We start from the raw sequence: 55,320 nt of genomic DNA on the forward strand, positions 1-55,320 counted from the left end.
CTGCCCGCTACTGCCTGATCCGCTCCTACCTCGGCACCGCCCGCAACCACGGCGTCCACCCACTCGATGCTCTCCGTGACGCGCTGGCCGGGAACCCTTGGATGCCACCCCAAAACGCCTGATCAATCACAGGCCTGAATGGATACCATCCAGTGGCTGGGCGACCGCGACATCACCACCCGGCGCGTGTTCGAGGAATTGCTCGCCAAGGAGGAGGAACACGCCGAGGACATGCAGAGCCTGCTGGCGCGCATTCCCTCCTCGTAATGACCTCGCAGGTGGGGCCCGTGGGCGAATCGCCGGTAAATCACCGAATGGTGGATGGCGTGCCATGTCAGGTGATGCAATGGGCCAAGCCGTATCCATCCGAGGAGACCCGTTGACAGACAACCTCGACCTGGCCGCGAGCGCCCAGCAGCTGGCAGACACGGCGCCCGCCGGATCCCTTGACCGCGTGGCGGCGACGTCCGTGGCCATCACGCTGGCCACCACCCGCGATGCCGAGCAGGCCCGAAAGACGCTCGACGGGCTCTCGCCGGACGACGTGCGCCAGGCGGCGCTGGTCCTCTTCGACCGCCTCTCAGCCGACTGACGCCTCCGGCGACCTCACGCCTCCAGCGGGCCGACGCCTCCAGCGGGCCGACGCCTTCGCCAGGCCAAACGCCTCCGGCGGGCCGACGCCTCCGGCGGGCTGACGCCTTCGCCAGGCCGACGTCATCGGTGGGCTAACGCCTCCGCCAGGCCGACGTCATCGGTGGGCTAACGCCTCCGGTGGGCTAACGCCTCCGCCAGGCTGACGTCATCGGTGGGCTGACGTGCTGGGTGGGCTGGCGCTCAACTTCTGCCGGCGGCCAGTACGGCACGCATGTCGGCGATGGTGCGCAGGGTGCCGCGGACGGTTCCGGCCACGGACCGGCCCGTCCGCGGCAGGTAGTCGACCTCCGCCTCCGCGATCCGCCAGCCCCCGGCGGAGGCGCGCAGCAGCATCTCCAGCGAATAGCCAAAGCCGCGGTCGACCAGTCCCAGCATGAGAAGTGCCCGGCGGCGGCAGGCGCGCATCGGGCCGAGATCGCGCACCTGAATCCCGGAGTTCCTGCGCAACCACCAGGCCAGCATGGCGCTGCCCAGCCGATCATGCGCCGGCCAGGCACGCCTCGCGGGAGGCGCGGAACTCGCGAAGTCCTCAGCGTTCGCGGAACTCGCGAAGTTCGCGGAGCTCGCACAGGTCACGGAGCGCGCGGATTTCGCGCAGGTCGCGGACCTCGCGGAGGACACGCAAGTCGCGAAGGTCGCGGAGGGCGCCAAAGTCGCGGAGCTCGCGAAGTTCCCGCAGGACGCGGAGCTCGCGCAGGACGCGGAACTCGCGCAGGACGCGCAGGACGCGCAGGACGCGGAACTCGCGCAAGTCGCGAAGTTCGCGCAGGACGCGGACGCGGAGGGCGCGGAGGACGGGCGGCGGCGGCCGAGCACCAGGTCGCGCTCCCTCGCCAGCACGGGGCCCGCCACGCGCGGCAGTTGGCGGGGATCCAGCGAGGCGTTCGCGTCCATGAAGCAGACGACCTCGGCGGTGGCCGCCAGCAGCCCCGCGTGACAGGCGGAGCCGAACCCCGGCCGCCGCTCCCGCACCACCGTCGCCCCGTACTCCTCGGCGATCCGGCGGGAGCCGTCGGTCGAGCCGTTGTCCACGACGATCGGGCGATATCCGAACGGCATCCGTTCCAGCACCCACGGCAGCGCGGCGGCCTCGTTACGGCAGGGCAGCACAACATCGATCATGATCCGAAGGTAGATCCGGCAGCCGCGATCAACCCTTACAAAAGCATGACATGTCCACAGAAAATGCCCAGCTCAGTCCTGGCCTGGCGTGGCCGCGGCCGATGTCGAGGGCCGCGTGCTCACGGGAGGTCGCGCGCTCCCCTGGGCCCGCGGCGCGGGTCTTACCGGGCGCGCAGGTGGCCCACCAGCCGCTCCATCTGCTCGGCGTAGTAGGCGCCGAACTCGGGCGAGGCCGGGTCGTGGCCGAGCGCCCGCACGAGTCGCGGGAAGGAGATGCCCGCGGCGGCCACGGCGGAGAGCGCCACCAGCACCGCCTCCGGGTCGAGGTCGGCGGGCAGCTCACCGGCCCGCTGCCTGCGGCGCAGGTGCTCGACGTCGCTCCGGGTGTCGTCGGTGAAGCCGGGATCGGGCGGGCCGTCGTCGGTCAGCCCCTGCCAGGCCATGAGCTTGCCGAAGTCGCGGTGGGCGGAGTGGGCCCGGACGTGGCCGGCGACGACCTTCCCCAGCGGGGCCTCCTGGTCGACGAACGCGCTCTCCTCGCTCTGCCACCGGCTGGTCAGCGCACGGAAGAGACCCTCCTTGCCGCCGAAGTAGTAGGAGATCAGCTGTTTGTTGACCCCGGCGCGAGCGGCGATCTCGCTCACTCTGGCCCCCGCGAAGCCCTTGGCCGCGAACTCCTCCAGCGCCGCCCGCAGGATGCGCGCCTTGCTGCGCTCGGGATCGCGCCGCCTCTCCTCCGGTGCTCGGCTCATGGTCAGGAGCGTATCATCCATCCGTTTGGGTGACAGAATCATCTCAACGGATGACAGTTGGACGTGACCGATGGCATCGTTCCGGTCCCGGTCAACGCGCAGCGCGGTTCGGATGGTGAGTGTGGCCGGAAAGTGGGCGTACATATCGGTACGGGTTACCCGTGACAGCCTCGCCGTCGAGGTTCACCGTGACGGCATGCTCACCATTCGCGCACGACGGCTGTTCGACGGCCGGGACATGCACCAAGACCGGGTGGTGATCGTCGAGGACGGGCGGATCACCGCCGTCACCGGCGACACGCCCGTCACCGCCTCCGCCGGCGCGGCCGTCGACGGGGGACGGCCCGGCACGGTCGACTTCGGGGGCGGGCCCGGCGGCCCGTCCGAGACCGTCGATCTCGGGGACGCCACGTTGCTGCCCGGCCTCATCGACTGCCACGTCCACCTGGCCTTCGACGCGGGCCCCGATGTGGTGGCCGGGCTGGAGGCGCCGGGCCTGATCGACCGGATGCGGGACGCCGCGCGCCGGCAGCTCGCCGCCGGTGTCACCACGGTCCGCGACCTGGGCGATCGGGACTTCATGTCGCTGCGGCTCAGGCTGGGCGTGGCGGGTCCGGAGATCCTCGCCTCGGGGCCGCCGATCACCACCACGAAGGGGCACTGCTGGTTCCTCGGCGGCGAGGCCGACGGGGAGGCGGCCGTTCGCGAGGCCGTACGGGAACGTGCCAGGCGCGGGGCGCACGTGGTCAAGATGATGGTCACCGGGGGCGAGATGACGCCCGGCACGCGCTCGCACCGGCGCCAGTACGGCGCGGCCGAGCTGAAGGCGGCGGCCGACGAGGCCCACGCGCACGGCCTGCCCATCACCGGCCACTCCCACTGCGCCGAGGGCACCGCGTACGCGCTGGAGGCCGGTTTCGACTCGGTCGAGCACTGCTCGTTCTTCACCGAGGACTTCGTCGAGGTGGACTACGGGCTGCTCGCCCGGCTGGCCGCGTCCAGACTCGTGGTGTCGATCACCGCCGGGCTGGCGCCGGTCTCCGCGCCTCTGCCGCCGCGAATGGCGCTCCTGATGCCCGCCCTCCGGGAGTCGCTCCGGGCGATGAGCGCCGCCAGGGTGTCGTTCGTGATCGGCACCGACGCCGGCATCGGGCCGGTCAAGCCGCACGGCGTGCTGCCGTACGGGGCGCAGATGCTGGTCGAGCACGACTTCGAGCCGCTCGACGTGCTGCGGTCGATCACCTCGGGGGCGGCGCGCCACTGCCGGGTGGCGGACCGGAAGGGCCGGATCGCGCCGGGCTTCGACGCCGATCTGGTCGCCGTGGACGGGGATCCCCTCGCCGACATCACCGCCCTCCAGCACCCCCTGGCCGTCTTCCGCCAGGGCCACCGCGTCTCCGCCTGACCCCGGCGGCGCACCGCCGATGTCCGGCCGGCCGGCCCGTTCTCCCGGCCGTTCCAGCGAGCCTCCCGGTCGTTCCAGCGAGGCCGCCAGGTGGGCGGCGGTCCCGGACACCGGGCGATGTCGCATGGCCGGGTCAGGGTACGGGTACGGAATGGAGGTGGACGGCTCTCTGAGCTGGGCCGTCCTGCCTGCCAGACGTCTTGGTCGTCCTGTTGGCTCCGGATGGCCGGGTAGTCTCCAGCTGTGTCCCGTCGGCGCGGAGCCGGCGAACAGTACGTATGCCATCGGTACGTATGCCATGCCTCGCACCTCGTGAGGCGCCACTGCCAGATCTCTGCCAGGCACTGCCGGCCGCCTCCCCGGAACGGGAGCGGCGAAGCGGCAACATTCTGGCGAGAGGCGAAAGCCATCACTCGGAGCGCCTGCGCCGTAGGCGATCTTCCGTCGGCGCCGAGAATGCGCCAGTGTGGTGTCAGTTTCCACCGCGACAAAAGGAGTGCAGTGGCCGATCCAGTGACGATCGAAGCCAGGGGCAGCGATTTCGCCCAACTGGTCAGCAAGATCACCGATGCGGGTCTGCTCGACCGGCGTCCGGTCTACTACGCGATCCGGGGCAGTCTGGTCGTGGCCGCCTACCTCGGCGGCTGGGCGCTGTTCGTGTGGCTCGGCGACTCCTGGTGGCAACTTCTCGTCGCCGTGCTCATGGCCGTGATCTTCACACAGTTCGGTTTCCTCGCACACGACCTGGGGCACCGCCAGGTCTTCAGGACCCGCCGGCCGAGCGACAACCTGGGCCTGGTGATCGGCAATCTGTGCGTCGGGCTCGGCTGGGGCTGGTGGAACACCAAGCACAACCGCCACCACGCCAATCCCAACCACGAGGACCACGACCCCGACGTCTCGCCCGCGGTGATCGTCTGGTCGACCGACCAGGCGGCGAGAAGCGCCGGTCTGCCCCGGTTCATCGCCAGGTGGCAGGCGTTCTGGTTCTTCCCGCTGCTCACGCTCGAGGCGTGGCATCTGCACGTGGCCAGTTTCAAGTCGCTCTCCAACCCGGCGATGAAGCGCCGCCGCATCGAGGGAGCCTTGCTGGTCGCGCACTTCGCGGCCTACCTCGGCCTGGTCTTCGCCGTGCTGCCGGTGGGCATGGCGGTGCTGTTCCTGCTGGTGCACCAGGGGGTCTTCGGCCTCTACCTGGGCTCAACGTTCGCGCCCAACCACAAGGGGATGCCGATCCTCACCAAGGACGACAAGCTCGACTTCCTTCGCAAGCAGGTGCTGACCTCGCGCAACGTCAGGGGCGGCCACCTCGTCGACGTGGCTCTGGGCCAGCTCAACTACCAGATCGAGCACCACCTGTTCCCCAACATGCCGGCTCCCAACCTGCGCAGGGCGCAGCCGATCGTCCAGCGCTACTGCGAGGAGATCGGCGTCAGCTACCTGGAGACGGGGCTGTTCGACTCCTACGGTCAGGCGCTGCGCCACCTCCACGAGGTCGGGGCGCCCCTTCGCTGAACCGCTTCGAGGGTGTGCCGCGGCCACCCTCGACGCGCTTCAACTCCGCTGCAGCCGCTGCCGGAGGTCGTCGCGGCGGCGTTCCAGACCGGCGATCAGCTCTTCCCGCTCGTCGGCCATGGCGATCATCGTGCCGATCTCGACCTGGTCGGTGACTCCCATGTCGCCGATCTGCTCGCGGAGATCCTTGTTCTCGGCGCGCAGCCTGGCCAGGTCGGCTTCCACCTGCAGGAGTTCGTCCTCAGTGCTCATTTCTCCGCTTTACCCAGCTACGGGCCGCCCGCACGCGCATGGAGAATGGGGATATGCCGAGGTTGTCGTCCAGCACGGTCGTGTCGCTCGTGGTGGTCGCCATCGCGCTCGGCGGCACCCTCGCCACCGCCCTGATCTGGTCCGGCGACGTGCGGCCCGGTCCGCTCGACGTCGTGCTGCCGCTCGCGGCGGCCGGCGGCACGTTGCTGCGCAGGCGGCACCCCGTCGCGGCGCTGGTCATCGTGACGGCGGCGGTGGCGGCCTACTATCCCTTCGCCGCCGTTGACGGGCCGCTCGTCATCCTGCCGTTCGTCGTCCTGTTCTCCGCCGCCGACCGGGGCCACCTGGTCGCCGCCATCACCACGGGATCGGTCGCGCTGCTGGCCTTCGGGCTCGGTGAGACCGGCGGCGTCAGGCACGTCGACGACAGCATGTTCCTGCTGATCACGGGCTGGGTCGTGGCGGCCATCGCGTTCGGCGGCGTCACCCGCAACCGGCGCGCCTACCTCCAGGAGGCCGAGCGGCGGGCGGCCGACGCCGAGCACGGCAGGGAGGAGGAGGCCCGGCGGCGGGCCGGCGAGGAGCGGCTGCGCATCGCCAGGGAGCTGCACGACGTGCTCGGCCACAACATCTCCCTGATCAACGTGCAGGCGTCCGCGGCGCTGCACGGGCTGAAGAAGCGGCCGGAGGACGCCGAGGCGGCCCTGCGCACGATCAAGGAGACGAGCAAGGAGACGCTGCGCGAGCTGCGCACCACGCTGGGGGTGCTGCGGCAGGTGGACGAGGACGCGCCGGTCGCGCCCGCCGACAGCCTGGCCAGGCTGGGCGAGCTGGTCGCGGCGACGGGGCTGACCGTGCGCACCGAGCTGGCCGGGCCGCTGGACGGGGTGCCCACCGAGGTGGACCTGGCGGCGACCCGGATCATCCGTGAGGCGCTGACGAACGTCTCCCGGCATTCCGGGGTCTCCACCGCCACGCTGACCATAACCAACAAGTCCGGACATATTGTGATCAGGGTGGAAGATGATGGCCCGGGCGCCTCGTACACCGAGGGCAGCGGATTCGGATTACGCGGGATGCGCGAGCGCGCCGCCGCGCTGGGCGGCACCCTGGAGGCCGGCCCCCGGCCCGAGGGCGGTTACCGCGTGCTCGCCGACCTCCCCCTGAACGGAGCCTCGCGCGGAAAGGGGACCCGATGATCCGCGCGCTCCTCGCCGACGACCAGAACCTCGTGCGGGCCGGGTTCCGATCCATCCTGAGCGACGAGGACGACATCGAGGTGGTGGCCGAGGCCGCCAACGGCGCGGAGGCGGTGGCCAGGGCCAGGGAGCTGCGGCCCGACGTGGTGCTGATGGACATCCGGATGCCCGAGCTCGACGGCCTGGAGGCGACCCGCCGGATCGTCACCGACCCCCGGCTCGACGGCGTCCGGGTGATCATCCTGACCACGTTCGACCTCGACGACTACGTCTACGGCGCGCTCCGGTCCGGCGCCAGCGGGTTCCTGGTCAAGGACACCGAGCCGGCCGAGCTGATCCACGCGGTCAGGGTGGTGGCCAGGGGTGACGCGCTGATCGCGCCCTCGGTCACCCGGCGGCTGATCGCGGAGTTCGCCGGCCGGGTCCAGCGCCCCGCACCCGGCCCCGAGCTCGACTCGCTGACCGAGCGCGAGCGGGAGGTCATGACGCTGGTCGCGGCCGGGCTGTCCAACGACGAGATCGCGGCCCGCCTGGTGCTCAGCCCGGCCACGGCGAAGACGCACGTCAGCCGCATCATGACCAAGCTCGGCGCGCGTGACAGGGCCCAGGTCGTGGTGCTCGCCTACGAGGCCGGCATGATCACCCCCGGATGGCTTACACCCTGAGTCGTACGACCGGTGGCGCGATGAACCTGAGGATGTACGGCAGGTGCATCCCAGGGCCTGACGCGGCGCGGGAGCCGTACCGACATGCTCGAAGCCATGGAAACCGTTGAGCTCGCCCGCCTGCAGTTCGCCCTCACCGCGGGGGCGCACTTCCTGTTCGTCGCCCTGACGCTCGGGCTGGCGACGCTGGTGGCCGTGATCCAGACCTGGGCGACCGTCACGCGCAGCCCGGTGCATCTGCGGATGACCAGGTTCTGGGGCCAGCTCTACGTCATCAACTACGCGATGGGCATCGTCACCGGCCTCGTGATGGAGTTCCAGCTGGGGATGTCATGGAGCGGGCTGACGGACTTCGCGGGCAGTGTGTTCGGTTCGGCGATGGCGCTGGAGACGCTGGTGGCGTTCTTCATCGAGTCCACCTTCCTGGGCCTGTGGATCTTCGGGTGGGGCCGGCTCAACCGGTGGGCGCACCTGGCGCTGATCTGGGTGGTCACGCTGACGGCCTACGCCTCGGCCTTCTGGGTGCTGGTGGCCAACGGGTTCCTGCAGAACCCGGTCGGCCACGAGCTCGTGGACGGCGCCCTGCGGCTCACCGACCTGGGCGCGATGGTGGCCAACCCGGCCGCGCGGGTCGCCTTCTACCACGTGCTCGGCGGCGCGATGGTGACGGCCGGCTTCGTCATGGCCGGGGTGAGCGCCTACCACCTGCGCAGACGCACCGCTGAGCAGGACCTCTTCCGCAAGTCGCTGCGCGTCGGCCTCGGCGTGGCGCTGCCGGCGACGCTGTTCACCGCGGCGTTCGGCGGCATCGGCTTCGAGACGCTCCAGCCGGCCAAGGTCGCCGCCTGGGTGGGCGACGCCGAGAGCCTGGCCAGGGCGCAGGCCGAGATGGTGGCCACGCACGGCCCCGGCGACTACCTGCCCTCCGTGGCGTGGGTGCAGGGCGGCGCGATCACCATGCTGGCGACGTTCGCGATCATGTTCTTGGTCTCGGGGCTGAGCTTCCTGCTCATGCTGATCCGTCCCGCCGTGCGGAGCCTCCGGCCGTGGCACTGGCTGCTGACCGCGATGATCCCGCTGCCGTTCGTCGCGATGCTCGGCGGCTGGGTCTTCCGCGAGATGGGCCGCCAGCCGTGGACCGTCTACGGCCTGCTGACGACGGCCGAGGCGATGTCGCCGGTGACGGGCGCGCAGATGAGGTTCTCGCTGGCGGCGTTCGTCACGGTGTTCGCCGTGCTGGTCACGGTCAACTACTGGCTGCTGGCCAGGGCGGCCCGGCGCGGGCCCGAGGCCGTGGCGCTGGGCGAGCGGCCGGCCGAGACCCCCTCTCCCGTCCTGACCTTCTGAGGAGCCGTCATGGAGATCTTCATCCTGGCCTTCTTCGCGCTCGGCTACCTCGTGCTGGCCGGGGCCGACATCGGCGTCGGCATGCTGCTGCCCTACCTCGGCCGCTCGTCCGCCGAGCGGCGGGAGGTGATCGCCGCGATCGCGCCGTTCTTCCTCGGCAACGAGGTGTGGCTGGTCGCGACCGGCGGCGTGCTCGCCGGGCTCTTCCCCGAGCTCGAAGGCGAGCTGCTCAGCGGCAACTACTCGCTGTTCGTGGTGCTGCTGGTGTCCTGGGTGGTCCGCGACATGGGGCTGTGGCTGCGCGGGCGGCTGCCGGGGGCGCGATGGCAGCACTGGTGCGACGGCGCCGTCGTGGCCGGCAGCTGGGGGCTGGCGCTGAGCTGGGGTATGCTGCTCGGCCACGTGCTGACCGGCATCGACGGGCCGCTCGCGCTGCTGCCCGCGCTGGTCGTGGCCGCCCTGTTCGCGACGCACGGGCTGGCCTTCGCCACGCTGCGGCTGCGCGGGGAGCCGCACCGCCGGGCGTCCGTGCTGTCCGGGCTGTCCGGCGGCGCGGGCGAGGCCCGCACCTACGCGCTGACCGCGACGGCGCTCGCGACGGTCGGCGTGCTGGCGGGGCTCCGGCTGCCGCTGGCGGCCGGCACGTCGGGCGCCCTGCTGACGCCGGTGATCCTCGCGCTGATCCCGCTGCTGGTGGCCGCGCAGGCGTGGGTGTGGTGGACGTTCCGCCACCGCGTCACGGGTCCGTCCTACCTGTGAGGGAATGAACGGATCTTTACGGATGCTGTCGTGGCACATGAAGGTACGAGAGCTACGACTGGTCGTGACGGCCGAGGACTACGAGCAGGCGCTGGAGTTCTACCGCGACACGCTCGGGCTGCCCGAGCGGGCCGCCTTCTCCTCCCCCGGCGGCCGGGTGACGATCCTGGAGGCGGGCCGGGCCACGCTGGAGATCACCGATCCCCCGCACGCCGGCTACATCGACGAGGTCGAGGTGGGCCGGCGGGTGGCCGGCCACATCCGGGTGGCGTTCGAGGTGGACGACTCGGCCGAGGTCACGGCCCGGCTCGCCGGGGCGGGCGCCACGGTGATCGCCGAGCCGACCCGGACACCGTGGAACTCGCTCAACTCCCGCCTGGAAGGGCCGGCCGGATTGCAGCTCACGCTCTTCGAGGAGCTGGGGTGACCGGGCGCGGGTGACGGCGCCCGGTCACCCGACGCTCAGAACAGCGGCGCGCCGTCGCGGACGAGGCGCCAGTTCGCGGCGGCGAAGTCGGCGGGGTCGATCACGCCCTTCGCCGTCGCGTACTCGATGAGCGCCTGGCGGATCTCCACCTGCGCGTTGTAGAGCACCGGAGCGCCGGTGACGTGCGGGAACCCGCCGCCGCCCGACTGCCGGTAGTTGTTGATCGCGACCACGAACTCCTTGTCGGCCGGCACCGGCACACCCTCGTAGCTGAGGTTGGCGATGCGCTGGCCCACCGGCTTGGCCACGTCGATGTCGTAGGAGACGCCCGACAGCTGGTCGTAGTTGTAGTCGGGGGTGTTGCCGGCGTTGGTCAGCCTGGACACGTCGACGGGGTCGCCGGGGGCGAGCTGGTTGAAGTACTTGGCGGAATACTCCAGGTAGTCCTTGATCTGGGCGCCGGTCAGCTTGATCGCCAGCAGCGTGTTGTCGTACACATAGAGGCCGGCCACGTCGCGCACCCGGACGTCGCCGGCCGGGAAGACGGCGGAGCGGCTGAACGGAGCGGCGATCGACAGCACCGGCAGCTGGTTGTCCGGCAGCGCCTGCTTGACGGTCTCGACCTGCACCTGCTGGATGTAGTCGAGGATCGGGGTGTCCTTGTACGGGGACTCGGCGGCCGAGAGCTGCTGCGCCGACCGGGCCACGACCGTGTTGACGTACTTGACGGTCGTGTCGTGCTGCGGCTTCAGCAGGTTGGTGATCTTCGGGTCCTCGGCGACGGTGTTGGTGTTGAGCGTCGTGGAGGACTTGCCGGTGACGGTCCACTCGCCGCGCTGCTTGGCCAGGGTGAAGTCGATGACGCTGAGGCGCTGGCCCCACTTGCTCGGCTCGGTCAGCAGCACCTGCTGCCCGGTGACCTTGTTGGTGACGAAGCGCTGGGCGACCTCGTTGTGCGCGTGGCCGAACAGCACCGCGTCGATGCCGGGCACCTGCTCGGCGACCAGCGCGGAGGCGTTCTCGATCGGCAGGTCGTCGCCGTAGGAGGACATGCCGTTGTCGCCGGCGTGGGCGGTCACCACGACCACGTCGGCGCCGTGGGACCTGATGACCGGGACCCACTGCCTGGCCGACGCCACCAGATCGGTGAAGCGCAGTCTGTCCTCGACGTTCGCCTTGTCCCAGATGGCGACGCCCGGGTTCGTCAGGCCGAGCACGCCCACCTTGACGGGCTTCTCGCCCTTGATCTTCATGGTCTTGATGACGAACGGCCGGTAGGCGGGCAGCCCCGAGTCGGCGTGGACGGCGTTCGCGCCGAGGACCGGCGCCTCCATCTGGCGCACCCAGGTGGCCAGCAGGGGCAGACCGTAGTTGAACTCGTGGTTGCCGAGGGTCACCGCGTCGTACCCGATGGCGTTCATGGCCTCGGCCATCGGGTGGGTCCGGCCGGTCTGGGTGATCGGCTCGACCTTGGCGTAGTAGTACGCCAGAGGGGTGCCCTGGATCGTGTCACCCGAGTCGAACAGCAGCGTGCGGTCGGCTCCCCGCTCCGCCCGCACCTTGTTGACCAGCGACGACACCTTGGCCAGGCCGACGGAGTTGCCCGCGCTGTCGGCGTAGGCGGCGTCCTTGTAGTAGTCCCAGTTGACGGCGTTGCTGTGGATGTCCGACGTGCCCATCACGGTGACGGTGACGGTCTTGTCCCCACCACCGGCATGGGCGGCCGGGCCGACCAGCGCCAGCACGGTCAGCGCCGCGATCCCGGGCAGGACGAGCTTCTTGGTCTGCATGGGCCGCACGGTAACCGCACCATATTACCCAGCGGTTACGATTTGCCCGGTATGTCGGCGACTATCCGGCTACGGGTTGTTCGACTTGACCGAGGCGTCCTCGGGCGGGACCTCCGGCTCCGAGGCGCGCAGCCAGCGGCACCCGTGCGGGCCGAGAGGGAGCTGGGCGACGCCGCGATCCGAGATCTCCACCGTGCCGTCCACCAGGAGATCGGTGAGCAGGCAGCCGTCCAGCCCGTCCAGCCTCAGGTCCACGTCCTGGGCCGTGTCGCCCAGGTTGTGCAGCACCACCACCGTCGCGCCGTCCGCGTCGCAACGGTGGGCGAGCACCGCCGGGTTGCCCGTGTCCAGCACCGTGTAGGCGCCCCACGCCAGCTCGGGGCACTCCCGGTAACGCTCGATGAGGAGCTGGAACCAGCGCAGCAGCGAGTCGGTGTCGCGCTTCTGGTCCGCCACGTTGACGCGATCCGGGGCGTACGACCCGCCGGGCATCTCACGGTCCGGCTCGGCCATGCTGAAGCCGCCTTCGCGGGACCACTGCATGGGCACACGGACCGCCATGCGCCCCTCCGCGTCGAGGTTCTCGCCCATGCCGATCTCCTCGCCGTAGAACAGCACCGGGGTGCCGGGCATGGAGAAGAGCAGGCTGTAGGCCATCTTGATTCGCCTCAGGTCGCCGCCCATCATGGTCGGCAGCCGCCGGCGCAGACCACGGCCGAAGATCTGCATGTCCTCGTCGGGGCCGAACACCTCGAAGACCTCCTGGCGTTCCTCCTCGGTGAGCTTGTCCAGCGTGAGCTCGTCGTGGTTGCGCAGGAAGACCGCCCACTGGCAGTCCTTGGGCGGCGCGGGCCGCTCCCTGAGCGCGGAGGCGAGCGGCTCGGCCTCGCCTCGGGCCAGCGAGAGCCAGGTGCGCTGCATGGCGATGAAGTCGAAGCACATGCTCAGCTGGTCGCCGAGCCCGTTGCCGAAATACCCGACGAGCTGCTCGTAGGGGAGGTTGACCTCGCCGAGCAGCACCGAGCCGCCCTGGCGCCTGGTCATGAAGGCCCGCAGATCGGCCAGGAAGTCGTGCGGGTCGGCGAGCTTCGGCCGGACGTTCTCGATCAGGAACGGCACGGCGTCCACGCGGAAGCCCGACAGCCCGAGCTCCATCCAGAAGCCGAGGATCCGGGTGATCTCGTCGCGCACCGCCGGGTTGCCGACGTTCAGGTCGGGCTGGTGGCGGTAGAAGCTGTGCAGGTAGTACTGGCGGGACTTCTTGTCCCATTCCCAGACGCTGTCCTCCTTGTCGGGGAAGACCGTTTCCTCCGGGTCGGGCTCTGGCTTGTCCGACCAGACGTACCAGTCGCGGTACGGCGAGTCCTTGCTCGACCGGGCGTCGACGAACCACGGGTGCCGGTCGGAGGTGTGGTTGACGACCAGGTCGGCGATGACCCGCAGCCCCCGGTCGTGGGCGGTCCGCATGAACTCCACGAAGTCGCCGAGCGTGCCCAGCCTCGGGTCGATGGAGTAGAAGTCGGTGATGTCGTAACCGTCGTCGCGGTTGGGGGTGGGGAAGAACGGCATCAGCCAGAGGCACGTCACCCCGAGGTTCGCGAGATAGTCGATCTGCTGCGTCAGCCCTCGAAAATCGCCGATGCCGTCGCCGTTGCCGTCTTTGTACGTCTCCACGTCGAGGCAGTAGACGACGGCATTCTTCCACCACAGATCAGAGGTGTACGTCAATCGCATGGCGCGCCCGCTACCCCTTGACGACCCGCGCATGCGGTCGAGGCCGGCCACCTGCGGATTCGCGACACACGTTCGTAGTCCGTGATGTAAGAGATACACCCTGATATCTTCCCTAATCACCTGAGCAATCAATACGTTCAGCAGACGCGCGTATTTTTCGACCCGGGTCACCCCGACGTTTCCGAGGAGCAATCATGCGTTCCCGCCTACGTAAGGGCATGGTCGGCGCGGTCATCACCGCGGTGGCGCTGTCCTCCGTCGCCTTCACCGGCACGGCAAGCGCACACCCCAAGAACAACGCCGTCGGCAAACTCGTCGAGGCCGTATCCGGCAAGCACGTCAAGAAGCACCTGCAGACCTTCCAGGCGATCGCGAACGCCAACAACGGCACTCGCGTGTCCGGCACCCCGGGCTTCGACGCCTCCCGCGACTACGTGGCCAAGAAACTGCGCGACGCCGGCTACAACGTGACCATCCAGCCGTTCGAGTTCCAGTTCGAGGGGTACGTCACGCCACCGGCCCTGGAACGCACCAGCCCCGGTCCCAAGGCGTACACGTACGGGTTCTTCAGCGACTACGTGGCCATGGGCGACTCGCCCGCGGGCGCGGTGAGCGGCACGGTCCAGGCCGTGGACCTCGTCCTGCCGCCCGGCCCGGCGGCCAACAGCTCGACCTCCGGCTGTGAGGCGAGCGACTTCGCCGGGTTCGTCCCCGGCAACATCGCCCTCATGCAGCGCGGCACCTGCAACTTCCGCATCAAGGTCGACAACGCCACGGCGGCGGGCGCCATCGGCGCCATCGTCTTCAACGAGGGCCAGGAGGGCCGTACCGAGGTCGACCTCAACCCGGTCCTCGGCGGTCCCGGCGTGACGATCCCGGCCTTCTTCTCCAGTTTCGCCGTCGGCCAGGAGCTCGCCGCCACCGCCGGCACCACGGTCAAGATGAACTGGGACCCGATCTCCGAGGTCAGGACCACCTACAACGTGATCGCCCAGACCAAGAAGGGCGACCCCGACAACGTGGTGATGGCCGGAGCGCACCTGGACAGCGTCCAGGAGGGGCCGGGCATCAACGACAACGGCTCGGGCAGCGCCGGCATCCTGGAGGTCGCGATCCAGTTCGCCAAGACCAAGCCGAAGAACCAGGTGCGCTTCGCCTTCTGGGGCGCCGAGGAGTTCGGCCTGCTCGGCTCCCAGCACTACGTGAGCACGCTGCCGGAGGAGGAGCGGGCGAAGATCGCCCTCTACCTCAACTTCGACATGATCGCCTCGCCCAACTACACCTTCGGCATCTACGACGGTGACGGCGACGCCTTCGGCACCGCCGGTCCCGAGGGCTCGGCGCAGATCGAGGAGGACTTCGAGAAGTTCTTCACCGGCCGCGGCCTGCCCTACACCGCGACCGCGTTCACCGGCCGCTCCGACTACGGACCGTTCATCGCCGCCGGCATCCCGGCGGGCGGCCTGTTCACCGGCGCCGAGGTGCTCAAGACCGCGGAGGAGGCCGCGATCTTCGGTGGCACGGCGGGCATCCCGCTCGACCCCTGCTACCACAGCGTCTGTGACGACATCGGCAACATCAGCGACAAGGCGCTGGACGTGAACTCCGACGCGATCGCGACCTTGATGGCGACCTACGCCTTCGACACCGGCACCATCGGCGCCGCCGCGCCCGCCCGGTTCGCGGCCCGCACTCAGGCCGCCCACGGGCACGCCCCCGCCGAAGCGCAGAGCTGACCTCTCCCGGCGCCCGCACCCACCCGGTGCGGGCGCCTTCGCGCGCGCGGGGTCGATTCGGGGTCGATTCAACGCCATTCACGACGCGGATCAGGCCTGGTGGGAGCTCCGTATTCGGCCAGGGTATGGCGGTCACTTGGCGTCGGGGTGATATGAGGCGACAAGTCGGGGCATTCATCAACGCACTTCGTTAAGTGACCACTAAGGTCTGACCGACACGGATCTCCCAGGAGGACCCATGAGCGACTACACGATCACCTTCGACCTGATCGACACCGACAAAGACGGCCGCATCTCGGCCGACGAACTGGTCCGGCTGATGGAGGTGCTCGGGCAGCCGATCACGCCAGAGGCGGCGCAGGCCGGGGTGGCGAGGCTCGACAAGGACGGCGACGGGCTGATCAACGTGGAGGAGTTCGGCGCCTTCCTCCGAAATTGACAAAACAAGCACTTGTTATGCAAATCTTCTGTCGCCTGAGTCACAATGGCGGCAGGAGGGACGATGGCCATCAAGAGTGACACCAGCGAAACCCGGATACCCGCGGACATCGTGAAGACGCTCAGGGCCGGCATCGGCCGGGTCTCCGAAGAGGTGATCGAGGAGATCCAGGCCCGCATCCCCGAATACTCCCGGCCATCCGACGAGATCTACATCAAGGTGGTCAGGCTCGCCGTCGAGCAGGCCGTCGTCGGCTTCCTCGACCACATCGAGAACCCCGAGGCGCCCTGGGACCCCGAGCCGTTCCGCGTGATCGGCAGGGGCGAGGCCGCCGAAGGGCGCAACATGGAGCCCCTGCAGACGGCCATGCGGCTCGGCGCCCGGGTGGGCTGGCGGCGGCTGACCGAGCTCGCCGAGCCGCTCGGGCTGTCGCCGCAGTGCCTGTACGACCTGGGCGAGGCCATCTTCGTCTACCTCGACCAGCTCGCCGACGCGGCGGCCGAAGGGTTCGACGAGGCCAGGGCGCGCGCCGCGGGCGAGATCGAGCGGCGCCGGGCCCGGCTGCTCGACCTGCTGCTCAGCCGCCCGCCCGCGAGCCCGGAGGCCATCGCCGACCTGGCCAAGGCCGCGGGATGGCGGCTGCCGAAGACCGTCGCGTGCGTGGCGCTCGGCGACCAGCACGGCGCCTACCGCGCTCCGCCCCTGCCGCCCGACGTGCTGACCGGCCTGGACCGGGCCGTGCCGTGCCTGCTGGTGCCCGACCCGAACGGTCCCGGCCAGGCCCAGTTGCTGGACACCGCGCTGCGCGGGCACCGGGCCGCCATCGGGCCCGCCGTATCCCTGACCGCCGCCGCGACCTCGCTGCGGTGGGCGGGCGAGACGCTGGAGCTGTCACGGCGCGGCGTGCTGCCGCGCGGCCTGCTCCGCTGCGCCGACCACATGGCCACGCTCGTCGTGTTCAAGGACGAGGAGCTGGTCGGCACGCTGGCCGAGGCCCGCCTGGCGCCGCTCGCGCACCTGCGGCCGGGCCAGCAGGACCGGCTGGCCGAGACGCTGCTGGCCTGGCTGCGTCACGGCAGGGGGGCGGGTGAGGTCGCCGCCCGCCTGCACGTGCACCCGCAGACCGTCCGCTACCGGCTGCGCCAGTTGGAGGAGCTCTACGGCGACCAGCTCACCGACCCCGACATCCGGTTCGAGCTGGAGATCGTGCTGCGCGCCCGGCAGGCCATGCTCACGAGCGGAAGAGCCTGAGCCGCTCCTCTCCCACGCGCTCGCGCGGCGCGTGGTCCTCGATCCCGAGGTCCGGCTCCGGCGCGAGCGCTCCCTGAGGCCGGATGGTCGGCCAACATACCCAGACATTCCAGGCCGGGGGCAGGTCCGTACCGAACATTCCTCGGGAGCGATTTGTCATGCCGGTGATAACCCGCCGGCGGGGCGATCCGGCGCCACGGCGGGTCCGGGGACGGGCAGCGACGCGAGGGCGCGCGCCGCTGCCCCGGTCTCAGTACTCGTTCGCCCTGGCGTACTCCGAGGCCCCGCCCGCGAAGTCGTACACGATGGCCTGTTCGTCACCCACGACCCAGGCGTCGTGTCCGGGCGGGCAGACGAAGACCTCTCCCGGCCCTACCTCGGCCTCGGTGCCGTCTTCCGTCAGGAACCGGAGCCTGCCCTGGACGACGAACCCGTTGTGGTGGACCTGGCACGACTCGGTGCCCACGATCGGCTGCACGGACTCCGACCAGCGCCACCCGGGTTCGAACGTGCCCACGCCGAAGGTGAGGCCCGTCAGGTAGCACACGTCGAGGTGCCCCATCGGGAAGTCACGGCGTTCGTCGGGCTTGTCGATGCTCTTCACTTCGATCATGACGTCCCCCCTTCGTCACCGCCAGTCTCTCTCTCGGGTTGCCCCGGATTAACCCGGATTTGTACGGCAAGGCGCAAGGTCTCGCGCTATTTCATTGCCTCAGGTCATAGCTCGGCCATGACGCCGGCCCCTAACGTCACCTGCGCCCAAAGACCGCCACCCGCACCTGGCCGGTGCTCTCCCTGCTGCACGGGGGCGCCGACGACCACACGCGTGGACCCGGCTCGCCCCGGGCTAGGGGCCCCGGGCTAGGGGCCCCGCGCGTCAGGCGGAGTGCACGTACACCTGGCCGAAGACCTCCGACAGGTTCTTCAGGTCCGTGGCCGCGTCGACCTCGGGCCTGGCCGGGTCGTACACGGTGGCCAGGCGCGGCCGGACCGAGGTCAGCTTCTTGAGCTGGTCCCAGGTGGCGTTGGCGGCCCACTTCTCCCCGTACATCCTGCTGACCTGGCCCTGGTCGTTCTGCCAGCGGCTCCAGAGGGTGACCGTCTCGGCGGCGTCGTTCTGCAGCGGGCTCGCCACCCGGTCGGTGATCACCTGCGCGGCCTGCTCGGTGGTGAGCTGCGGGGAGCCGGCCGCGGCGAACCCGGCGTCCTCGGCGGCGACCTGGCCGTAGGCGTCCCAGGCGCGGGCCCGGACCTGGATCCACTGGTTGCGCTGCGCCTTGGCGGCGTCGATCTTCCAGGTGGCGTATTCGGTGGCCAGGTGGCCGCTGTCCAGCGCGAGCTGGTCGATCTGGCCCTTGGCCAGCCAGGCGCCGATCCGGTCGGGGTCGAGCAGGGGGTGCTTCGCGCCCACCTCGGCCTTGCAGGCGTCGTCGGAGCCGCAGCCGAGCACCGGCACGACCGTGTGCGCCCCCAGCTTCTTGCCCGGCGCCAGCTTGCGCAGCGCGGCCGAGGTCTCGGCGACGAACCTGTCCATCTCGTCGGCGCTCTGGAACGTCTGGTCGAACCCGATCCGCGTGGTGAACCTGATGCCCGCGACCCCCGGCTGCGCGGCCAGCGCGGCCAGCTTCCTGACGGCCGCGTCGAGCTTGCCGTCCTTCCAGGCGCCGGCCAGCTCGGCGTCGATCCAGACCCGCATGCCGGCCTGGGTGGCGGCCCCGACGGCCTGGCCCGCGGCCGTCTTCCCGGCCTGCGCTAGCTCGGCCTGCGACAGCGCGGCCGGGTTCACGTAGCAGGTCTCGCCCTCCCGGCACTCGGGCGTGCCGCCGTCCTCGGTTCCCTCGACGTCGGGCTCTCCGATGTCGTGCAACCGGCCGTCGCCGTCGCCTTCCTCACTGGGCGGGCACACGTTGCCCGCCTCCGTGCAGTTGATCAGGATGGGGTCGATCGGCGTGGCCTCCCGGAGGTGCTCGCCGTCGTTGGCGAGCCAGAACTCCGCGATGTCCAGCGCCTCCTCGGGGGTGGCCATCCAGCGGCACACGACGTACGCCGGGGTGTCGTCGGCCATCAGGTCGTTGCAGCTCCTCGGATCGTCCTGCGACCACGCCGGGGCGCCGATGCCGAGCAGGGAGAGGGCGAGTCCTATGACGAAGATCTGCCGCAGTCGCATGGCGCCTAACTCCAGGGGGGTGATCGGCGGACATCTTGCACACTATCGGGATGATCAATGACGTTCAATGAGATCCAGGGCGCGCTTCACGCCATCCTCGACTCGAAGTAGCCGTCGGAGTTGAGCCGCTTTCTCGCGATATTTCGGTACGACTCGCAGCCGCGTACGAAGTCGGCCAGCCGGGGGAACAACCGGTCGTGATCCACCTCCCCGACCGGGAACACCTCGCCCGACGCGGACATCTGCAGGTTCCGCGATTCCATGCGCAATTCCGGCCGATCATCGGCACAGTCCGAGCAAGTTCGTCTGATCACGAGCGTTGGTAGCGCTCTGTGATTTCGGACTGACCGGATGCTGGTGATCCCTGGGGCGGGACGTGTCGTGGATCCGTACCCTCCGGATAGCGATCGTGCGGTCTCCGTCCCTCGGGTATCCGATCTGCCGGGATGTCCAGGGCATCCAGGAACGCGGCGGCGGCCGGTGAGGGGCGCTGGCGGCTCCAGATCAGGTGCTCCACCCGGGTGGGTGGATCACGGAGCTCGACGACGTGCACATCGCGGAGTTCGGGTGCGAAGGCGGCGGGCATCATGCCGATGCCCAGCCCCAGCCGGACCAGCCGCGCCAGGAGGTCCGCGTTCGTTATCTCGAAGGCGACCTCACGGCTGAGGCCGGCAGCGGCGAACGCCTCGTCCGACTGAGCACGCGCGGCCGTACCGGCGGGAAAGTCCACGAACACCTCGCTCGACAGCCGGCGCAGATCCACGCCGGTTACGTCGGCCAGCGGGTGGCCGGGCGCCACCACCGCGACCAGCTCGCCCCGCGCCAGGGCGCGCCCCCGGACGCCCTTCGGCTGTACGCCCGGCGGCAGCCCGAGGAACGCGATGTCCAGCGTGCCATGCCGTACCTGTTCGGCCAGCTCGTCGCTCGACCCCACGCGCAGCGTGATCCGCACCTGCGGATGGCGCACGTGAAAGCTCTTCAGCGCGCTCGGCAGGTCGACCGCCGTGACGGTTGGGATGGTGCCGATGGCGAGTCGGCCGCGAAGCTCCCCGGAGGCCGCCGCCACCTCAGCGCGCGCCCGTTCGGCGGCGTCGAGAGCCTGCCGGGCAGCGGGCAGGAACGCTTCGCCGGCGGGGGTCAGCCTGACCCGGCGGCTGGTGCGGTCGAAGAGCCGGGCACCCAGTTCTCGTTCCAACCGGGCGATCTGGTGGCTCAGTGCGGACTGGACGACTCGGCAACGTTTGGCGGCACGGGTGAAGTTCGCCGTCTCCGCCACGGCGACCACATAGCGCATCTGCTGCAGCTCCATGAATTCATCTTGAATCACGATCGTTAGCGTGACAAACATGCATTGGACTCATTGATCCTCGATGTCCGAGGCTAAGGGGCATGACGAACGCAGCCGGATCAGGCACTCCACGCCTTACGACGCGCCACAAGGCCACCGAGTCGCCAGACGGTGGCGCGCCGCTGAGCCGCGGGCTGCTGCTCCTGATGTCCGCGGCGACGGGGCTTTCGGTGGCGAACAACTACTTTGCCCAGCCACTGCTGGACCTGCTCGGCCGGGAACTACAGCTCAGCACCACGATGGCCGGAATGATCGTGACGGCCGCGCAGGTCGGTTACGGGCTGGGTCTGATCCTGCTCGTGCCGCTCGGCGACCTGGTGGAACGCCGCAGGCTCGCTGTCATGCTGTACGCGGCCACCGCGGCGTTCCTGCTGGTCTCGGCGACCGCGCCCAACGGAGCACTGCTGCTGGCCGGAACCGTGCTCACCGCATTGACCTCGGTGGCGGCCCAGGTCGTGGTGCCGTACGCCGCCACGCTCGCGGCACCGGCGCAGCGCGGCCGAGTGATCGGCACGGTGACGAGCGGGCTGATGCTGGGCGCGTTGTTGTCCCGTACGGTCGCGGGAGGGCTCGCCGAACTCGGCGGCTGGCGGACGGTCTACTGGGTGAGCGCGATCCTCATCGCCGGGGTGACAGTGCTGCTGTGGCGCTTCCTACCGCCCCTGCACACCCCGATCGGGCTGTCGTATCCGGCGCTGTTGCGCTCAACGATCGCGCTGTTCCGCCACGAGCCCGTGTTGCGGTGGCGGGCCGGCATCGCCGCCCTGTCGCTCGCATCGTTCAACGTGCTGTGGACGGCCGTGACCTTCCTGCTCGCCGGCCCGGAGTACGGCTGGTCCGAGGGGGCCATCGGACTGCTCGGGCTGGTGGGTGCGGTGGGCACGGTGGCAACGACGGTGGCCGGCCGGCTGGCCGACCGCGGCTACGTGCAACGGGTCACCGGGATCGGCAGCGCCGCGCTTGCCGCCGCCTGGCTGCTGATCGGCATGGGCGAGAGCTCGCTTTGGTGGCTCCTCGGCGGGGTGATCGTCCTCAACGTGGCGCACCAGGCCGTGCTCAGCAGCAACCAGAACGTCATCTACGCACTACGCCCGGAGATCCACAACCGGCTCAACTCCGCGTTGATGACGGCCTTCTTCGCCGGCGGTGCCGCAGGCTCGGCGCTGGCCGCGGTGGCGTGGGTGCGTGGCGGCTGGACGGCAGTGAGCGTCCTGGGGGGTGTGCTGGCCTGCGGGATGTTCGTGCTGTGGGTGCTGGAACGGCGAGGTGCCCGAGGGAGCTGAGAACTATGCGTGTCACCGCATTCGGAGCGGTCGGAAACGTGGGCAGCCGAAAAGCATGCCCCCCACCCCCCGCCGGCTCCCGCGGAACCGGCTTCACCATGACATCGTTGAAAGGATCTCGCAGTGCCGAACAAGAAGACCGTCCTGGTCACGGGCGCGACTGGCGGCCAGGGCGGCGCCGTTGCCCGCAGGCTGCTCGACGACGGCTGGGCGGTGCGCGCCCTCGTCCGTGACCCGGACAAGCAGGGAGCCAAGGAGCTCAAGGCGCTCGGCGCGGAACTGGTCACCGGCGACCTCGACGACCCGGAGTCGCTGCGCGCGGCAGCGCAGGGGGTGCGCGGCGTCTTCAGCGTGCAGCCCGCCGACTTGGCCGCCCCAGACCCTGCGGTCGAGGTGCGGCAGGGCAGGAACGTCGCCGACGCGGCCAAAGCCGCGGGCGTCGCGCACCTGGTCTACAGCTCCGTTGGCGCCGCCGGGCGCAAGTCCGGCGTCGCGCACTTCGAGACCAAGGCGGAGATCGAGGCGCACATCGATGCCATCGGCGTGCCCGCGACCGTGCTGCGCCCGGTGTTCTTCATGGAGAACTGGCTGTACATGGTGCCGGAGGCGGAGAACGGCGAGCGGGTTGGTTCGATCGCGTTGGACGCGGGCACCTCGCTGCAGATGATCGCGCTGGTCGACATCGGCCGGATCGCCGCGGACGCGTTCGACAAGCCGGCCGAGTTCATCGGCAAGAAGATCGAGATCGCCGGTGACGAGCTGACCGTGCGGCAGATCGCCGAGGTGTTCACCAAGGTCGACGGCATTCCGACTCGCTTCGAGCGGCAGCCGATCGAGGAGCTGCGGGCCGAGGCAGAGGAGGTGGCGAGCATGTTCGACTGGTTCAACGAGAAGGGGTACCAGGCCGATATCGCCGCGCTCCGCGAGCGGTACCCGGAGTTGCTGACCCTGGAGGCGTGGCTGAGCAAGAACCGGTAGGAGATCGGAGATTGGCCCAAACAAACGGTCGACCGGGCGATGAGCTCGCTACGGCCATCGCCTGAGCCCTGTAACACTCCGTGTTCAACGACCACAGACCGACAAGAGCGATTGCTCACACAGCGCGACGAACAGGTGCGCACCAAGCCCGGATTCCCGCCTTTCCAGAGCACCCAGTGCTCATTCAGCCGCGGACCCTACGACATCGTCGCGACCGTCACGGGTCCACCTCCACCCAGCGCCACCCGGCCCCCTCGGAGTCCGGCCGCACCACCCTCGTGCGCCCCGCGGTCACCTTCACCCACCCCATGGGAGTCGGCGGGCGACCGTCCTCCGGCTCTCCGGTGCTGTACGGGTGTCTCCTGACGGGCGACCCCAGCACCACCAGCGCCATCCGGGGCAGCGTGTCGATCAGGCTGTCCATGAGGTCCATCTGCGCCGCCGTCGACCCGCCCACGACGACCCGCCGGACGTTCGGCTCCGGGGCCATGGCCACCAGCGCCACGGCGGCCGCGCCGAGCCCGATCGAGCTCAGGAACATCTGCGTCAGCGCCAGGACCGTCCACCTGCCGCGATAGACCAGGCGGCCGGCCGTCTCAAACAAGGGCGCCCGCCAGGTATGCCCGCAGGCACGCGCGCCGGGCGATCAGTGCGTCAGGCATGCCGGGACCCCCTCGCCGCGTACAGGGACCTAGCAAATTACGTGAGATGGGGCCGCGATTCTTGCCATACCTCCTCACATTCCGCGTTCGGTGTTGTTGCCGAAGTGACAAGCGCCAAATAAACGGGACGACAGGATCTATAGCGGACCGGCACAATGGGCCGGTCGGGGTGTCGAGGGGGACCACTAGATGCACAGTTATCGTCACGATCTCGGCCTGCTCCGGGATCGGCGCTTCGCGCTGCTCCTGTCAGCGCGGACGATCTCCGTCCTGGGCAGCGCCTTCGCGCCCGTGGCCCTCGCCTTCGGCGTCCTCGGCCTGCCCGGCGCCGACGCGACCACGCTGTCGGTGGTGCTCACCGCCCAGGCGCTGCCGATGGTGTTGTTCATGCTGGTCGGCGGGGTGATCGCGGACCGGTTCCCGCGCTCCCGGGTGATGATGGCCGGCGAGTTGGTCAACGCGCTGGCCTTCTTCGCGCTCGGCGTGATGCTGCTCACCGGCTGGACCCCGCTGCCGGCCCTGGTGGCGGCCTCGGCGGTCGGCGGCGTGGCGATGGCGGTGCTGTTCCCCGCGCTGACCGGCATCATCCCGGAAGTGGTGCCCCCCGACCGGCTGCAGGCCGGCAACGCGCTGCTCGGCCTGGGGGCCAACAGCTCCCGGGTGGCCGGGGCGGTGCTGAGCGGCATCACGGTGGTGCTGTTCGGGGGCGGGTGGGCACTGGCCGTCAGCGGCGCCATGTTCGCCGTGTCCGGCCTGCTGATCGCGGCGCTGCGGATGGAGCCCGGCGAGCGTCCCGCCGGGCAGCGCCATTCGGTGCTGGCCGACCTGCGCGAGGGGTGGCAGGAGTTCAGGTCCCGGCAGTGGATCTGGGTGGTGGTCCTGCAGTTCTCGGTCCTGGTGATGGCGGTCCAGGCGGGCCACGGGGTGCTGGGGCCGCTGCTGGCCAAGGAGAGCCTGGGCGGAGCGCCCGCCTGGTCGGCGTTCCTCGCCGGTGAGGCGCTGGGGACGATGGCCGGGGTCCTGCTCTCCCTGCGCCTGCGGCCGAGCCGCCCGATCCTGTTGGCCACCCTGCTCTGCCTGCCCATCGCCGGGCCGTACTTCCTGCTGGGGCTCAGCGCGCCGCTCTGGGCGATCGTGGGCGGGGCGTTCGTGCTGGGGGTCTGCTTCGACGTGTTCGGCGTGCTCTGGTACACGACCATGCAGCGGGAGGTGCCGGCGGAGTCGCTGTCGCGGGTCAGCTCCTACGACGCGCTCGGGTCGCTGATGTTCGGGCCGGTCGGGCTCATGCTGGCCGGGCCGGTGGCGGCCCTGGTCGGCACGCGGGCCGCGCTGATCGGTTGCGGCGCCATCGTGTTGCTCTCGACGCTCGCGGCCCTGCTGTCGCCCGGGATACGCAACCTGCGCGCGCCCGCCCCCGTGCCCCAGCCCGCCACCGGCTGACCGGCGCCCGCTACCCGGTGGCCCCGCTCGTGCGCAGGCCGCGCGACGGGACGCGGTGGTGCAGCCCGAAGCGCGGCTCCGGCTCGTGGTCGCCGCCGAGCACGCCGGCCACGTACTCGGCCAGCGCCGGGGCGTGCTTGAAGCCGTGGCCCGAGTCGCCGCCGAGCAGCCAGACGCCGGGCGACGCCTCCGCGACGATCCACTCGGCGTCGGGCGTGAGCGCGTACTGGCATACCTGGCTGAACAGCACCGGCGCCCCGGCCAGCGAGGGGAACCTGCGCCTCAGGTAACCCCTGACCAGCTCGACACCGGCCGGGTCGACCACCCGCTCGCCGTCCTCCGGGTCGAACGGCCCGCCCTCGGCGTCGGAGGTGGCCTTCATGCCCACCCCGTCGACGTCGCCGTGCCCGTAGGCGGAGGCCCCGTAGTCGACCCAGGCGGGCGTGCCCGGCGTGGTCCACGCGGCGGGCACCGCGAAGTGCAGGGTGTCCTGCTTGGTGACGGTCAGCTGGGTGTCGAACAACGGCGTGTCGAACAGCCCCGGCAGCCACGCGCCGCACGCCCACACCACCGTGTCGGCGCGCAGCACCTCACCGTCGACGTCGACCGCGCACTCGTACGGCGACTCCGCCCCGGCCACCGGCACCGCCCGCGCCCTGACCAGCCGGACCCCGGCAGCCTCGGCCAGTCTGGCGGTCACCTGGGTCGCCCGCCGGGCCCTGATCACGCCCGCCTTCGGCTCCCAGAGCAGGAAACTGAGGTCGTCGCCCCGGAAGTCGGGGAAGAACCGGGCCCCGTCGGCCGGGTCCAGCACCTCACACGGGATATCCAGATTTTTCAGGACTCGGGCGCTGGCGCTCTCCCAGCCGTCCGGGGTGCCGGCGAACCACAGCATGCCCGCCTCGTGGTACAACTCCTCGCCGGCCCGCTCGCCCAGCCGCCGCCAGCCGTCCCGCGCCTTCCAGGCCAGCCGGGCGTACCAGTCGTCGGTGCCGTGGCAGCAGCGCAGCAACCGGGTCTCGCCCGCGCTTGCCTGGCGTACATGCCCGGGTTTGTGTTGCTCGACCAGCGTCACGCGCCAGCCGGTTTCGGCGAGACGTAGGGCCAGAGACGACCCCCAAATGCCCGCCCCGACCACAATGACCGATTTCATGGGACCACCGTGACCGGAGGATCGCGTCCGGCGCAAGGGGCAGGCGATGATCAGCCGAACGATCACGCCCGCGCAGTGGATAGATAATCGGATCCATGGCCGCTGAATCAGCCCAGACTCTCGAACGCGGACTCCGCCTGCTGAGGCTGCTCGCCGACGGAAGGGGCGGGCGCACCCCGACCGAGCTGAGCAACGAGCTGTCGCTGGCCCGTCCCGTGATCTATCGGCTGCTGACCACGCTGCTCAACGAGGGCTTCGTCCGCCGTGACGCCGACGGCCGGGTGCACCTCGGGTTCGGGGTGCTGGTGCTGGCCCAGGCCGTGCAACCGCTGCTGCGCGCGGCGGCGCTGCCCGCGCTGCGACGGCTGGCCGAAGAGGTCGGCGCCACCGCGCACCTCACCGTGGCCGAGGGCGACGACGGGCTGGCCGTGGCGGTGGTCGAGCCGTCGTGGACCCACATGCACGTGGCCTACCGGGAGGGCTCACGGCATCCGCTGGCGAAAGGCGCGGCGGGGCAGGCGATCCTGGCCCTGCGCGAAGGACGGACGGACTATCTCGTGACAGAGGGGCAGTTGCAAGAGGGAGCCCGGGGCATCGCCGCCCCGGTCACCGGGTTGCCGTGGCTGGAGGCGTCGGTGGGGGTGGTGACGTTCGGCTCGCTGGACGAGTCGGCCGGACCGCGTGTCGTCGAGGCGGCCGCGGAGCTGGCCGGCGCCCTGGGTTGACATCGCGTGAGCGATGAACGACGGTAATCACATATAGAGGACATAAGTGTCCGATAATCGGACCCTGGAGGGCTGATGCCGTACTACCGCGTCGTGGGCGAGGTGCCCCGCAAGCGCCATGTGCAGTTCAGGCGACCCGACGGCGGCCTGTACGCGGAGGAGCTCATGGGCGAGGAAGGCTTCTCGTCCGACTCCTCGCTGCTCTACCACCGTCACCTCCCCACCGCCATCGTCAAGGCCGAGGCGGTCACACCGGTCACGGAGACACGCCTGGAGCCCAACCTGCCGCTCTCGCCACGCCACTTCCGCACCCCGGAACTGGCCGGCGCCGGCGACCTGGTGGCCGGCCGCATCCTGCTGGCGGGCAACGCCGACGTCCGGCTGTCGTACGCCACGAGCGACGCGCCCAGCGAGTTGTATCGCAACTCGATGGGCGACGAGTGCGTGTACATCCAGCGCGGCCGGGTCAGGTTCGAGTCCACGTACGGCGCCATCGAGGCCGGCGAGGGCGACTACGTCGTCATCCCGACCGGGACGATCCATCGCTGGGTGCCCACCGGTCAGGTCAACGCCCTGGTCATCGAGGCGTCCGGGCACATCAGGCCGCCCAAACGCTACCTGTCGCAGCATGGCCAGTTCCTGGAGCACGCCCCCTACTGCGAGCGCGACCTGCGCGGCCCCGCCGAGCCGCTCGTCGTCGAGGGCGAGGAGGTGCCGGTGCTGGTGCGCACCCGGGGCGGGCTGACCAGGCTGGTCTACCGCCACCACCCGTTCGACGTGGTCGGCTGGGACGGCTGCCTCTACCCGTACGCGTTCAACATCGAGGACTTCGAGCCGATCGTGAAACGGACCCACGCGCCGCCCCCGGTGCACCAGACGTTCGAGGGGCCCGGCTTCGTGGTGTGCTCGTTCTGCCCGCGTCCGCTCGACTTCCATCCCGACTCGGTGCCGATCCCCTACAACCACCACAACGTCGACTCCGACGAGTTCATGTTCTACGTCGGCGGCGACTACTCCGCGCGCAGGGGCTCCGGCATCGACGTCGGGTCGATCTCGCTGCACCCCGCCGGCTTCACCCACGGGCCGCAGCCGGGAGCGGTGGAGGCGGTCATCGAGGCGGTCGGCCGCGGCGTCACGACCACCAGCGAGATGGCCGTGATGGTCGACACGTTCCGCCCGCTCGACCTCGGCCAGGGCGCCCTGTCCTGCGAGGACCCCGGCTACGCCTGGACCTGGTCACGATGAGCGTCCTCTACCACTCACTGGTCGACGACGCGGGCCTGTTCCCGCCGACCTCACTGCACATGGACGAGGCGCTGAGCCGCCACGAGCGCGATCAGCGGCTGGGCAACCCGGTCCTGACCCAGCGCTTCCTCTGCCCGGCCAGCCGCCTCGACGGCCTGCGCCGCGAGAGCTTCGTGCCGGGCCGAATCGGCCTGATCGTGGACACGCCGGAGCTCCCGCCGTTCGACGACCTGCCGGTCGACCTGGTCGAGATACCCCTGCCGGCCGAGACGTCGGTCGCCGACCTGGCCCGGAAGATGGCCGACCGGCTGCCTCCGGGCGTGCGCCTGTTCGTCGAGGTGCCGGCCCGCAAGGGCAGCGGCGACGTGCCGGAGGGCGTCGGGCTGAAGGTGCGCTGCGGCGGCGAGACGGCCGAGGCGTTCCCGCCGGTCGAGCACCTCGCGGCGTTCATCCGGTTCTGCGCCGAACACGACATCCCGTTCAAGGCCACGGCCGGGCTGCACCACGCCATCCGCCACTTCGACCCGTCGCTCGGCGTCGACCGCCACGGCTTCCTCAATCTGCTGCTCGCCGTCTGCGAGGCCGCCGAACACCGCGACCCCGCGCCCGTGCTGCGCACCACCGACGTGGGCCACCTCGTACGGATGGCGCAGTCGGTCTCCCCGGAGACCGCCGAGCACGCGCGCCGGCTGCTGGTGAGCTACGGCTCCTGCAACACCAGCGCGCCCCTGGAGGACCTGCGCACGCTCGGACTGATCGAGGAGAAGGCGTGACCCGCGGACCCGGACCGGGACTCGGACTGATCAAGGAGGAGGAAGCGTGACCTGGGGAGTGGACAACCTGCCCTACGGGGTGTTCTCCCGGCGCGGCGAGGCGCCCAGGGTGGGGGTGCGCTACGGCGACAGGGTGCTCGACCTGGCCGCCGCGCTGCACGACGAGGTGTTCGCCGCCCCCTCGCTCAACCCCTTCATGGCCCGCGGGCGCACCGCCTGGCACGACACCCGGACGCTGATCCAGGCGAAGCTCACCAGCGACCTCTCGGTCACCGAGGCGCACCTGATCCCGCTGGAGCAGGTGCGCCTGCACATGCCGTTCGAGGTGGCCGACTACGTCGACTTCTACTGCTCGCTCGACCACGCCTCCAACATCGGCCGCATCTTCCGGCCGGACGCCGAGCCGCTGCTGCCCAACTGGCGCCACCTGCCCGTCGGCTACCACGGCAGGTCGGGCACGGTCGTGGTCTCCGGCACCCCGGTCAGGCGGCCGAGCGGCCAGCTGAAGGCGGGCGTGTTCGGGCCGAGCGCCAAGCTCGACATCGAGGCCGAGCTGGGCTTCGTCGTCGGCGTGCCGTCGGAGCTCGGCGCTCCGGCGGGGGCGTTCGAGGACCACGTGTTCGGAGTGACGCTGGTCAACGACTGGAGCGCACGCGACATCCAGGCCTGGGAGTACGTGCCGCTCGGGCCGTTCCTCGGCAAGTCGTTCGCCACCTCCGTCTCGCCCTGGATCACGCCGCTGGAGGCGCTGCCGAGGATCCCCGGCCGTCCGCAGGATCCCGAGCCGCTCGACTACCTGCGCAGGCAGGGCGACTGGGGGCTGGACATCACGGTCGAGGTGTGGCTCAACGGCGAGCTCGTCTCCCGGCCGCCGTACCCGAGCATGTACTGGACGCCGGACCAGATGCTGGCCCACCTCACCGCGAACGGCGCGTCGCTGCGCACCGGCGACCTGTTCGCCAGCGGCACGATCTCCGGCCCGCAACGCGAGGAGCGAGGCTCGCTCATCGAGCTGAGCTGGAACGGCAGCGACCCGATCAAGCTGGCGAACGGCGAGACCAGGACGTTCCTGGAGGACGGCGACACCGTGATCATCCGCGCCACCGCCGCCGGCCGCACTTTGGGAGAGGTTGTCGGGACCATCCGATAAGTCACTCGACGTGCTCGCCATCTGACTCACCGCTACCCTAGGGGGTTCCCTTCCCCGGAGAGCAGGAGTGAGATGCGGCGAGTCGCGGTGATCATGGTCGTCGCCCTCTTCCTCATCACGAGCTGCGGCGCGGTGACTGCCGAGGCGCCGCCGCCCGTGCCACCCGTCGTCCAGGTGTCGCCCGCCTTCGACCTCAGGCGGGCGCCCACCGACAAGGGGCTCCTGGTCAGGGCGCGGGGCGGCATCCTGACCAGGGTCGTCGCCCACGCCGGGGGCAGGGCGGTGCCGGGCAGGCTCAACGCGACCCACACCACCTGGCGCTCCGACTGGACCCTGAAACCCGGGGCCGAATACACGGTGACCGTCACCGCGGCGCCCCCTGGTGGCCCCCCGACCGTGACGATGGGCCGCTTCCGCACCCGCCCGGCCGAACACACCTTCGGGCTGGCCTCGGCCGTGCCGCTGCCCGGCGAGACCGTCGGGGTGGGCATGCCGATCATCCTCGACTTCGACACCCCGGTACGCGACAAGGCGGCCGTGGAGCGGGCGCTGGAGGTGGGCACGGCGACCCCCGTCGAGGGCGCGTGGCACTGGACCAGCGACACCCAGATCGTCTATCGCCCCCGCGTCTACTGGACTCCCCGCCAGCAGGTCACCGTCACCGCCCACCTGGCCGGCGTACGCTCGGCCCCCGGCGTCACCGGCACGGCCGACCGCACGTTCGCCTTCACCGTGGGCCGCGAGCAGACCAGCACGATCGACACCCGCACCCACCAGATGGAGGTCCGGCGCGACGACCGGATCGTGCAACGCATGGCGATCAGCGCCGGCATGGCCACCACCCGCGAATACACCACGACCAGCGGCGTCCACCTGACCATGGACAAGGGCAACCCCGTCCGCATGATCTCGCCGGGCCGGGTCAAGGGCGAGCCCGGCTACTACGACGTGCTGATCGACCACGCCGTCCGCATCTCCGACAGCGGCGAGTACGTCCACGCCAAGGACAACCTGTGGGCCCAGGGCACGAGCAACGTCAGCCACGGCTGCATCAACGCCCGGCCTGACCAGGCCGCCTGGTTCTACGCCGGCACGCTGCGCGGCGACCCGGTGACGATCAACGGCACCGACCGCGAGCTCGCGTGGGACAACGGCTGGGGATACTGGCAGCTCCCCTGGGACCGGTGGCTGGTCGGCAGCGCGCTCGCCGACCCCCGTGAGAAGCTCTCCACCCCCACATCGCCCCTGCCACAGCAGTGAAACGACGACTACGGTAGGGGAAGGGGAACCAATCACGGACAAAGGCCCGTTGTCCTATTAGGAGGGCCGGAGCATGGATGAATGGATCATCTGGATAATCCTCGCGGTAGTCCTCGGGGTGGCGGAGATCTTCACCGTCACGATGGCGCTCGGACTGCTCGGCGCCGCCGCCCTGCTCACCGCGGCCACCGCGGCCATCGGCCTGCCGGTTCCCCTGCAACTGCTCGTCTTCGTCCTGTCTTCAGCGGCCGGGCTCGTCGTGATCCGGCCGATCGCCACACGTCACGTCCGCCAGCCACAGTTGAAACGCTTCGGCGTGGAAGCACTCGTCGGCAAGCCCGCCTACGTGGTGGCCGAGGTCACCGGGCGCGAGGGCAGGGTCCGCATCGGGGGCGAGGAATGGTCGGCCCGCGCCTATGACGAGACCCTGGTGATCCCCGCAGGGGCGACCGTCGACGTCATCGAGATCGAGGGCGCGACCGCCCTCGTATATCCCCGGGAGTGATCATGGATCCGCTGTTGGTAGTCGGGATTCTCATCATCTTGTTCGCGGCGTTCACGGTGCTCAAGGCGGTGCGGATCGTGCCCCAGGCCCGAGCTCGCAACGTCGAGCGCCTCGGCCGCTACCATCGCACGCTCAAGCCCGGCCTTAACTTCGTCATCCCCTACGTCGACCGCGTCTACCCCATGATCGACCTCCGCGAGCAGGTCGTGACCTTCCGCCCGCAGCCGGTCATCACCGAGGACAACCTGGTCGTCGAGATCGACAATGTCCTCTACTTCCAGGTCACCGACCCGCGGGCGGCGGCCTACGAGATCGCCAACTACATCCAGGCGATCGAGCAGCTCACCGTCACCACGATGCGTAACGTGATCGGCTCGATGGACCTGGAGAAGACCCTCACCTCCCGCGACACCATCAACAGCCAGCTGCGCGGCGTGCTCGACGAGGCCACCGGCAAGTGGGGCATCCGCGTCAACCGCGTCGAGGTCAAGGCGATCGACCCGCCCAAGACCATCAAGGACGCCATGGAGAAGCAGATGCGGGCCGAACGCGACAAGCGGGCCGCGATCCTCAACGCCGAAGGCGCCCGCCAGTCGCAGATCCTCACGGCCGAAGGTGACAAGCAGAGCCGCATCCTGCGGGCCGAGGGCCAGCGCACCGCCGCGATCCTCGAAGCCGAAGGCCAGTCACGGGCCATCGACCAGGTCTTCCAGGCCGTCCACCGCAACGACCCCGACCCCAAGCTGCTCGCCTACCAGTATCTCCAGGTGCTGCCGCAGCTCGCGCAGGGCGAGGGCAACACGTTCTGGGTCATCCCCAGCGAGGTCACCTCGGCCCTGCAGGGCGTGTCCAAGGCGTTCACCGAAGTCCTGCCCAAGTCCGCCGCCACCCGCGAGGCGCCGGTGTCGTCGGCCATGGAGGAGGAAGAGGTCGTCAAGGCTTCGGAGGCGGCCGCCGAGGCCGTGGCCGACGCCCAGGACGCCACCTCTCCGAGCGGCCCTCGCCAACTGACCCAGGCCGTCGACGAGCCCGCCGCCGCCTTCCCGGACCTCGACCGCGAACGTCAGGAACACCGGGAACACTGACCGCCCCATCCCGCCCAGGTGCCCGCCGCAACCACGCGACGGGCACCTTGGCCTGTCCGGCCCGCCCGTACGACCCGGCGGGCCGCTGCCCGTTCCCCACGACTCGCCGGGCCGCAGGCAGGTGCGGCGGCCCGTCTCGTAGAGCCCGGTGGCCGGTGGCCGGTGGCCGGTGGCCGGTGGCCGGTGGCCGGTCGGCTGGCCGTCAGGACCAGGCCGGTCCGGGCCGATCGGACCGATCGGACCGATCGGATCGGCCGGACTGGCCGGACTGGCCGGACCGCCGGACCGATCGGCCCGCAGGGCTGTCAGGCCACTTCGACCAGGCGGCGGACCAGAGGTTCCTGGTGCATGGCTCTGGCCCGGCAGGCGAGCTTGACCGCCGCGTCGGCGAGGGCGATGTCGCGGTTGCCGCGAGGGATGTCGTCACCCATCTTGGTGCGCAACCATTCGGAGATCTCGGCCCACGAGTAGACGCTGACGTTGTCGGCCTCGATGAGCGGCTCCGGAAAGCCGCCCGGACCGCGCTGCCCGCTGGCGAGTTGCCGCAGGCTCGCCTGCGTACGCCCCCCATGCCGCCGAGCCGCGTCCCCCAGCGTGACCGCGTCATCATGGGCCACGCTGACCGCCCACAATCCCCTGACCTCTCTGATCTGGATGAGGACGGACGCGACGGCCTCCAGAAGGCTGTCGGACTCGCGATCACACATGAAGTAGGGCTGAGAGCCTCCGACCAGGGCACAGTCGTCCATGCCCGCCTCGACGAGCTGGTTGTACTCATCAGCGTCGGGCTCACGGTTGAGCATGACCCGGAAGTCCCAGATGGTCATGAGGTCTCCTCTTGCTCGTCGCTCATGCACTCGCTGTGCCGGGTCGCCCATTGTCGGATCTGCTTGGCATGACTGCCGGGGTTGCGAGGCGTACAGGTGATAACCATGGGTTTGTCTTTGCACGCGCACGTGATCCACCCCCAGCGGTGTCCGTTGTGATCTTCCTCGACGGAGATCGCACTATTGATCTTGCGGATGGCCTTGAGCACCGCGTTGATCTCGTTGTTCTGGTGTCTACCTCGACCGACCATGTTCTAACTGTGCAACAGTGTTGCACAGTTAGAACGGCCTTTCCACCCCTGGAGCCCCTACTAAAAGTCGCGTCGCGACTACGTAAAGCGATGGCATACGCGACAAGGCGCCCGTCGCACGCGATGTGCGACGGGCGCCTCCGTCGGCATGGCCGCCGCCCCCGTGAGCCCGGGACGGCCCGCCGCGAACGATCAGTGGGACAGCGGCGCGTCCGTGGTGTCGAACAGCTCGCAGTCGGCCACCGGCCCGTCCGCGACGCGCGCCCAGACGCCGGCGACCGTGCCGGCCCCCTCGACCTCGATGACGGTGAACTCGAGCACCCCCGTCTGTCCCTCCTTGATGACGCTCGGGTCGATGGTGAAGCCCGGCTCGCCGGGCTCCGGCGGCGGGAAGACGGTCAGCGGCGCCTCCTCCTTCGACAGGAAACGCTCACTGCGGGGCTCGGGACCGCACTTCTTGCCCTGGGGGACGTAGTCGACGACCACGTTGGCCCCGTGCTCCCGGAGCGTGACCTCCAGCGCCTCCGGGTTCCTGACCTCGTTGATCTGGACCTGGATGGTGCCGTCGGGGTTGTCGGTGACGGCGTAGGCGGGGGCGCCGCCGAAGAGCAGCGGCACGGCGACCGCCACCGCTGCCGCCCCCACCAGGGCGGGAGCCAGCACAAGAGGACGCAGCCATCCGCGCTTCGGCTGCTTCTTGTCGATCTCGGTCATCACGAACTCCTTGAGCAGTCGGTGACGGCCCTCGGGAAGATCGCGCTCGGCCGGCCAGTTCATCGGATCTCCTCCTTCGCGGGGCCTCGGTCACCTGCTACCTGTCGAGTTCGGGGTGGTGGTTCCGCATGTTTCGCGAGTTTTCTGCGGGCTCGTGACAGCCGGGACCGTACCGTGCCCACCGGGATGCCGAGCGCCTCGGCGGCCTCCGCGTAGTCGAGCCCGGCCCACACGCAGAGTGCGAACACGTCCTGTTCCTGGCGGCGCAGCGATCCGTAGGCGTCGCGGACGGCGGCCAGCCGCCCGGCGTCCTCGATGCGGTCCACGACCTCGTCGGCGAAGTCGGGCACCACCTCGCCCCTGGGCAGCCTGGCCAGCGCGTCGTCGTGGCGGCGCGAGGCCCGGCGGGCGTTGCGGGCCACGTTGGTGGCTATGCCGAGCAGCCACGGCCGGATCGACCCGCCCTCGGGGTCGATCCGGCCGCGTAAGCGCCACGCCTCCAGGAAGGTCAGCGCCATCACGTCCTCGGCCGCCGACCAGTTGCCGGTCAGGCGGAAGGCATGGTTGTAGACGGCCTTCGCGTAGTCGTCGAAGAGCTCCTCGAAGGCCGCCGGGTTCCCGTCACGTATCTGGGCACGCATCGACATGTCCACATAGAGCTACTGTCCACTCGCGCCATCCGGTTCCCGCACGATCCGTGGGGGGCCGGTCAGCGCTGGCCGCGGTCGAAGTACGCGGCGAGCTCCGGGTCGACGGGCGGGATGTCGTACGGCATGCCGCCGTCGCGCAGCGACATCGTGGCCATGTAGCCCGCCGCCACGCTCATCCGGGCCGCCACCGGGGAGGTGTCGGTGACCCCGCCCTCCCTGACGAACCGGCAGAACTCCGCCATGATCGCCGTGTCCGCGCCGCCGTGCGATCCGACGGCGTCGGGCACCCGGTAGGTGATGTCGGCGTCGTCCCGGTAGGCGGACGGCCCGGTGTTCCACACCTTGACGGTGTCGCCCGGCCTGTCGCCGAAGTTCTCCAGCCGGCCCTCGGTGCCGATCACCGTGTAGTTGCGCACGTAGTCGGGAGAGAAGTGGCACTGCTGGTAGGCCGCGATGACGCCGTTGTCCAGGCGCATGTTCATCACCGACACGTCCTCGACGTCGACGACGTCGTTGAGGTCGGTGCGGCTGGTCGGCGGCCACTCGAACTCCCTCAGCCACCCCTCGGGGCGCGGCGTGCCCGGTGGGCGGCGGGGCAGGTCGCCGTGGAGCACGAGGTCGCCGAGGGCGTTGACCCGGGTGGTGTAGCCTCCGGCCAGCCAGTGGATCACGTCGAGATCGTGCGCGGCCTTCTGCAGGAGCAGGCCCGTGGTGCGGCTGCGGTCGGCGTGCCAGTCCTTGAAGTAGTAGTCGCCGCCGTAGGACACGAAGTGGCGCACCCAGACGGTCTTCGGCTCGCCGATGTCGCCGCGCCGGATGATGTCGCGCATCAGCCGGACCACGCCCATGTGGCGCATGTTGTGCCCGACGTACAGGCGGGTGCCGGTGCGCCGCGCCTCGCGCAGGATGTTGTCGCAGCCCTCCACGGTGATGGCGAGGGGTTTCTCCAGGTAGAGGGCCTTTCCGGCCCGGAGGCAGTCGATCGCGATGCGCTCGTGCGTGTCGTCGGGCGTCATCACGACGACCGCGTCGAGATCATCGCGGCCGAGCAGCCGGCGGTGGTCCTCGGTCAGGAACTCCGCGTCGAAGCGTTCGGCCTGGCTCTTGAGCACCGCCGGATCGGAGTCGCACAGGGCGGCCACGACCGACCCCCTTCCCGGCCGGTGCGCGGCCAGGGCGAGGTTGGCGCGCAGGCCGAGGCCGATGACTCCGATGCGCAGGTCTTCCACTGACGTCCTCTCCTCGTGGTACGGCAGCAATCTAGTCCTGTGTCACGGGCACCCTGGCACCCGGCCTGCGGCGTGAAGCGGAGCTGTGGGGGCATTTAAGAATCCCTCGATGGACATGCCCGCTGCGAACCGGGCACAGTGCGTAAGGTTCGGATGAGGGGGAGATTGAGCCATGAAAGCGCTGGTCAAGGAGAGGGCCGAAACCGGTCTCTGGCTGGTCGACGTGCCGGAGCCGGTGCTGGGGCCGGGCGAGGTGCTGATCAAGGTGCTACGTACCGGCATATGCGGCACTGACCTGCATATACGGAAATTTGACGACTGGGCTCGGCAAACTCTGAAACTTCCCCTCATCGTCGGACACGAGTTCAGCGGCGAGGTGGTCGAGGTCGCGCCCGGCGTGGAGGACATCTCGGTCGGCGACCTGGTCAGCGGCGAGGGTCACCTCGTCTGCGGCAAGTGCCGCAACTGCATGGCCGGGCGGCGCCACCTGTGCCGCAACACCGTGGGCCTCGGCGTCCACCGTGACGGCGCGTTCGCCGAGTACGTCACGCTGCCCGCCTCCAACGTGTGGGTGCACCGCTCCCCCGTCGACCCCGACGTGGCGGCCATCTTCGACCCGTTCGGCAACGCCGTGCACACCGCGCTGTCGTTCCCGCTGGTCGGCGAGGACGTGCTGATCACCGGTGCGGGCCCGATCGGGCTGATGGCGGCGGCGGTGGCCACCCACGTGGGCGCGCGCAACGTCGTGATCACCGACGTCAGCCCCGAACGCCTCGACCTGGCCGGGAAGCTGGGCGTCGCCCTCGCGCTCAACGTCGGCCAGACCTCGATCGCCGACGGCATGCGCCGGCTGGGCATGCGCGAGGGCTTCGACGTGGGACTGGAGATGTCGGGCAACCCGCAGGCGATGCGCGACATGATCGCGAGCATGACGCACGGCGGGAAGATCGCCATGCTCGGGCTGCCCGCCGAGGAGTTCGCGGTCGACTGGGCCACGATCGTCACCTCGATGATCACCATCAAGGGCGTCTACGGCCGCGAGATGTACGAGACCTGGTACAACATGTCGGTCCTGCTGGAGAAGGGGCTTGACCTGACGCCGGTGATCACCGACCGGTTCCCCTACCACGACTTCGACGCCGCCTTCGACACGGCCGCGAGCGGCCGCACCGGCAAGGTCATCCTGGACTGGAGCGGAGGAGCTCGGCCGGAGAGAGCGACAAACGAGCCAGCGAAGGCCGAAGCGGCCACGACCATGAACACGAGCGGAGGAGCTCGGCCGGAGAGAGCGACAAACGAGCCAGCGAAGGCCGAAGCGGCCACGACCTTGAACAGGAGCGCTTGATGTTCACGAACGTGCGCGAGCAACTGCGTACGACGCTCGACGAGATCACCGAGGCCGGGCTGCTCAAGCCCGAAAGGGTGATCACCACCCCGCAGAGCGCGTCGGTGAGCGTGGCCGGGCGCGAGGTGCTCAACTTCTGCGCCAACAACTACCTCGGCCTGGCCGACCATCCGGCCGTGATCGAGGCCGCCAAGCAGGCGCTCGACCGCTGGGGCTTCGGCATGGCCTCGGTCCGCTTCATCTGCGGCACCCAGGAGGTGCACAAGGAGCTCGAGGCCCGGCTGTCGGAGTTCCTCGGCATGGAGGACACCGTCCTCTACAGCTCGTGCTTCGACGCCAACGGCGGCGTCTTCGAGACCCTGCTCGACGAGCAGGACGCGGTCATCTCCGACGCGCTCAACCACGCGAGCATCATCGACGGCATCCGGTTGTCGAAGGCGCGGCGGCTGCGCTACGCCAACCGCGACATGGCCGAGCTGGAGGCGCGGCTGAAGGAGGCGTCCGACGCGCGCCGGAAACTCATCGTCACCGACGGCGTCTTCTCCATGGACGGCTACCTCGCGCCGCTCGGGGAGATCTGCGACCTGGCCGACCGCTACGACGCGATGGTCATGGTCGACGACTCGCACGCCGTCGGCTTCGTCGGCCCCACCGGCCGCGGCACCCCCGAGCTGCACGGCGTCACCGACCGGGTCGACATCATCACCGGCACGCTCGGCAAGGCGCTCGGCGGGGCCAGCGGCGGCTACGTATCGGCCCGCAAGGAGATCTGCGAGCTGCTGCGCCAGCGTTCCCGCCCCTATCTGTTCTCCAACTCCCTCGCCCCCGTCATCGCCTCCGCCTCGCTGCGCATCCTCGACCTGCTGGAGACGTCCAGCGAGGCCCGCGAGCGGCTGCGCGCCAACACCGCGAGGTTCCGCGACAGGATGACGCGGGCCGGGTTCGACATCCTGCCCGGCGACCACCCGATCGTCCCGGTGATGATCGGCGACGCCGCCGCGGCCGGCGCGATGGCCGAGCGCCTGCTCGACCTGGGCATCTATGTGATCGGCTTCTCCTACCCGGTGGTGCCGCACGGCCAGGCCCGGATCCGGGTCCAGCTGTCGGCCGCGCACACCACCGACGACGTCGACCGCGCCGTGGAGGCGTTCGTCCAGGCCCGCGGCTGACCACCCGGCCCGCGACGGCCGGGCGCCCGGCGCTCTGTATCCTCGCTGCGTGATAGACACGCGGCGCCTGCGCACGCTGCGCGCGGTGGCCGACCACGGCACGGTCACCGCCGCGGCCGCCACCCTCCACCTGACCCCGTCGGCCGTGTCCCAGCAACTGGCCGCGCTCGAACACGAGGTGGGCCACCGGCTGCTCACCCGCGACGGGCGCGGCGTGCACCTCACCGCAGTCGGCCGCATCATGATCCGCCACGCGAACGAGGTGCTCGCCCAGCTCGAACGCGCCCAGGCCGAGGTCGCCGCCTACACCACGGGCGCGGCGGGCGAGGTGACGGTGGCCTGCTTCGCCACCGCGATCAGCGCCGTCCTCTCCCCCGCGATCGCCCGGCTGCGCGGGCAGGCGCCCGGCCTCCAGATCCGCGTACGCGACGCCGAGGGCGACCACGGCCTGACCATGCTCCTGGACGGCGAGGCCGATCTCACGATCGCGGTCGAATACCGCGGTGCCCCCGACGCCGCCGACCGCCGCCTGTCCCTCCTCCCCCTGTACGCCGAGCCCTTCGACCTGGTCCTCCCCCACGACCACACCCTGGCGACCACCAGCGGACCGCCCGCACCCCAGCACCACACCCTGGCGACCACCAGCGGACCGCCCGCACCCCAGCACCACACCCTGGCGACCACCAGCGGACCGCCCGCACCCCGGCACCACATCCTGGCCGACACCAGCGGGCCGATCACGCCATCGCCGTCCGCCCCGGCCGGTGCCGGCGGGCAGCCGGCGTCGATCTCGCTGGGCAGCCTTGGCGACGAGACGTGGATCGGGCCGTATCCGGGCAATCCCGTGCACGACGTGATCGCGTTCGCGTGCGAGCGGGCGGGCTTCACGCCCCGGTTCGCGCACTGCTCCGACGACTTCCGTGCCGTGGTGGCGCTGGTCGGCGCGGGCGCGGGGGTGGCCCTCGTGCCACGGCTCGCGCTACGTGACATGGCGCTCTCGGGGGTGGTCGTACGCCCCGCTCCCGGCCCTGAGCGCCGGGTGTTCGCGGCCATCCGGCGCGGAGCCGACTCCCACCCCCTCCTGCGCCCTCTCCTCGACGCCCTTCTCACCGTCGCCGGCCCGCTCGGCGGCGACTGAACAGGCCGTCGGACCCGGGCAACGACGATCAGGCGACCCCGTCTGCCACGCCTTCACTCGGCTGCGACCGTCCTGACTCCCCGCTGAACAGGCCATCGGACCCCGGCGACGGCGATCGGGCGACCCCGATCGGCCACGCCTTCGCCCGGCTGCGACCGTCCTGACCCTCGCTCTCAGGCGCGGGCCAGCGCGACGGCCTCGCGAAACCTGGTGTACCTGCCGAGCTCCTCCTCCACGGGTCGCAGCACGTACTCGTCGCTCACCTCGTGGATCGCCGCACGCAGGGCCTTGGCCGTACGGCGAGCACGGCGACGCCCGCCCGCCCAGGCGGCCAGTCGCGACAGCAGCGCGATCACCACCCCGGCCAGCGCCCCACCGGCGAGCAGCACGGTCGGCCAGGGCACCTCGCCCAGCGTCGGCAAGGGCGGCTGGGGCAGGCGCAGGTAGTCCATCCCGAACAGCACTCCCAGCCAGAGCGCGCCCGCGGCCATGGTCGCGAACACCAGCCACTGCAACACGCCCACCGCCTTCCACCAGCGCGGCCTCCTGGTGGCCCGCAGCGAGGTCGTGGCCACGGCCCGGTCCACGGCGTCGGCCAGCTCCGCCGACCGCGCGCGGGCCGCCCGCCGCACCGCCGCCGCCCACCGCTCCGGCAGCCCGGCCGCCGCGGCGTCGCCGACGTCCCTGATGGCGGAGTCGACCTGTGCCCTCTGTACGGTGCCGGCGGCCGGAACGGACGTGCGCCCGACGATCTCGGGATCGGCGCCGCGGGCGGAGCCGGTGCCGATGCGCAGCCGGCGCAGCGGGTCGGGCCTGAACCTGCGCATCCACCGGGTGACCGGCCAGCCGGTGGCCACGACGGCCCGATGGCGGTGTCCTTTGGCCACGGCCGCCACCACGAGCGGCACCCCGGCGGCCCCGGCCAGCGCCTTCGTGAGACCTCGTCCCGCCGAGACGTCACCGGTGACGGCGGGCAGCGCGGCGGGCTCGCCGGAAACGGCGATGTCGCGGCCCGCGGCCAGCATCCCCGGCTGGGGCCCCGCCACCGGCGGGCCGGCGGCGGCGCTCGTGGCCGCACCCGTGGCGCCACTGGTGACGGCGCTGGTGACGGCGCTGGTGACGGCGCTGGTGACGGCGCTGGTGACGGCGCTGGTGACGGCACGGGTGGCCGCGCTCGTGGCCGCGCCGGTGAGCAGGTCAGCGGCGGTGGTCACGTCCGCCGACAAGCGAGCGGCCCAGGACACGCGTTCGGCGACCCGCTCGTCCAGCAGCGCGTGGAGCTCGTCGACGCCCGCACCCGTCCGGGCGGAGGCGGCCAGCACCGGGACGCCGGACAGGCCGTCCTCGTCGAGAAGGCGGCGCAGGTCGTCGAGACAGCGCCGGACCGCGTTCGGCGGCAGCCGGTCGATCTGGTTGAGCACCACCACCATCACGTCGCGGTGCCTGGCCAGCGGGCGCAGGTAGCGCTCGTGCAGCGCGGCGTCGGCGTACTTCTGCGGATCCACCACCCACACGAGCAGGTCGACCAGCTCCACCAGGCGGTCGACCTCCAGCCGGTGGGAGAGCCGGATGGAATCGTGGTCGGGAAGATCTAGCAGGATAAGTCCGGACAAGTCGTCGGAATCGGCAGCCTCCGAGCCGGTACGGGAGGCCGCGGCGGTGTGGCGTTCGAAGATGTCCAGCCAGTCGAGGAGCGGACCCGCTCCCGTCCCGTCCCACAGCACCGCCTGGGCCGAGGAGGTCGTGGGCCTGGTGACATCCACGGCCGCCACCTCCTCCCCGGCCAGGGCGTTGAACAGCGACGACTTCCCGCTTCCGGTGGCCCCGGCCAGCGCGACCACTGTGTGGGCCACCGACAGGTCACGCCGAGCACCAGCCCGTTCGGCCACCGCCCGCGCCCCCGACACCGCCTCCTCGGGCAGCCGTCCCTCCCCCAGCTCGGCGGCCTCCAGCAGGGCCGACAACCGGGAGTCCAGCGACGGCCCCTCCTTCCGGCGCAGCAACTTCACGACCCCTCCGAACCAGGCGAACCCGCCGCCCCAGAACCAGGCGACCCACCCGAACCCGCCGCCCCAGGACCAGGCGACCCAGGAGACTCAGGACGCACCGCCCCAGGCTCCAGTGACTCAGGACCAAGCGACTCAGCCCCCGAGGACCCCGAACCCGCCGCCCCAGGACCAGGCGACGCCGATGGATCGGGGGACACCGGCGGATCAGGTGCCACCGGCGGACCGGGAGACACCGGCGGACCGGGCCGGGCGGGTGCGGCGGGCAGGTCGCCGCTGTGCTCGCGCACCGACCCGGCCGCGGCCAGCAGGGCGTCGGCCGTGCCCTCGGGCGGCTCGATGGCCTCCAGCAGCGCCGTGTAGCGCGCGGCCTCCTCGTCGAGCAGCCCCTGCACCCGGTCCCGCAGGTCCTCCCGCGCCCGCACCGTCAGCGTGCGCACGGCCTGGTCACCGAAGACCGCCTCCAGCAGCTTCTGCGACAGCACGCTGGTGCCGCCGGCGATGCCCACCTCGATCCCGGTCAGCCCGCCGGTCGAGGCGAACACGGCCAGCATCAGCAGCAACCCGGCCCCGTTGACCCCGAACGAGGCGATCCTGGCCGTGGTGCGCCTCTCGGAGCCCTCCAGGCGTACGAGATCGAGGACGAACTCCTGCCAGCCGCGCACCGCCGCCTCGGCCCGCTTGGCCAGATCGGAAGAGGCGCGGCCGAGCCGGGCGGCCTCCACGGCGCCGATGCGCTCGATCATGCCGGGCCCGCCGGGAGCGGCCGACCAGCCGTCCAGAGAGCGCTCGGCGGCGGCGTCGGCCGCGCCCCTGATCAGCGACTCGACCCCGCTCTCCAGCGCGTCACGCAGCTCCACGGCGGGCGCCCGCCCGGTGAAGAACCCGACGATCCGGTCACGCAGCCAGCCGACGCGGCTCTCCAGCGACCGCATGAGGTCGCCGGTGCCGATGAAGTCCTGCCAGCGGGCCAGCACCTCGCCGCGCAGCAGCGACCCGTCGCGCATGCCCTCGTCGAAGTCGGCCATCCCGCCCGCGTAGGCGCCCGCCACGATCGAGCGCAGCCCGTCGAAGCCGGCCCGCTGGCGGGAGACGGCCGCGGCCAGCGGCGGCACCCGCGCGGCCAGGCTGTCGAGCGCGCCGGAGAGCGTCTGGCGGACGACCCGGGACCGCTCGGCGGCGTCGGCGGCCAGCCCGGTCAGCCACGCGACGATCGGCTCGACCAGCTCGGCGGGCAACCGCGCCCGCTCCGAGGGCAGCACCGCCTCCGGCACGGTGAACAGCCGGGTGCCGTCGAGCCCGTTCTCGACGAGCAGGCGTTCGAGGTCGCGGGTGACCGGCTCGACGGCCTCCGGCGGCGCCCGGTCGAGCACCACGGCGAGCGCGGTGCTCCGCTCGCGGGCCGAGCGCAGGAAGCTCCACGGCACCTCGTCGGCGTAGCGGGCGGCGGTCGTGACGAACAGCCACAGGTCGGCGGCGGCGAGCAGCTGAGCGGCCAGCTCGCGGTTGGCGGTCACCACCGAGTCGATGTCGGGCGCGTCGAGCAGTGCCAGCCCCGCGCCGAGCGCGTCGGACGTCACCACCCGCAGCGCCCCGGCCGCGGAGCCGGTGGCGCGCGAGAGGCCGGGCAGCACGTTCGGCCCCATGAACCAGTCGTGGTCGGCCGGGCTGACCACGAGCGTGGGCACCAGCGTGGTGGGCCGCAGCACGCCGGGCTCGGCCACATCGGCCCCGACCAGCGAGTTGACCAGCGTGGACTTGCCCGCGCCGGTGGAGCCGCCGACGACGGCCAGCAGCGGCGCGTCGATCGCGCGCAGCCGGGGCAGCAGGTAGTCGTCGAGCTGCCCGGTCAGCTCCCGGAGCGCGCGCCGGTCAACCGCGGCCTCGCCGATCTCCAGCGGGAACAGCCCGCCGTCGAGCCGGCGACGTAGCCCTTCCAGCGCGCCCAGCAGATCCATACGGACCACGCTACGGTGGTCCGCGTTCAGCGGCCACCGCAGGTGGCGGCGTTTCGCGCCTAGCCCGCCGGCGGCTCTCTCAGCACGTAACCGACGCTGCGCAGCGTGTGGATGAGCCGCGGCTCCACGTCGTCGACCTTGCGCCGCAGGTAGGAGACATAGGACTCGACCACGCCCGCGTCGCCGCCGAAGTCGTAGTTCCACACGTGGTCGAGGATCTGCGCCTTGGACAGCACCCGGCCGGCGTTGGACATGAAGTAGTGCAGCAGTTTGTACTCGGTCGGCGACAGCCGGACCGGCCGGCCGCCCCGCCACACCTCGCGGGCGTTCTCGTCGAGCTCCAGGTCGGCGACCTTCAGGCGGCTGGCGGGCGTGCTCTCGCCCCTGGTGCGGCGCAGGACGGCCCGGATCCGGGCCTGCACCTCTTCCAGGCTGAACGGCTTGGTCACGTAGTCGTCGCCCACGCCGAGCCCGGCGATCTTGTCCTCGGTGGCGTCGCGGGCGGTCAGGAAGAGCACGGGCGCGGTGATGCGCCTGGCCACCTCGAACCCGTCGAGATCGGGCAGCATCACGTCGAGCACCACCAGGTCGGGCGAGGTGCGCTCGGCCACTTCCACGGCCTCGTAGCCGTCGGCGGCCGTCAGCACCTCGAACCCGGAGAAGCGCAGGCTGGCGGAGAGCAGATCCCTGATGCTGGGCTCGTCGTCCACCACCATGATCAGCGCCTCGGGTTTAGTCACCTACCTAGCGTGACCCAGCGAGCTGAGGAATAGCTGAAGGCTCACTCCAAGGCGAGTGGGAGTTCGACCCGGAAGGTGGAGCCGACGCCCGGGGAGCTGTCCAGCGTCACGGTCCCGCCGTGGGCCCGCACCAGCGCCTGCACGATGGCCAGCCCGAGCCCGCTGCCCCTGTCCTCGCCCGAGCGGCGGCGTGACCTGGCCAGGTCGGCCCGGTAGAACCGTTCGAAGACCTTCTCGGCCTGCTCGGGGGTGAGGCCGGGCCCCTTGTCGGCCACCTCGAGGAACACCGTGCCGGCCCCCGCGCCGACGCGGATGGTGATCGGGCTGTCCTTGTCGGTGTGGATGAGGGCGTTGGTCATGAGGTTGCTGATGACCTGGCGCAGCCGTACCTCGTCGCCGGAGACGATCAGGGCGGCGCCGCCCACGACGTCGAGGCCGATCGTCCGTTCGGGCGCCAGGATCCGGGCCTCCTGTACGGCGTCGGCGGCCAGGGCCAGCATGTCGACGGGCCGCATGCTCAGCGGCCGCTGCTGGTCGACGCGGGCGAGCAGCAGCAGGTCGTCCACGAGCAGGCTCATCCGCCCGGCGGCCTTCTCCACGCGCTGCATCAGCTCGACGGGGTCCGCGCCCGGGTTCTGCCTGGCGTACTCGGCGAAGCCGCGGATCGAGGTCAGCGGGGTGCGCAGCTCGTGCGAGGCGTCGCCGACGAACTGGCGCATCCGGTCCTCGGAGCGGCGGGCCGCCGCCTCGGACGCCGAGCGGGCCGCGAACGCCGTCTCGATCTGCGCGAGCATCCCGTTGAGCGACCGGGCCAGGCGCCCCACCTCGGTACGGGGGTCGCCGTCGGGCACCCGGCGGCCCAGCTGGCCCCCGGCGATGGCCTCGGCCGTGTGCTCGATCTCCGACAGGGGGCGCATGCTCCGCCGGACGATCGTCACGCCCATGACGGCGAGGATGAGCAGGATGCCGCTGCCGCCGAGCAGTTCGATGAGGCCGAGGCGCCGGATGATCTCGGTGACCTCGGCCAGGTCCACGGCGACGACGAACGTGGCGTGCGGGGTCGCGGTCTCCAGCACCCGCCATTCGCCGTTGCCCACGACGGCGGGGGCGGTGTAGATGGTCGGCCCCGGCGCCGGCGACAGCACCGGCTTGGGCTTGATGTCGACGTCGCGGTCGATCTGCAGCGGCGTCAGCGTCCCGGCGGGATCTCTGACCAGCACGATCGTGTCGGACTCGATGAGCAACGGCTTGTCGCCCACCTTCTTGCCCTTCTCCCGCCGCTGGAAGTCGTACTCCAGCTTCTTCTGCATCCGCACCGAGACCAGGTGCACCTGGCTGTCCACCCGGTCCATCAGGTAGCCGTGCAGGACCGAGACGCTGACCAGCCCGATGAACGTCAGCCCGAGACCCAGCAGGGCCAGCATCGCGGCGATCAGCTTGATCCTGAGCGGCAACCCGGACATCAGGGACCCGGCGGCAGGCGAAGGACGTAGCCAACACCGCGCAGGGTGTGGATGAGCCTCGGGGACCGATTGTCGATCTTGCGGCGGAGCACCGAGACGTACGACTCCACGATGCCCACCTCGCCCCGGAAGTCGTAGTCCCACACGTGGTCGAGGATCTGCGGCTTGGACAGCACCCGTCCCGCGTTGGTCATGAAGTAGCGCAGCAGCTTGAACTCGGTGGGCGAGAGCGCGACCGCGTGGCCGCCGCGCCACACTTCGTGGCTCTCCTCGTCGAGTTCGATGTCGGCGAAGGTCAGCCTGGGCGGCGGCCCCGGCGTGTCACCGCAGGTGCGGCGGAGCACCGCCTGGATCCGGGCGACCACCTCTTCCAGGCTGAACGGCTTGGTCACATAGTCGTCGCCGCCGATGGTCAGCCCACGGATCTTGTCCTCGGTCTCGTCGCGGGCGGTCAGGAAGACCACGGGGGTGTGCATGCCGCCGCCGCGGATCCGCCGTACGATCTCGAACCCATCCAGATCGGGCAGCATGACATCGAGGACGACGAGGTCCGGCCGGTGCCGTTGCACGCAGGCGACGGCGTCCAGGCCGTTCTTGGCCGTGGTCACGTCGAAACCCGCGAACCTCAGGCTCGCGGCGAGGAGTTCGAGGATGTTGGGGTCGTCCTCGACGATCAGCAAACGTGCGTCCATCACACCCAAGGATGCCCTCATCGGACGAGTGCTGGGACAATTCCGCTGATGTGCCGCGCAATGGCCAAGCTCGACGTGGCCGCCGGCGAGGGGGCGTTGCGGACGAGCACGACCCTGCCATGCACGTCCACGGCGAAGTCGTCGACCAGGGCGCCGTCGCGCGCCACGGCCTGGGCGCGCACCCCTCCCTCGGTCCGCCGCAGGTCATCGGCGCCGAGCTCGGGCACGTAGCGGCGGGCCGCCTTGAGGAAGGAGCGCTTGGCCAGCGACCCGTAGACCTCCTTGACGCCGGTGCGCCAGTGGTGGCGGGCCATCCGGAGGGTGCCCGGCCATCCGGCGATCTGCCGCACGTTGCGGACATTGCGCCAGGTGTATCCCTCGTAGGCGAGCGCCAGCACGGCGTTCGGCCCGACCAGGACCTCGCCGTCGACGCGCCGGGTCAGGTGCACGCCCAGGAACGGGTAACGCGGGTCGGGCACCGGGTAGATCAGGCCACGCACCAGATCGCGGGCCGCTCCGGCGAGCGCGTAGTACTCGCCCCGGAACGGCACGATCCTGACCTCCCCCGGCCGACCCGCCATGGCGGCCACCGCGTCGGTGCCGAGCCCGGCGCAGACCACCAGCCGGTCGAAGGTAAAGCGCCGCCGGGCCGCCAGCACCTGGACACCCCGGGCGCTCTCCCTGATCGCCTTGACCGGGTGCGCGAGCCGTACGGAACCGCCCAGCTCGGCCACGTCGAGCGCGAGCCTGCGCGCGATGGCGGGGAAGTCGGCGATCGCGGTGTGCGGGGAGTGGATCGCGCCGACGCCGACGGCGTGCGGCTCGATCTCGCGCAGCCCGAGCCCGTCGAGCTCGGCGATGCCCGGCACGCCGTTGGCCCGGGCCCGCTCGGCCAGCGCGCGCAGCAGCGGCCGCTCCGCGCCGGTGCTCGCCACGACCAGCTTGCCGACCTCCTCGTACGGCAGGGCGTGCCGGGCGCAGTATTCCTTGAGCAGGGCCACGCCCTCGCGGCACAGCCTGGCCTTGAGCGAGCCCGGCGGGTAGTAGATGCCCGCGTGCACGACACCGCTGTTGTGCCCGGTCTGGTGCGCGGCGACCCGGTGCTCCTTCTCCAGCACGGTCACCTCGGCGCCCCTGGTGGCCAGCTCGCGAGCGACGGCCAGCCCGACGATGCCCGCCCCGACGACTCCGATCTTCTCCATCACGGCGCTAGTCTGCCGATTTCGCGCGGTTTCAGATGCCCTTCCGCCACGAGCCACCGCAATGTATCCGAAACGGTGTCATCCACTGGGCGGGCCCGGCCCGTCACGAGGACGCGCATGCCAGTCAAGCTAGCGCTCTCTTGGCCCAGCCATCAAGCACCACGTCCTGGCAGGCGACTCGAACGTGAGTACGATAGCCTCATGTACGTTCCGCCAGAGTGGCCCGCCGAGGTCCGCCCGCCGAGCGTCCCCGACTGGGAGACGTCCGCCGTGGCCTGGCTGCTCGACGCCGTGCCGCCCGACTACCGAGCCTACGAGGTGCTCAGGCGGCACCCGATCGCGCTGGCCAGGATGGCGAGCCACCACGTCAACTCCGCGGTCGAGGCGGCCCGCGCCGGCTACCGGGGCGCCGCCGTCGACCTCAAGGGCCACCTGCCGCCCCACGCCATCGAGGCCGTCCTCGACGCCTACCGCGAGGAGGGGCCGCGACTGGTCCGCCTGTCGCGCTCGATCGAGGTGGTCGAACGCGCCCTGCGCGGCGACCTCTTCACCGCCACCATGCGCCGCCCCTGACACGCGCGACACCGCCGGCGCCGCACCAAGCGCTCATGGAGCAACCGGCGCGCGACACCGTCCAGGGCATCGGACGACCGCGGGTAGGCGGCGCGCGACGCCACCGATGACCTCAGCGTGTGCGGCGGGCGATGAAGGCGATCACACCGATGGCGCCCACGGCGGCGGCGAGCCAGACGAGCATGTCACGCACGGTCAGCCCCCACGCTCCGAGGCGGCGGATCGCGACGACTCGGCATCCCGCTGACGACTCTACGCGACAGCCTCCCCGGAGGATCGTCATGAGCCTCGTCGTGCGGAGGTTGCCTCAGTCGTCCTGGCGAAAGATGATCGCGGCGCCCAGGGCGGCGTGGCCGGGCACGACCATCTCTCCGGGACCGGTTCGGGTGACCGGGATGTCGTTGTCGCGCAGGAGCCGCTCGGTGGCGGCGATGTCGCGTACCGACACCGTGTAGGCGACGAACGCCGGCAGGGCCGCCGGACGCTCACCGGGCAGCAGGTCGGCGAGCGCCGATGCGGACACGACGGTGACGTTCGCCCGGTCGAAGCGCGCCGCGCCCGCGCCCGGCGCCACCTGGCCGTCCCGCGCCCGGCCAAAGTAGGTACCGTAGCGCCGCTCCAGCTCGGGCAACATCGAGTCGGCGACGCACAGCACGCATCCGACCAGACCGGTCGCACCATTGGGATGGTCGGTGTGCCGCTGGTCCTCAAGCGCCTCGACCGGCGTGTTCTCGGCGAACCCGATCCTGCCTTCCGGCACGCGCCCCAGAGGCAAATCGGGATCGGAGATCTCAAGGTAGCGAGCGGGCTCCATCCTGGTCCCTGTGCTGGTCTCAACGGGCCGCTGGATGGCGTGCACACCGCCGTGGCCGACGCCGCCGGCCGTCAGCCGCGCGGCGACGCTGTCAATGTCCGGTGTATTGGCGATCATGATGTGGAGCCCCTGGAAACGCCGGAGAAAGGACGTGATGTTTGCGGCCGTGGCGCGGATGGCGGCCACCAGCCCCGGCAGCTTGTCGTCGGGCACCTGGAGCGGGATCGGGCGGGCTTCGCCGGGCACGCGGCGGGTCTCGTCGATGACGCCCACCAGCTCGACGAAGCTGCCGGGAAAGTACACGTGGGCGTTGGCCACCCCGAACGGCTCGACAGGGCCTCCCGCCACGCGTGGAAGAACGGGATAGGCAGGTGCCGACACCGTGAAGCCCAGCCGGCGATACCGCTCCATCGCCTGGTCCATGTCCCGCACGAGGTGCCCCACATGATGCAGGCCGTTGATGTCGTCGCCCATAACGGGCCGCCTCCGTTGTCATAGGTGAAGCGCTCAGATGTCGTGTGCAGGCGGCCCCGTGAACGGGCATCCGCCGATGAGGTCATGGCGGGGCTTCGCCGGCGCCCCGATTGAGAGGGGGATGACGCGGCGGGGCACGACGATGAGGGCCAGGACCGCTTCCGTCACCGCTACGCCCCGGCGATCCATAGCAGGGCTGTCCAGTCACTGGACGAACGCGGCCCACATCGTTGCCAGGAACTGCGCCCCGTCCCCGGCCAGGTCCCGCGAAGACGCTCTTGCGAACGCAACCGTCAAAGCTTCTCCCGCAAAAATTTGAAAGACGACTCTTGATTGTGAGTAAACCAGCATTTGTGGGTGCGGTAAAGTTTGAGGCATGAGTGACAGCGGGCTGCGCGAACGCAAGAAGGCCAGGACCAGGGAGGCGATCCTGCGCGAAGCGTTCCGCCTCTTCCGCGAACGCGGCTACAACGCCACCACTGTCGAGCAGATCGCCGAGGCCGCCGAGGTCTCCCCCGCCACCTTCTTCCGCTACTTTCCGACGAAGGAGCATCTGGTCACGCTCGATCGTTTCCCGCCTCTCGTCGAGGCCCTGGCCTCTCAGCCGCCGGGCGCACCGGTCACCGTGCTGCGCGGCGCGTTCCGCACGGCGTTCGCCGCCCTGTCCGCCGAAGAGATCGCCGCGGGGCACGCGCGGGAGGTGTTCGCAGCCACCGTGCCTGAGCTGCTGGTGGCCAGCCTGCGTAAGAGTCCCGGTTTGCTCCGTGAGGTCCGCGAGATCGTGGCGGACAAAGCCGGATGCGATGCGGACGACCCGCGGATACGGGACACCATCGGCGCGGTCTTCGGGGTCGTGGCCATGGTCTGGCTGGAGTGGGCGCAGAACGCGCGCATGGACGGGCCCGCCGAGGTCGACAGGGCACTGGCGCACTTGGAGTCCGGCCTGAGCCTATAGGCCGCTGACGCTTTCCCCGCCCGCGACCAGCCAAGCTGCCGAGCTGCCGACGACGGGCGGGCCGCAACCTGCCCCAGCACGCCGCCTCCGAGGCGCGCTCCAGCTCACGGGCGGCGCGCGACGCCACCGACGACCTCAGCGCGTGCGGCGGGCGATGAAGGCGATCACACCGATGGCGCCCACGGCGGCGGCGAACCAGACGAGCACGTCACGCACGGTCAGCCCCTCACGCTCCGAGGCGGCGGGCCGCGACGACTCGGCGGCGGCCTCGGGCCGGGGTGACGTCGCGGAGGGCGACGGCCGGGAAGCCGGCGGGAGGGCCCGCTCCGGGATGGGCACCCGGTAGACCGGGCTCGACTTCCCCTCCGACCCGGTGAGCAACGACCTGCCGTCGGCCGTGTAGGCGATCGACTCGGCCTGCGCCAGCTCCGGCATCGGCACCTTGGCGATCGACTCGCCGGAGGGCTTGTAGAGGGTGGCGGAGAAGTAGGTGCGGACGACGTACGACGAGCCGTCGGGCGCGTAGGCGGCGTCGGTGGCCATGATCGGCGCGGCGGCGACCCGGCGCAGGATGTTCGGCCGGTCGGCGCGCAGCCGCTTGGGCGCCGCGTAGACCGACCCCGCGAACTCCTTGGACACCACGTAGAGGCGTCCGGTCCGGGGGTGGACCATGAGACCTTCGGCGTTGCGGGCGCCGTCCTCGTAGCGGAAGCGGTAGCGCACGGCGGGGAGCGTGGCGTCGCGCAGGGTCCGCGGCTCCGTCACCTTGTAGACGGAGATGTCGGGCCAGGCGCCGTCGAGGTTGTCGCCGATATCGGCGAACCAGAGCACGCCCCGCCCGGTCGAGGCGTCCTTGGTGGCGGCCATCGCCTCCCAGTCGCGCGCCTCGGCCCCACGCAGGTGGAACGTCGCCTTCGTCCGGCCGTTGGCGTCGACCGCGTAGAAGACCGGCGCCGCCGCGCTGTCGTTGTGGGTGTAGTAGACGCCGTCGTGCGTGGGCGACACGGCCAGGCCGCTGGACTCGGTGATCCGCGCGTCCTTGAACGTGAACAGCTTCTCCCGGGCGTCGTCGGCGAAGGCCGGACCCGCCGTCACGGCACAGGTCACGGCGGCCACGGCGAGCGCTCGGATCAGTACGTCCCCCACGCCGCCATCATGCCGCAACCGCGACCCGGCCGATCCGGGCGCTGTGGCGGTGGAAGCCGGCGCCCTGGAACACGACGAGGACCACGTTGGTGACAGCCACGGCCGTCCACAGCCCGGTGATGCCCCAGGCGGACGCCACCGGCACGGCGGCCACGACCAGCAGCCCGTAGCCGGCGGCGAAGTAGCCGAGGCTCGCCCCGGACCTCTTGAGCGCGGTCAGCCCGAGACCCTGCACCGCCTGCGCCCCGTCGGCCGCCGCGGCGACCAGCACGAGCGGCAGCAGCGCCACCGCCCGGTCGCGCACGCCCGGATCGTCGCTGAACACGGCCAGCAGCGGATCGCCGAGCACCAGCAGCACGAGCGCGGCCACGGCCGTGCCGGTGACGGCGAGCAGCGCGGCCGACCGGTTGACCCGCCTCGCTCCGGCGGTGTCCTGGGCGCGGGCCACCTCGGGCACCGACGCCTGGGCCACCGCGAGCGAGACGAGCATGATGAGGCCGGCGAGGGTGCCGAGCACCGCGTGGGCGGCGACGTCGCGGGTGGTGGTGGTGCTCGCCGCGAAGGTGACGACGCCGAGTCCGCTGAACTTGATCAGCACCGTCGCCGCCAGCGGGACGCTCACCCGGGCCAGCCCGGCGATCTCGGGGATGCGGGGCCGGCCCTGCCCGACACGTACGCCGAGCGCACGGCCCAGGCACAGGTTGGCGACCACCACGGCCGCGACTCCGGAGGCGAGCCACGCGATCCCCGCACCGGTGAGACCGAGCGGCGGCACCAGGGCCACCGTGCAGCCGATCATCGCGGCCGTGCCCGCCAGGCTCGACCAGAGCACCTGGCGGCTCCGGCCGAGCGCCACGAGGACGGTGGTGGCGCCGCCCCCGGAGGCGAGGACGAGCAGGTAGAGGGCGAGCAGGCCGGGCAGCAGGCCGAGCTCGCCGACCACGTCGCGGGGCACGCCCGCGGCCCGGGCCAGCGCCGGCACCGCGAGCACCGCGAGCGCGCCTGCCGTACCGACGAGGAAGGTCAGCCAGCGGGCGTCGCGCAGGATCGGCACGGCCGCCGCGGGGTCGTCGCGGTGCGGCGCGACGAACGGCGCGAGCCCGCGTAGCGCGCCCACGACGGCGGCGGAGGCGGGGTTGAGCACCGCGGTCATGACCGCGAAGGCGGCCAGGGTGATGGTGGCGTGCCGGCCCAGGACCGAGGTGACCACCAGGGTGCCGATCATGCCGGTGACCATCGACAGGAGCAGGGGCACCGCCGCGCGAAGGATGCTGGAGGCCACCGCAGGAGCCTATGGCCTGGAGTGCGCTCCAGGTATCTAGGGTGAGACGTATGGATTACGTGAACCTCGGACGCAGTGGGCTCCAGGTCAGTCCACTCTGCCTCGGCACCATGAACTTCGGCCCGCAGACCAGCGAGGAAGACTCCTTCGCGATCATGGACCGGGCTCACGAACTGGGCATCAACTTCTTCGACACCGCCAACGTGTACGGCTGGAAAAAGGGCGAGGGGGTCACCGAGCGGATCCTCGGCAACTGGTTCGCCCAAGGGGGAGGTCGCCGGGAGAAGACGGTCATCGCGACCAAGCTCTACGGCTCGATGGGCGACTGGCCCAACGACGACCGGCTGTCGGCGCTGAACATCCGCCGCGCGTGCGACGCCTCACTCAGGCGCATGCAGACCGACTACATCGACATCTACCAGGCACACCACATCGACCGGAACACCTCGTTCGACGAGTTCTGGGAGGCCATGGAGGTCCTGCGCCAGCAGGGCAAGATCCTCTACGTCGGCTCGTCCAACTTCGCGGGCTGGCACGTGGCCAAGGCCCAGGAGACGGCGGCCAGGCGCAACACGTTCGGCCTGGTCAGCGAGCAGTCGCACTACAACCTGCTGACCAGGGCGGTCGAGCTGGAGGTGCTGCCGGCCTGTGAGGACTACGGCCTCGGGGTGATCCCGTGGAGCCCGCTGGCCGGCGGCCTGCTGGGCGGCGTGCTCCGCAAGACCGACAAGGGCCGGTCGGCGACCGACCTCATGGTCACGCAGCTGGCGAAGCACCGCGACAAGATCGAGCAGTACGAGAGGTTCTGCGACGACCTCGGCGAGGACCCCGCGCACGTGGGGCTCGCCTGGCTGCTGACGCGGCCCGCGGTGACCGCCCCGATCATCGGGCCCCGCACACTGGAGCAGCTCGAAGGCACCATGCGGACCCTGGAGATCACGCTGGACGACAAGGCGCTGGCACGGCTGGACGAGATCTTCCCGGGCCACCGCACGGCGCCGGAGGACTACGCCTGGTAGCTCAGGCCAGCACGGCGCCGACGACCACGATCAGCAGGAGGAGGCCGAGCACGAGGGGCAGCAGCCAGCGGCGAGGACGGTCCACGATCTGGAGCCTAGCCCTGCCTCGACGGTGCCAGCGCCCATTCGGCCAGTGACTCGTACCTCACCGACGGCCCCGCGTGGCTGCGCACGAGATGGACGCCTTCCGCCCGCCACGGCGAGCCGCTGAACCCGGACAGCGACTCGACCAGCGGGCGGAGGTCCGTCTCGGACTTGGCCCGGGCCAGCGTCAGGTGCGCGTGGAAGCGCTTCTCGTCGGTCTCCGTGGCGCCCGCCCGGCGGCCTGCCGCCCTGACCGAGTCGGCCAGCCGTCGCATCGAGTCACCGGACAGCCCGGCCCAGAACACCCTGGCCCGCCGCGCCGACGAGAACGCCCCGAACCCGCTGAAGGCCAGGTCCAGGGCGTCGTAACGACGTACGGCCCGCGCCAGGCGCACCTGGAGCCCGGGGAGCACGTGTTCGGGCACCTCGCCAAAAAACGCCAGCGTGATGTGCCAGGTGGCGCGGTCGGGCCAGCGCAGCCCCTGCACCTGCCCGACGTAGGGGGCGATCGCCCCCTCGAGCTCGTCGAGCACTCCGGCCGGCGGCACCACGGCCGCGAAGAGCCTCATGCCCACCGATTGTGCCCCACCGATTACCCGACGTCTCAGGCCGCCACCAGCCTCGGCCTCGCCACCCGGGCGCCGATCAGCCGGGTGAGCAGCACGGCCAGCCCGGTGCCCGCGACCACGAGCACCCCGGAGAGCATGACGCCCGCCCTGGGACCGCCCAGCTCGGACAGCCAGCCGATCAGCGGGGCGCCGATCGGGG

The 55,320-nt window shown here is 70.9% G+C and carries 57 protein-coding genes and 1 pseudogene (1 of these 58 only partly in view); 29 read left to right on the forward strand and 29 right to left on the reverse strand.

The window, feature by feature from the left end:
- The first annotated feature begins 138 nt into the window (after positions 1-138).
- Together AB0C16_RS31235 and AB0C16_RS31240 are read left to right on the forward strand one after the other, a co-directional pair.
- Complete coding sequence (locus AB0C16_RS31235) at positions 139-267, forward strand: hypothetical protein (RefSeq protein WP_357688104.1); 129 nt, start codon at positions 139-141, stop codon at positions 265-267.
- A gap of 112 nt (positions 268-379) precedes the next feature.
- Entirely contained in the window at positions 380-592 is a 213-nt protein-coding gene (locus AB0C16_RS31240; RefSeq protein ID WP_357688106.1) for a hypothetical protein, read from the forward strand.
- Between the two features lie 242 nt (positions 593-834).
- On the opposite strand, the gene AB0C16_RS31245 is transcribed toward AB0C16_RS31240, so the two are convergent.
- Entirely contained in the window at positions 835-1,077 is a 243-nt protein-coding gene (locus AB0C16_RS31245) for a hypothetical protein (protein WP_357688248.1), read from the reverse strand.
- A gap of 37 nt (positions 1,078-1,114) precedes the next feature.
- On the opposite strand from AB0C16_RS31245, the gene AB0C16_RS31250 reads away from it, so the two are divergent.
- The gene (locus AB0C16_RS31250; protein WP_357688250.1) at positions 1,115-1,591 is read left to right on the forward strand and encodes a hypothetical protein; all 477 of its coding nucleotides are present in this window, start codon (positions 1,115-1,117) and stop codon (positions 1,589-1,591) included.
- Here the strand turns inward: AB0C16_RS31250 and AB0C16_RS31255 are convergent.
- Positions 1,507-1,776, reverse strand: a pseudogene (locus tag AB0C16_RS31255) (glycosyltransferase family 2 protein); the annotation flags it as partial. The gene AB0C16_RS31250 and the pseudogene AB0C16_RS31255 overlap by 85 nt on opposite strands.
- Before the next feature lie 161 nt (positions 1,777-1,937).
- On the reverse strand, positions 1,938-2,528 hold the full coding sequence (locus tag AB0C16_RS31260; protein WP_357688108.1) for a TetR family transcriptional regulator: 591 nt from the start codon (positions 2,526-2,528) through the stop codon (positions 1,938-1,940).
- A gap of 196 nt (positions 2,529-2,724) precedes the next feature.
- On the opposite strand from AB0C16_RS31260, the gene AB0C16_RS31265 reads away from it, so the two are divergent.
- Positions 2,725-3,933 carry an amidohydrolase family protein gene (locus AB0C16_RS31265; protein WP_357688110.1) on the forward strand — a complete coding sequence of 403 codons (1,209 nt, stop codon included), beginning with the start codon at positions 2,725-2,727 and terminating at the stop codon, positions 3,931-3,933.
- A gap of 501 nt (positions 3,934-4,434) precedes the next feature.
- Positions 4,435-5,448, forward strand: coding sequence for an acyl-CoA desaturase (locus AB0C16_RS31270; RefSeq protein WP_357688112.1), 1,014 nt, complete (start codon positions 4,435-4,437; stop codon positions 5,446-5,448).
- A gap of 39 nt (positions 5,449-5,487) precedes the next feature.
- Here the strand turns inward: AB0C16_RS31270 and AB0C16_RS31275 are convergent, their stop codons facing one another.
- Positions 5,488-5,700, reverse strand: a complete 213-nt coding sequence (locus AB0C16_RS31275) for a hypothetical protein (RefSeq protein WP_357688113.1) — start codon at positions 5,698-5,700, stop codon at positions 5,488-5,490.
- A gap of 53 nt (positions 5,701-5,753) precedes the next feature.
- Here AB0C16_RS31275 and AB0C16_RS31280 point away from each other — a divergent pair, with 53 nt between their 5' ends.
- From AB0C16_RS31280 to AB0C16_RS31300, 5 genes are all read left to right on the forward strand, one after another.
- Entirely contained in the window at positions 5,754-6,899 is a 1,146-nt protein-coding gene (locus AB0C16_RS31280) for a sensor histidine kinase (protein ID WP_357688115.1), read from the forward strand.
- Entirely contained in the window at positions 6,896-7,564 is a 669-nt protein-coding gene (locus AB0C16_RS31285; RefSeq protein ID WP_357688117.1) for a response regulator transcription factor, read from the forward strand. The genes AB0C16_RS31280 and AB0C16_RS31285 overlap by 4 nt, the downstream gene beginning before the upstream one ends.
- 96 nt (positions 7,565-7,660) lie before the next feature.
- Positions 7,661-8,911, forward strand: a complete 1,251-nt coding sequence (locus AB0C16_RS31290) for a cytochrome ubiquinol oxidase subunit I (RefSeq protein WP_357688119.1) — start codon at positions 7,661-7,663, stop codon at positions 8,909-8,911.
- A gap of 9 nt (positions 8,912-8,920) precedes the next feature.
- The gene (locus AB0C16_RS31295) at positions 8,921-9,670 is read left to right on the forward strand and encodes a cytochrome d ubiquinol oxidase subunit II (protein ID WP_357688121.1); all 750 of its coding nucleotides are present in this window, start codon (positions 8,921-8,923) and stop codon (positions 9,668-9,670) included.
- A 37-nt stretch (positions 9,671-9,707) separates the two neighbouring features.
- On the forward strand, positions 9,708-10,097 hold the full coding sequence (locus AB0C16_RS31300) for a VOC family protein (RefSeq protein WP_357688123.1): 390 nt from the start codon (positions 9,708-9,710) through the stop codon (positions 10,095-10,097).
- Positions 10,098-10,132: 35 nt separating this feature from the next.
- Here the strand turns inward: AB0C16_RS31300 and AB0C16_RS31305 are convergent, their stop codons facing one another.
- Together AB0C16_RS31305 and AB0C16_RS31310 are read right to left on the reverse strand one after the other, a co-directional pair.
- Positions 10,133-11,887, reverse strand: a complete 1,755-nt coding sequence (locus tag AB0C16_RS31305; RefSeq protein WP_357688124.1) for a 5'-nucleotidase C-terminal domain-containing protein — start codon at positions 11,885-11,887, stop codon at positions 10,133-10,135.
- Between the two features lie 69 nt (positions 11,888-11,956).
- A complete protein-coding gene (locus AB0C16_RS31310) occupies positions 11,957-13,621 on the reverse strand; it encodes an alpha-amylase family protein (RefSeq protein ID WP_357688126.1) in 1,665 nt (554 codons plus the stop codon).
- A gap of 194 nt (positions 13,622-13,815) precedes the next feature.
- Between AB0C16_RS31310 and AB0C16_RS31315 the strand changes: the two genes are divergently transcribed.
- From AB0C16_RS31315 to AB0C16_RS31325, 3 genes are all read left to right on the forward strand, one after another.
- On the forward strand, positions 13,816-15,357 hold the full coding sequence (locus AB0C16_RS31315; protein WP_357688128.1) for a M28 family metallopeptidase: 1,542 nt from the start codon (positions 13,816-13,818) through the stop codon (positions 15,355-15,357).
- A gap of 238 nt (positions 15,358-15,595) precedes the next feature.
- Positions 15,596-15,796: an EF-hand domain-containing protein gene (locus AB0C16_RS31320; RefSeq protein WP_357688130.1), complete on the forward strand. Its 201-nt coding sequence runs from the start codon at positions 15,596-15,598 to the stop codon at positions 15,794-15,796.
- A gap of 63 nt (positions 15,797-15,859) precedes the next feature.
- On the forward strand, positions 15,860-17,047 hold the full coding sequence (locus tag AB0C16_RS31325; protein ID WP_357688132.1) for a helix-turn-helix domain-containing protein: 1,188 nt from the start codon (positions 15,860-15,862) through the stop codon (positions 17,045-17,047).
- 250 nt (positions 17,048-17,297) lie between these two features.
- Here AB0C16_RS31325 and AB0C16_RS31330 read toward each other — a convergent pair whose 3' ends face one another.
- The 4 genes from AB0C16_RS31330 to AB0C16_RS31345 form a co-directional block, all read right to left on the reverse strand.
- A complete protein-coding gene (locus tag AB0C16_RS31330) occupies positions 17,298-17,660 on the reverse strand; it encodes a cupin domain-containing protein (protein WP_357688134.1) in 363 nt (120 codons plus the stop codon).
- Between the two features lie 264 nt (positions 17,661-17,924).
- Positions 17,925-19,214, reverse strand: a complete 1,290-nt coding sequence (locus tag AB0C16_RS31335; protein WP_357688136.1) for a hypothetical protein — start codon at positions 19,212-19,214, stop codon at positions 17,925-17,927.
- An 86-nt stretch (positions 19,215-19,300) separates the two neighbouring features.
- Entirely contained in the window at positions 19,301-19,477 is a 177-nt protein-coding gene (locus tag AB0C16_RS31340) for a hypothetical protein (protein ID WP_357688138.1), read from the reverse strand.
- Between the two features lie 47 nt (positions 19,478-19,524).
- Positions 19,525-20,523 (reverse strand): LysR family transcriptional regulator, encoded by a 999-nt coding sequence (locus AB0C16_RS31345; RefSeq protein ID WP_357688140.1) that lies wholly within the window; start codon positions 20,521-20,523, stop codon positions 19,525-19,527.
- 80 nt (positions 20,524-20,603) lie between these two features.
- Here AB0C16_RS31345 and AB0C16_RS31350 point away from each other — a divergent pair, with 80 nt between their 5' ends.
- Together AB0C16_RS31350 and AB0C16_RS31355 are read left to right on the forward strand one after the other, a co-directional pair.
- A complete protein-coding gene (locus AB0C16_RS31350; RefSeq protein WP_357688142.1) occupies positions 20,604-21,845 on the forward strand; it encodes an MFS transporter in 1,242 nt (413 codons plus the stop codon).
- A gap of 123 nt (positions 21,846-21,968) precedes the next feature.
- Positions 21,969-22,823: an NmrA/HSCARG family protein gene (locus tag AB0C16_RS31355; protein WP_357688144.1), complete on the forward strand. Its 855-nt coding sequence runs from the start codon at positions 21,969-21,971 to the stop codon at positions 22,821-22,823.
- A 217-nt stretch (positions 22,824-23,040) separates the two neighbouring features.
- Here the strand turns inward: AB0C16_RS31355 and AB0C16_RS31360 are convergent, their stop codons facing one another.
- Complete coding sequence (locus tag AB0C16_RS31360; protein WP_357688146.1) at positions 23,041-23,427, reverse strand: hypothetical protein; 387 nt, start codon at positions 23,425-23,427, stop codon at positions 23,041-23,043.
- Between the two features lie 247 nt (positions 23,428-23,674).
- Here AB0C16_RS31360 and AB0C16_RS31365 point away from each other — a divergent pair, with 247 nt between their 5' ends.
- Positions 23,675-24,925, forward strand: coding sequence for an MFS transporter (locus tag AB0C16_RS31365; RefSeq protein ID WP_357688148.1), 1,251 nt, complete (start codon positions 23,675-23,677; stop codon positions 24,923-24,925).
- Positions 24,926-24,935: 10 nt separating this feature from the next.
- Here the strand turns inward: AB0C16_RS31365 and AB0C16_RS31370 are convergent, their stop codons facing one another.
- Positions 24,936-26,078, reverse strand: coding sequence for an FAD-dependent oxidoreductase (locus AB0C16_RS31370; RefSeq protein ID WP_357688150.1), 1,143 nt, complete (start codon positions 26,076-26,078; stop codon positions 24,936-24,938).
- 95 nt (positions 26,079-26,173) lie between these two features.
- Between AB0C16_RS31370 and AB0C16_RS31375 the strand changes: the two genes are divergently transcribed.
- From AB0C16_RS31375 to AB0C16_RS31405, 7 genes are all read left to right on the forward strand, one after another.
- Positions 26,174-26,803, forward strand: coding sequence for a helix-turn-helix domain-containing protein (locus AB0C16_RS31375; RefSeq protein WP_357688152.1), 630 nt, complete (start codon positions 26,174-26,176; stop codon positions 26,801-26,803).
- Positions 26,804-26,878: 75 nt separating this feature from the next.
- A complete protein-coding gene (locus tag AB0C16_RS31380) occupies positions 26,879-28,048 on the forward strand; it encodes a homogentisate 1,2-dioxygenase domain-containing protein (RefSeq protein WP_357688154.1) in 1,170 nt (389 codons plus the stop codon).
- A complete protein-coding gene (locus AB0C16_RS31385) occupies positions 28,045-28,821 on the forward strand; it encodes a hypothetical protein (RefSeq protein WP_357688156.1) in 777 nt (258 codons plus the stop codon). The genes AB0C16_RS31380 and AB0C16_RS31385 overlap by 4 nt, the downstream gene beginning before the upstream one ends.
- A 46-nt stretch (positions 28,822-28,867) precedes the next feature.
- On the forward strand, positions 28,868-29,971 hold the full coding sequence (gene fahA, locus AB0C16_RS31390; RefSeq protein ID WP_357688158.1) for a fumarylacetoacetase: 1,104 nt from the start codon (positions 28,868-28,870) through the stop codon (positions 29,969-29,971).
- A gap of 72 nt (positions 29,972-30,043) precedes the next feature.
- On the forward strand, positions 30,044-31,231 hold the full coding sequence (locus AB0C16_RS31395) for an Ig-like domain-containing protein (RefSeq protein ID WP_357688160.1): 1,188 nt from the start codon (positions 30,044-30,046) through the stop codon (positions 31,229-31,231).
- A 73-nt stretch (positions 31,232-31,304) separates the two neighbouring features.
- On the forward strand, positions 31,305-31,736 hold the full coding sequence (locus AB0C16_RS31400) for an NfeD family protein (protein WP_357688162.1): 432 nt from the start codon (positions 31,305-31,307) through the stop codon (positions 31,734-31,736).
- A gap of 2 nt (positions 31,737-31,738) precedes the next feature.
- Positions 31,739-32,821 (forward strand): SPFH domain-containing protein, encoded by a 1,083-nt coding sequence (locus AB0C16_RS31405; RefSeq protein ID WP_357688164.1) that lies wholly within the window; start codon positions 31,739-31,741, stop codon positions 32,819-32,821.
- Between the two features lie 305 nt (positions 32,822-33,126).
- Here AB0C16_RS31405 and AB0C16_RS31410 read toward each other — a convergent pair whose 3' ends face one another.
- The 5 genes from AB0C16_RS31410 to AB0C16_RS31430 all read right to left on the reverse strand — a co-directional run bounded on the left by AB0C16_RS31410 (position 33,127) and on the right by AB0C16_RS31430 (position 36,492).
- Complete coding sequence (locus AB0C16_RS31410) at positions 33,127-33,648, reverse strand: hypothetical protein (protein WP_357688166.1); 522 nt, start codon at positions 33,646-33,648, stop codon at positions 33,127-33,129.
- Positions 33,645-33,899 (reverse strand): hypothetical protein, encoded by a 255-nt coding sequence (locus AB0C16_RS31415; RefSeq protein WP_357688168.1) that lies wholly within the window; start codon positions 33,897-33,899, stop codon positions 33,645-33,647. The genes AB0C16_RS31410 and AB0C16_RS31415 overlap by 4 nt, the downstream gene beginning before the upstream one ends.
- Positions 33,900-34,091: 192 nt before the next feature.
- Positions 34,092-34,676, reverse strand: a complete 585-nt coding sequence (locus AB0C16_RS31420) for a hypothetical protein (protein WP_357688171.1) — start codon at positions 34,674-34,676, stop codon at positions 34,092-34,094.
- Positions 34,673-35,254 (reverse strand): RNA polymerase sigma factor, encoded by a 582-nt coding sequence (locus AB0C16_RS31425; RefSeq protein ID WP_357688173.1) that lies wholly within the window; start codon positions 35,252-35,254, stop codon positions 34,673-34,675. Before AB0C16_RS31425 ends, AB0C16_RS31420 begins: the two co-directional genes overlap by 4 nt.
- Positions 35,255-35,322: 68 nt before the next feature.
- A complete protein-coding gene (locus tag AB0C16_RS31430) occupies positions 35,323-36,492 on the reverse strand; it encodes a Gfo/Idh/MocA family oxidoreductase (protein ID WP_357688175.1) in 1,170 nt (389 codons plus the stop codon).
- A 172-nt stretch (positions 36,493-36,664) separates the two neighbouring features.
- Between AB0C16_RS31430 and tdh the strand changes: the two genes are divergently transcribed.
- Genes tdh through AB0C16_RS31445 form a run of 3 tightly spaced genes read left to right on the forward strand, consistent with a single transcriptional unit; the run spans position 36,665 to position 40,144 of the window.
- Positions 36,665-37,837 carry an L-threonine 3-dehydrogenase gene (tdh, locus tag AB0C16_RS31435; protein ID WP_357688177.1) on the forward strand — a complete coding sequence of 391 codons (1,173 nt, stop codon included), beginning with the start codon at positions 36,665-36,667 and terminating at the stop codon, positions 37,835-37,837.
- Positions 37,837-39,006: a glycine C-acetyltransferase gene (locus AB0C16_RS31440; protein WP_357688179.1), complete on the forward strand. Its 1,170-nt coding sequence runs from the start codon at positions 37,837-37,839 to the stop codon at positions 39,004-39,006. Before tdh ends, AB0C16_RS31440 begins: the two co-directional genes overlap by 1 nt.
- A 49-nt stretch (positions 39,007-39,055) precedes the next feature.
- On the forward strand, positions 39,056-40,144 hold the full coding sequence (locus tag AB0C16_RS31445; RefSeq protein ID WP_357688181.1) for a LysR substrate-binding domain-containing protein: 1,089 nt from the start codon (positions 39,056-39,058) through the stop codon (positions 40,142-40,144).
- Between the two features lie 173 nt (positions 40,145-40,317).
- On the opposite strand, the gene AB0C16_RS31450 is transcribed toward AB0C16_RS31445, so the two are convergent.
- From AB0C16_RS31450 to lhgO, 6 genes are all read right to left on the reverse strand, one after another.
- On the reverse strand, positions 40,318-42,153 hold the full coding sequence (locus AB0C16_RS31450) for a GTPase (protein WP_357688183.1): 1,836 nt from the start codon (positions 42,151-42,153) through the stop codon (positions 40,318-40,320).
- Positions 42,150-44,108, reverse strand: coding sequence for an ABC transporter (locus AB0C16_RS31455; protein ID WP_357688184.1), 1,959 nt, complete (start codon positions 44,106-44,108; stop codon positions 42,150-42,152). Before AB0C16_RS31455 ends, AB0C16_RS31450 begins: the two co-directional genes overlap by 4 nt.
- A 59-nt stretch (positions 44,109-44,167) precedes the next feature.
- A complete protein-coding gene (locus AB0C16_RS31460) occupies positions 44,168-44,824 on the reverse strand; it encodes a response regulator transcription factor (RefSeq protein ID WP_357688244.1) in 657 nt (218 codons plus the stop codon).
- Positions 44,825-44,889: 65 nt separating this feature from the next.
- Complete coding sequence (locus tag AB0C16_RS31465; protein ID WP_357688186.1) at positions 44,890-46,311, reverse strand: ATP-binding protein; 1,422 nt, start codon at positions 46,309-46,311, stop codon at positions 44,890-44,892.
- Complete coding sequence (locus tag AB0C16_RS31470) at positions 46,311-47,003, reverse strand: response regulator transcription factor (protein ID WP_357688188.1); 693 nt, start codon at positions 47,001-47,003, stop codon at positions 46,311-46,313. Before AB0C16_RS31470 ends, AB0C16_RS31465 begins: the two co-directional genes overlap by 1 nt.
- A gap of 17 nt (positions 47,004-47,020) precedes the next feature.
- Positions 47,021-48,205 carry an L-2-hydroxyglutarate oxidase gene (lhgO, locus tag AB0C16_RS31475; RefSeq protein ID WP_357688246.1) on the reverse strand — a complete coding sequence of 395 codons (1,185 nt, stop codon included), beginning with the start codon at positions 48,203-48,205 and terminating at the stop codon, positions 47,021-47,023.
- Between the two features lie 201 nt (positions 48,206-48,406).
- Between lhgO and AB0C16_RS31480 the strand changes: the two genes are divergently transcribed.
- On the forward strand, positions 48,407-48,778 hold the full coding sequence (locus AB0C16_RS31480) for a hypothetical protein (RefSeq protein ID WP_357688190.1): 372 nt from the start codon (positions 48,407-48,409) through the stop codon (positions 48,776-48,778).
- A 112-nt stretch (positions 48,779-48,890) separates the two neighbouring features.
- Here the strand turns inward: AB0C16_RS31480 and AB0C16_RS31485 are convergent, their stop codons facing one another.
- Complete coding sequence (locus tag AB0C16_RS31485; protein WP_357688192.1) at positions 48,891-49,061, reverse strand: hypothetical protein; 171 nt, start codon at positions 49,059-49,061, stop codon at positions 48,891-48,893.
- 24 nt (positions 49,062-49,085) lie between these two features.
- Positions 49,086-50,066, reverse strand: coding sequence for a VOC family protein (locus tag AB0C16_RS31490; RefSeq protein WP_357688194.1), 981 nt, complete (start codon positions 50,064-50,066; stop codon positions 49,086-49,088).
- A gap of 376 nt (positions 50,067-50,442) precedes the next feature.
- Between AB0C16_RS31490 and AB0C16_RS31495 the strand changes: the two genes are divergently transcribed.
- Positions 50,443-51,021 (forward strand): TetR family transcriptional regulator, encoded by a 579-nt coding sequence (locus tag AB0C16_RS31495; protein ID WP_357688196.1) that lies wholly within the window; start codon positions 50,443-50,445, stop codon positions 51,019-51,021.
- A 135-nt stretch (positions 51,022-51,156) separates the two neighbouring features.
- Here the strand turns inward: AB0C16_RS31495 and AB0C16_RS31500 are convergent, their stop codons facing one another.
- Together AB0C16_RS31500 and AB0C16_RS31505 are read right to left on the reverse strand one after the other, a co-directional pair.
- Positions 51,157-52,167 (reverse strand): hypothetical protein, encoded by a 1,011-nt coding sequence (locus tag AB0C16_RS31500; protein ID WP_357688198.1) that lies wholly within the window; start codon positions 52,165-52,167, stop codon positions 51,157-51,159.
- 7 nt (positions 52,168-52,174) lie between these two features.
- Positions 52,175-53,449, reverse strand: coding sequence for an MATE family efflux transporter (locus tag AB0C16_RS31505; RefSeq protein WP_357688200.1), 1,275 nt, complete (start codon positions 53,447-53,449; stop codon positions 52,175-52,177).
- A 50-nt stretch (positions 53,450-53,499) separates the two neighbouring features.
- On the opposite strand from AB0C16_RS31505, the gene AB0C16_RS31510 reads away from it, so the two are divergent.
- Positions 53,500-54,468 carry an aldo/keto reductase gene (locus tag AB0C16_RS31510; protein WP_357688202.1) on the forward strand — a complete coding sequence of 323 codons (969 nt, stop codon included), beginning with the start codon at positions 53,500-53,502 and terminating at the stop codon, positions 54,466-54,468.
- Between the two features lie 95 nt (positions 54,469-54,563).
- On the opposite strand, the gene thpR is transcribed toward AB0C16_RS31510, so the two are convergent.
- Positions 54,564-55,121 carry an RNA 2',3'-cyclic phosphodiesterase gene (gene thpR / locus AB0C16_RS31515; RefSeq protein WP_357688204.1) on the reverse strand — a complete coding sequence of 186 codons (558 nt, stop codon included), beginning with the start codon at positions 55,119-55,121 and terminating at the stop codon, positions 54,564-54,566.
- A 35-nt stretch (positions 55,122-55,156) separates the two neighbouring features.
- Positions 55,157-55,320, reverse strand: the 3' end of a protein-coding gene (locus AB0C16_RS31520; protein WP_357688206.1) for an MFS transporter. Its footprint extends 1,060 nt past the window's final position; 164 of the gene's 1,224 nt are visible here — the last part of the coding sequence; its start codon lies off the right edge, out of view — the gene reads right to left on this strand; the stop codon is at positions 55,157-55,159.

Origin of the sequence: Nonomuraea sp. NPDC048916, from assembly GCF_040649575.1 — a bacterium.
Lineage (GTDB): Bacteria > Actinomycetota > Actinomycetes > Streptosporangiales > Streptosporangiaceae > Nonomuraea.

Coding starts and splice junctions, on each gene's coding strand:
- AB0C16_RS31235 (WP_357688104.1), top strand. CDS start 139: ATGGATACCATCCAGTGGCTGGGCGACCGCGACATCACCACCCGGCGC.
- AB0C16_RS31250 (WP_357688250.1), top strand. CDS start 1,115: ATGGCGCTGCCCAGCCGATCATGCGCCGGCCAGGCACGCCTCGCGGGA.
- AB0C16_RS31260 (WP_357688108.1), bottom strand. CDS start 2,528: ATGAGCCGAGCACCGGAGGAGAGGCGGCGCGATCCCGAGCGCAGCAAG.
- AB0C16_RS31265 (WP_357688110.1), top strand. CDS start 2,725: ATGCTCACCATTCGCGCACGACGGCTGTTCGACGGCCGGGACATGCAC.
- AB0C16_RS31275 (WP_357688113.1), bottom strand. CDS start 5,700: ATGAGCACTGAGGACGAACTCCTGCAGGTGGAAGCCGACCTGGCCAGG.
- AB0C16_RS31280 (WP_357688115.1), top strand. CDS start 5,754: ATGCCGAGGTTGTCGTCCAGCACGGTCGTGTCGCTCGTGGTGGTCGCC.
- AB0C16_RS31285 (WP_357688117.1), top strand. CDS start 6,896: ATGATCCGCGCGCTCCTCGCCGACGACCAGAACCTCGTGCGGGCCGGG.
- AB0C16_RS31290 (WP_357688119.1), top strand. CDS start 7,661: ATGGAAACCGTTGAGCTCGCCCGCCTGCAGTTCGCCCTCACCGCGGGG.
- AB0C16_RS31295 (WP_357688121.1), top strand. CDS start 8,921: ATGGAGATCTTCATCCTGGCCTTCTTCGCGCTCGGCTACCTCGTGCTG.
- AB0C16_RS31300 (WP_357688123.1), top strand. CDS start 9,708: ATGAAGGTACGAGAGCTACGACTGGTCGTGACGGCCGAGGACTACGAG.
- AB0C16_RS31305 (WP_357688124.1), bottom strand. CDS start 11,887: ATGCAGACCAAGAAGCTCGTCCTGCCCGGGATCGCGGCGCTGACCGTG.
- AB0C16_RS31310 (WP_357688126.1), bottom strand. CDS start 13,621: ATGCGATTGACGTACACCTCTGATCTGTGGTGGAAGAATGCCGTCGTC.
- AB0C16_RS31315 (WP_357688128.1), top strand. CDS start 13,816: ATGCGTTCCCGCCTACGTAAGGGCATGGTCGGCGCGGTCATCACCGCG.
- AB0C16_RS31320 (WP_357688130.1), top strand. CDS start 15,596: ATGAGCGACTACACGATCACCTTCGACCTGATCGACACCGACAAAGAC.
- AB0C16_RS31325 (WP_357688132.1), top strand. CDS start 15,860: ATGGCCATCAAGAGTGACACCAGCGAAACCCGGATACCCGCGGACATC.
- AB0C16_RS31330 (WP_357688134.1), bottom strand. CDS start 17,660: ATGATCGAAGTGAAGAGCATCGACAAGCCCGACGAACGCCGTGACTTC.
- AB0C16_RS31335 (WP_357688136.1), bottom strand. CDS start 19,214: ATGCGACTGCGGCAGATCTTCGTCATAGGACTCGCCCTCTCCCTGCTC.
- AB0C16_RS31340 (WP_357688138.1), bottom strand. CDS start 19,477: ATGGAATCGCGGAACCTGCAGATGTCCGCGTCGGGCGAGGTGTTCCCG.
- AB0C16_RS31345 (WP_357688140.1), bottom strand. CDS start 20,523: ATGGAGCTGCAGCAGATGCGCTATGTGGTCGCCGTGGCGGAGACGGCG.
- AB0C16_RS31350 (WP_357688142.1), top strand. CDS start 20,604: ATGACGAACGCAGCCGGATCAGGCACTCCACGCCTTACGACGCGCCAC.
- AB0C16_RS31365 (WP_357688148.1), top strand. CDS start 23,675: ATGCACAGTTATCGTCACGATCTCGGCCTGCTCCGGGATCGGCGCTTC.
- AB0C16_RS31370 (WP_357688150.1), bottom strand. CDS start 26,078: ATGAAATCGGTCATTGTGGTCGGGGCGGGCATTTGGGGGTCGTCTCTG.
- AB0C16_RS31375 (WP_357688152.1), top strand. CDS start 26,174: ATGGCCGCTGAATCAGCCCAGACTCTCGAACGCGGACTCCGCCTGCTG.
- AB0C16_RS31380 (WP_357688154.1), top strand. CDS start 26,879: ATGCCGTACTACCGCGTCGTGGGCGAGGTGCCCCGCAAGCGCCATGTG.
- AB0C16_RS31385 (WP_357688156.1), top strand. CDS start 28,045: ATGAGCGTCCTCTACCACTCACTGGTCGACGACGCGGGCCTGTTCCCG.
- AB0C16_RS31395 (WP_357688160.1), top strand. CDS start 30,044: ATGCGGCGAGTCGCGGTGATCATGGTCGTCGCCCTCTTCCTCATCACG.
- AB0C16_RS31400 (WP_357688162.1), top strand. CDS start 31,305: ATGGATGAATGGATCATCTGGATAATCCTCGCGGTAGTCCTCGGGGTG.
- AB0C16_RS31405 (WP_357688164.1), top strand. CDS start 31,739: ATGGATCCGCTGTTGGTAGTCGGGATTCTCATCATCTTGTTCGCGGCG.
- AB0C16_RS31410 (WP_357688166.1), bottom strand. CDS start 33,648: ATGACCATCTGGGACTTCCGGGTCATGCTCAACCGTGAGCCCGACGCT.
- AB0C16_RS31415 (WP_357688168.1), bottom strand. CDS start 33,899: ATGGTCGGTCGAGGTAGACACCAGAACAACGAGATCAACGCGGTGCTC.
- AB0C16_RS31420 (WP_357688171.1), bottom strand. CDS start 34,676: ATGAACTGGCCGGCCGAGCGCGATCTTCCCGAGGGCCGTCACCGACTG.
- AB0C16_RS31425 (WP_357688173.1), bottom strand. CDS start 35,254: ATGCGTGCCCAGATACGTGACGGGAACCCGGCGGCCTTCGAGGAGCTC.
- tdh (WP_357688177.1), top strand. CDS start 36,665: ATGAAAGCGCTGGTCAAGGAGAGGGCCGAAACCGGTCTCTGGCTGGTC.
- AB0C16_RS31440 (WP_357688179.1), top strand. CDS start 37,837: ATGTTCACGAACGTGCGCGAGCAACTGCGTACGACGCTCGACGAGATC.
- AB0C16_RS31455 (WP_357688184.1), bottom strand. CDS start 44,108: ATGGATCTGCTGGGCGCGCTGGAAGGGCTACGTCGCCGGCTCGACGGC.
- AB0C16_RS31460 (WP_357688244.1), bottom strand. CDS start 44,824: ATGGTGGTGGACGACGAGCCCAGCATCAGGGATCTGCTCTCCGCCAGC.
- AB0C16_RS31465 (WP_357688186.1), bottom strand. CDS start 46,311: ATGTCCGGGTTGCCGCTCAGGATCAAGCTGATCGCCGCGATGCTGGCC.
- AB0C16_RS31470 (WP_357688188.1), bottom strand. CDS start 47,003: ATGGACGCACGTTTGCTGATCGTCGAGGACGACCCCAACATCCTCGAA.
- lhgO (WP_357688246.1), bottom strand. CDS start 48,205: ATGGAGAAGATCGGAGTCGTCGGGGCGGGCATCGTCGGGCTGGCCGTC.
- AB0C16_RS31480 (WP_357688190.1), top strand. CDS start 48,407: ATGTACGTTCCGCCAGAGTGGCCCGCCGAGGTCCGCCCGCCGAGCGTC.
- AB0C16_RS31485 (WP_357688192.1), bottom strand. CDS start 49,061: ATGACGATCCTCCGGGGAGGCTGTCGCGTAGAGTCGTCAGCGGGATGC.
- AB0C16_RS31490 (WP_357688194.1), bottom strand. CDS start 50,066: ATGGGCGACGACATCAACGGCCTGCATCATGTGGGGCACCTCGTGCGG.
- AB0C16_RS31495 (WP_357688196.1), top strand. CDS start 50,443: ATGAGTGACAGCGGGCTGCGCGAACGCAAGAAGGCCAGGACCAGGGAG.
- AB0C16_RS31510 (WP_357688202.1), top strand. CDS start 53,500: ATGGATTACGTGAACCTCGGACGCAGTGGGCTCCAGGTCAGTCCACTC.
- thpR (WP_357688204.1), bottom strand. CDS start 55,121: ATGAGGCTCTTCGCGGCCGTGGTGCCGCCGGCCGGAGTGCTCGACGAG.